General features: G+C 62.5%; 52 protein-coding genes and 1 tRNA gene (1 of these 53 only partly in view). 16 read left to right on the top strand and 37 right to left on the bottom strand.

From position 1 onward, the window contains the following. Positions 1-110: 110 nt before the first annotated feature. From BLU15_RS27385 to BLU15_RS27375, 3 genes are all read right to left on the bottom strand, one after another. A tRNA-Met gene (locus BLU15_RS27385) sits at positions 111-187 on the bottom strand. Positions 188-322: 135 nt separating this feature from the next. After that, entirely contained in the window at positions 323-1576 is a 1254-nt protein-coding gene (mnmA, locus tag BLU15_RS27380) for a tRNA 2-thiouridine(34) synthase MnmA (protein WP_051659745.1), read from the bottom strand. Positions 1577-1743: 167 nt separating this feature from the next. Continuing rightward, positions 1744-2493, bottom strand: coding sequence for a helix-turn-helix transcriptional regulator (locus tag BLU15_RS27375; RefSeq protein WP_034806462.1), 750 nt, complete (start codon positions 2491-2493; stop codon positions 1744-1746). 478 nt (positions 2494-2971) lie between these two features. On the opposite strand from BLU15_RS27375, the gene BLU15_RS27370 reads away from it, so the two are divergent. Together BLU15_RS27370 and BLU15_RS27365 are read left to right on the top strand one after the other, a co-directional pair. Then, on the top strand, positions 2972-3247 hold the full coding sequence (locus BLU15_RS27370; RefSeq protein WP_003527546.1) for a CtrA inhibitor SciP: 276 nt from the start codon (positions 2972-2974) through the stop codon (positions 3245-3247). Positions 3248-3453: 206 nt separating this feature from the next. Then, on the top strand, positions 3454-3735 hold the full coding sequence (locus BLU15_RS27365) for a GNAT family N-acetyltransferase (protein WP_060581188.1): 282 nt from the start codon (positions 3454-3456) through the stop codon (positions 3733-3735). Between the two features lie 328 nt (positions 3736-4063). Here the strand turns inward: BLU15_RS27365 and BLU15_RS27360 are convergent, their stop codons facing one another. Next, positions 4064-4414: a flagellar export protein FliJ gene (locus BLU15_RS27360; RefSeq protein WP_034806460.1), complete on the bottom strand. Its 351-nt coding sequence runs from the start codon at positions 4412-4414 to the stop codon at positions 4064-4066. A 441-nt stretch (positions 4415-4855) separates the two neighbouring features. Between BLU15_RS27360 and ctrA the strand changes: the two genes are divergently transcribed. After that, positions 4856-5557, top strand: a complete 702-nt coding sequence (gene ctrA / locus BLU15_RS27355; RefSeq protein ID WP_025424706.1) for a response regulator transcription factor CtrA — start codon at positions 4856-4858, stop codon at positions 5555-5557. Between the two features lie 274 nt (positions 5558-5831). Here the strand turns inward: ctrA and BLU15_RS27350 are convergent, their stop codons facing one another. Then, positions 5832-6194: a response regulator gene (locus BLU15_RS27350; RefSeq protein WP_034806707.1), complete on the bottom strand. Its 363-nt coding sequence runs from the start codon at positions 6192-6194 to the stop codon at positions 5832-5834. Positions 6195-6447: 253 nt separating this feature from the next. Next, the gene (chpT, locus tag BLU15_RS27345; RefSeq protein ID WP_060518553.1) at positions 6448-7098 is read right to left on the bottom strand and encodes a histidine phosphotransferase ChpT; all 651 of its coding nucleotides are present in this window, start codon (positions 7096-7098) and stop codon (positions 6448-6450) included. A 274-nt stretch (positions 7099-7372) separates the two neighbouring features. On the opposite strand from chpT, the gene BLU15_RS27340 reads away from it, so the two are divergent. Both BLU15_RS27340 and BLU15_RS27335 read left to right on the top strand, forming a co-directional pair. Continuing rightward, the gene (locus BLU15_RS27340; RefSeq protein WP_082566315.1) at positions 7373-7966 is read left to right on the top strand and encodes a DUF1134 domain-containing protein; all 594 of its coding nucleotides are present in this window, start codon (positions 7373-7375) and stop codon (positions 7964-7966) included. A 161-nt stretch (positions 7967-8127) separates the two neighbouring features. Further along, positions 8128-9291, top strand: a complete 1164-nt coding sequence (locus BLU15_RS27335) for a hypothetical protein (protein WP_060518656.1) — start codon at positions 8128-8130, stop codon at positions 9289-9291. Between the two features lie 46 nt (positions 9292-9337). Here BLU15_RS27335 and BLU15_RS27330 read toward each other — a convergent pair whose 3' ends face one another. Continuing rightward, a complete protein-coding gene (locus BLU15_RS27330) occupies positions 9338-10174 on the bottom strand; it encodes a TrmH family RNA methyltransferase (RefSeq protein WP_034806450.1) in 837 nt (278 codons plus the stop codon). Positions 10175-10178: 4 nt separating this feature from the next. Further along, a complete protein-coding gene (locus tag BLU15_RS27325; protein ID WP_034806447.1) occupies positions 10179-10562 on the bottom strand; it encodes a hypothetical protein in 384 nt (127 codons plus the stop codon). 29 nt (positions 10563-10591) lie between these two features. Here BLU15_RS27325 and BLU15_RS27320 point away from each other — a divergent pair, with 29 nt between their 5' ends. Both BLU15_RS27320 and rpoH read left to right on the top strand, forming a co-directional pair. Then, positions 10592-11620, top strand: coding sequence for an RluA family pseudouridine synthase (locus tag BLU15_RS27320; protein WP_090299766.1), 1029 nt, complete (start codon positions 10592-10594; stop codon positions 11618-11620). A gap of 210 nt (positions 11621-11830) precedes the next feature. Beyond that, positions 11831-12736, top strand: coding sequence for an RNA polymerase sigma factor RpoH (gene rpoH / locus BLU15_RS27315; protein WP_034806441.1), 906 nt, complete (start codon positions 11831-11833; stop codon positions 12734-12736). Between the two features lie 108 nt (positions 12737-12844). On the opposite strand, the gene BLU15_RS27310 is transcribed toward rpoH, so the two are convergent. Then, positions 12845-15196, bottom strand: coding sequence for a hypothetical protein (locus tag BLU15_RS27310; RefSeq protein WP_090299764.1), 2352 nt, complete (start codon positions 15194-15196; stop codon positions 12845-12847). Positions 15197-15259: 63 nt separating this feature from the next. After that, entirely contained in the window at positions 15260-16558 is a 1299-nt protein-coding gene (locus tag BLU15_RS27305; RefSeq protein ID WP_034806437.1) for an adenylosuccinate synthase, read from the bottom strand. 204 nt (positions 16559-16762) lie between these two features. Between BLU15_RS27305 and BLU15_RS27300 the strand changes: the two genes are divergently transcribed. Together BLU15_RS27300 and BLU15_RS27295 are read left to right on the top strand one after the other, a co-directional pair. Then, positions 16763-17644 (top strand): DMT family transporter, encoded by an 882-nt coding sequence (locus BLU15_RS27300; protein ID WP_034806435.1) that lies wholly within the window; start codon positions 16763-16765, stop codon positions 17642-17644. 125 nt (positions 17645-17769) lie between these two features. Next, complete coding sequence (locus BLU15_RS27295; RefSeq protein ID WP_090299762.1) at positions 17770-19584, top strand: methyl-accepting chemotaxis protein; 1815 nt, start codon at positions 17770-17772, stop codon at positions 19582-19584. A gap of 43 nt (positions 19585-19627) precedes the next feature. On the opposite strand, the gene BLU15_RS27290 is transcribed toward BLU15_RS27295, so the two are convergent. The 14 genes from BLU15_RS27290 to tolQ form a co-directional block, all read right to left on the bottom strand. After that, positions 19628-20134: a GNAT family N-acetyltransferase gene (locus tag BLU15_RS27290; RefSeq protein ID WP_060518566.1), complete on the bottom strand. Its 507-nt coding sequence runs from the start codon at positions 20132-20134 to the stop codon at positions 19628-19630. A gap of 119 nt (positions 20135-20253) precedes the next feature. Continuing rightward, complete coding sequence (gene serA / locus BLU15_RS27285; protein WP_034806426.1) at positions 20254-21849, bottom strand: phosphoglycerate dehydrogenase; 1596 nt, start codon at positions 21847-21849, stop codon at positions 20254-20256. 132 nt (positions 21850-21981) lie between these two features. Next, positions 21982-23160: a phosphoserine transaminase gene (locus BLU15_RS27280; protein WP_090299760.1), complete on the bottom strand. Its 1179-nt coding sequence runs from the start codon at positions 23158-23160 to the stop codon at positions 21982-21984. Positions 23161-23412: 252 nt separating this feature from the next. After that, the gene (locus tag BLU15_RS27275) at positions 23413-24246 is read right to left on the bottom strand and encodes an outer membrane protein (protein WP_090299778.1); all 834 of its coding nucleotides are present in this window, start codon (positions 24244-24246) and stop codon (positions 23413-23415) included. A 188-nt stretch (positions 24247-24434) separates the two neighbouring features. Beyond that, positions 24435-25259 (bottom strand): outer membrane protein, encoded by an 825-nt coding sequence (locus tag BLU15_RS27270; RefSeq protein WP_060518574.1) that lies wholly within the window; start codon positions 25257-25259, stop codon positions 24435-24437. Between the two features lie 381 nt (positions 25260-25640). Beyond that, a complete protein-coding gene (gene glmM / locus BLU15_RS27265) occupies positions 25641-26993 on the bottom strand; it encodes a phosphoglucosamine mutase (RefSeq protein WP_060518576.1) in 1353 nt (450 codons plus the stop codon). A gap of 316 nt (positions 26994-27309) precedes the next feature. Then, the gene (gene ftsH / locus BLU15_RS27260) at positions 27310-29250 is read right to left on the bottom strand and encodes an ATP-dependent zinc metalloprotease FtsH (RefSeq protein WP_034806263.1); all 1941 of its coding nucleotides are present in this window, start codon (positions 29248-29250) and stop codon (positions 27310-27312) included. A 100-nt stretch (positions 29251-29350) separates the two neighbouring features. Further along, a complete protein-coding gene (gene tilS / locus BLU15_RS27255; RefSeq protein WP_090299776.1) occupies positions 29351-30616 on the bottom strand; it encodes a tRNA lysidine(34) synthetase TilS in 1266 nt (421 codons plus the stop codon). 64 nt (positions 30617-30680) lie between these two features. Next, positions 30681-31709, bottom strand: a complete 1029-nt coding sequence (gene ybgF, locus BLU15_RS27250; protein ID WP_034806258.1) for a tol-pal system protein YbgF — start codon at positions 31707-31709, stop codon at positions 30681-30683. A 263-nt stretch (positions 31710-31972) separates the two neighbouring features. Beyond that, complete coding sequence (gene pal, locus BLU15_RS27245) at positions 31973-32506, bottom strand: peptidoglycan-associated lipoprotein Pal (RefSeq protein WP_034806256.1); 534 nt, start codon at positions 32504-32506, stop codon at positions 31973-31975. A gap of 297 nt (positions 32507-32803) precedes the next feature. Further along, positions 32804-34117, bottom strand: coding sequence for a Tol-Pal system beta propeller repeat protein TolB (gene tolB, locus BLU15_RS27240; RefSeq protein ID WP_034806253.1), 1314 nt, complete (start codon positions 34115-34117; stop codon positions 32804-32806). 79 nt (positions 34118-34196) lie between these two features. Beyond that, positions 34197-35276 (bottom strand): hypothetical protein, encoded by a 1080-nt coding sequence (locus BLU15_RS27235; protein ID WP_034806249.1) that lies wholly within the window; start codon positions 35274-35276, stop codon positions 34197-34199. Positions 35277-35285: 9 nt separating this feature from the next. Next, positions 35286-35738, bottom strand: coding sequence for a protein TolR (gene tolR, locus BLU15_RS27230; RefSeq protein WP_034806246.1), 453 nt, complete (start codon positions 35736-35738; stop codon positions 35286-35288). A gap of 27 nt (positions 35739-35765) precedes the next feature. After that, positions 35766-36488 (bottom strand): protein TolQ, encoded by a 723-nt coding sequence (gene tolQ, locus BLU15_RS27225; protein WP_034806243.1) that lies wholly within the window; start codon positions 36486-36488, stop codon positions 35766-35768. Between the two features lie 294 nt (positions 36489-36782). Between tolQ and BLU15_RS27220 the strand changes: the two genes are divergently transcribed. Further along, positions 36783-37094 (top strand): hypothetical protein, encoded by a 312-nt coding sequence (locus tag BLU15_RS27220; RefSeq protein WP_090299759.1) that lies wholly within the window; start codon positions 36783-36785, stop codon positions 37092-37094. Continuing rightward, positions 37094-38719 (top strand): non-homologous end-joining DNA ligase, encoded by a 1626-nt coding sequence (ligD, locus tag BLU15_RS27215; protein ID WP_090299757.1) that lies wholly within the window; start codon positions 37094-37096, stop codon positions 38717-38719. The genes BLU15_RS27220 and ligD overlap by 1 nt, the downstream gene beginning before the upstream one ends. Here ligD and BLU15_RS27210 read toward each other — a convergent pair. The 3 genes from BLU15_RS27210 to ybgC form a co-directional block, all read right to left on the bottom strand. After that, positions 38716-39609, bottom strand: a complete 894-nt coding sequence (locus BLU15_RS27210; protein ID WP_090299755.1) for a haloalkane dehalogenase — start codon at positions 39607-39609, stop codon at positions 38716-38718. The genes ligD and BLU15_RS27210 overlap by 4 nt on opposite strands. After that, the gene (locus tag BLU15_RS27205) at positions 39602-40198 is read right to left on the bottom strand and encodes a TetR/AcrR family transcriptional regulator (protein WP_090299753.1); all 597 of its coding nucleotides are present in this window, start codon (positions 40196-40198) and stop codon (positions 39602-39604) included. The genes BLU15_RS27210 and BLU15_RS27205 overlap by 8 nt, the downstream gene beginning before the upstream one ends. A gap of 126 nt (positions 40199-40324) precedes the next feature. Further along, positions 40325-40780 (bottom strand): tol-pal system-associated acyl-CoA thioesterase, encoded by a 456-nt coding sequence (ybgC, locus tag BLU15_RS27200; RefSeq protein WP_089044521.1) that lies wholly within the window; start codon positions 40778-40780, stop codon positions 40325-40327. A 124-nt stretch (positions 40781-40904) separates the two neighbouring features. On the opposite strand from ybgC, the gene BLU15_RS27195 reads away from it, so the two are divergent. The 4 genes from BLU15_RS27195 (at position 40905) to BLU15_RS27180 (ending at position 45257) form a co-directional block, all read left to right on the top strand. Beyond that, the gene (locus BLU15_RS27195; protein WP_034806229.1) at positions 40905-42125 is read left to right on the top strand and encodes an NAD-dependent epimerase/dehydratase family protein; all 1221 of its coding nucleotides are present in this window, start codon (positions 40905-40907) and stop codon (positions 42123-42125) included. Beyond that, positions 42122-42982 carry a glycosyltransferase gene (locus BLU15_RS27190; RefSeq protein WP_090299751.1) on the top strand — a complete coding sequence of 287 codons (861 nt, stop codon included), beginning with the start codon at positions 42122-42124 and terminating at the stop codon, positions 42980-42982. The genes BLU15_RS27195 and BLU15_RS27190 overlap by 4 nt, the downstream gene beginning before the upstream one ends. After that, positions 42979-43869, top strand: a complete 891-nt coding sequence (locus tag BLU15_RS27185; RefSeq protein ID WP_090299748.1) for an NAD-dependent epimerase/dehydratase family protein — start codon at positions 42979-42981, stop codon at positions 43867-43869. Before BLU15_RS27190 ends, BLU15_RS27185 begins: the two co-directional genes overlap by 4 nt. Positions 43870-44048: 179 nt before the next feature. After that, positions 44049-45257, top strand: coding sequence for a hypothetical protein (locus BLU15_RS27180; RefSeq protein WP_090299746.1), 1209 nt, complete (start codon positions 44049-44051; stop codon positions 45255-45257). Positions 45258-45380: 123 nt separating this feature from the next. Here BLU15_RS27180 and BLU15_RS27175 read toward each other — a convergent pair whose 3' ends face one another. From BLU15_RS27175 to ruvC, 4 genes are all read right to left on the bottom strand, one after another. Then, positions 45381-46283, bottom strand: coding sequence for a metallophosphoesterase (locus tag BLU15_RS27175; RefSeq protein WP_034806217.1), 903 nt, complete (start codon positions 46281-46283; stop codon positions 45381-45383). Beyond that, positions 46284-47327 (bottom strand): Holliday junction branch migration DNA helicase RuvB, encoded by a 1044-nt coding sequence (gene ruvB, locus BLU15_RS27170; protein WP_034806214.1) that lies wholly within the window; start codon positions 47325-47327, stop codon positions 46284-46286. It abuts the gene before it with no gap. A gap of 96 nt (positions 47328-47423) precedes the next feature. Then, positions 47424-48041, bottom strand: coding sequence for a Holliday junction branch migration protein RuvA (gene ruvA / locus BLU15_RS27165; protein WP_034806211.1), 618 nt, complete (start codon positions 48039-48041; stop codon positions 47424-47426). A gap of 66 nt (positions 48042-48107) precedes the next feature. After that, on the bottom strand, positions 48108-48620 hold the full coding sequence (gene ruvC, locus BLU15_RS27160; RefSeq protein WP_034806209.1) for a crossover junction endodeoxyribonuclease RuvC: 513 nt from the start codon (positions 48618-48620) through the stop codon (positions 48108-48110). A gap of 170 nt (positions 48621-48790) precedes the next feature. Here ruvC and BLU15_RS27155 point away from each other — a divergent pair, with 170 nt between their 5' ends. Further along, positions 48791-49792: an LLM class flavin-dependent oxidoreductase gene (locus tag BLU15_RS27155; protein ID WP_060518594.1), complete on the top strand. Its 1002-nt coding sequence runs from the start codon at positions 48791-48793 to the stop codon at positions 49790-49792. Positions 49793-49802: 10 nt separating this feature from the next. On the opposite strand, the gene BLU15_RS27150 is transcribed toward BLU15_RS27155, so the two are convergent. The 6 genes from BLU15_RS27150 to BLU15_RS27125 all read right to left on the bottom strand — a co-directional run. Further along, positions 49803-50432, bottom strand: coding sequence for an HAD hydrolase-like protein (locus BLU15_RS27150; RefSeq protein WP_034806206.1), 630 nt, complete (start codon positions 50430-50432; stop codon positions 49803-49805). A 71-nt stretch (positions 50433-50503) separates the two neighbouring features. Then, entirely contained in the window at positions 50504-51250 is a 747-nt protein-coding gene (locus tag BLU15_RS27145) for a YebC/PmpR family DNA-binding transcriptional regulator (protein ID WP_043625539.1), read from the bottom strand. Positions 51251-51335: 85 nt separating this feature from the next. After that, positions 51336-51818 (bottom strand): YML083C domain-containing protein, encoded by a 483-nt coding sequence (locus tag BLU15_RS27140; protein WP_090299744.1) that lies wholly within the window; start codon positions 51816-51818, stop codon positions 51336-51338. A gap of 18 nt (positions 51819-51836) precedes the next feature. Beyond that, positions 51837-52673 carry an MBL fold metallo-hydrolase gene (locus tag BLU15_RS27135; RefSeq protein ID WP_090299742.1) on the bottom strand — a complete coding sequence of 279 codons (837 nt, stop codon included), beginning with the start codon at positions 52671-52673 and terminating at the stop codon, positions 51837-51839. Positions 52674-52956: 283 nt separating this feature from the next. Continuing rightward, positions 52957-56133 carry an efflux RND transporter permease subunit gene (locus BLU15_RS27130; RefSeq protein WP_090299740.1) on the bottom strand — a complete coding sequence of 1059 codons (3177 nt, stop codon included), beginning with the start codon at positions 56131-56133 and terminating at the stop codon, positions 52957-52959. Continuing rightward, a protein-coding gene (locus BLU15_RS27125; RefSeq protein ID WP_090299738.1) for an efflux RND transporter periplasmic adaptor subunit crosses the window boundary here: on the bottom strand, positions 56130-56563 show its 3' end. Its footprint extends 721 nt past the window's final position; the window shows 434 of its 1155 coding nt (coding positions 722-1155); its start codon lies off the right edge, out of view; the stop codon is at positions 56130-56132. The genes BLU15_RS27130 and BLU15_RS27125 overlap by 4 nt, the downstream gene beginning before the upstream one ends.

Below are 56563 nucleotides of genomic sequence, written 5' to 3'. Positions count from 1 at the left end.
TCCGGAAAATCGCGGCGAGCTACACGCGTAATGAATCGACCACCTCATTCGCCCCGAGGTGGTAACGCATGCCGTACAAGCAAACTATTATCGATTCACTCGGGAACAAATGGTAGCGGAGGAGGGATTCGAACCCCCGACACAAGGATTATGATTCCTCTGCTCTAACCTACTGAGCTACTCCGCCGGGTACCGCGTCAGGGCTTCGAAGTGGAAGCCGTCTTGACTGGACGGGCGGCTTATACGGCCCGCTTCCGCCCACTGTCAACCCAAGTCTCCGGGAAAATGTGAAGTTTTCACAACAGCCCGGAAATCAAGGGCTTCAGGCGGCTGCCTGCGCCGAAAGCAGCGCCTTCAGCGCGGCTTCTGCGCCGGCTTCGCGTTCCGATTTGCGAATAAATCCGCCGCCATAAACGCGCGCATCCTCGCCGACGCCGGAATAGAGTGCGCAGGCTTGGCCGGGTGCAATACCGGCTTCGCCTTCCGCAAGCTCCACATAGATGCCCTCTTCGTCCATCGCGAGCACGGCAGGCGCCGGCTGGCGGGTGGAGCGCACCTTGGCGAAACATTCAAAGCCCCGCGCAGCGGCCACTTCGACGTCCTCATCACCCAGCCAGTTGACGTCGCGCAGGTAGACGCGGCGCGTTTCCAGCGCCTCCTTGGGGCCGACGATGACGCGGCGCGAGCGGGCGTCGAGATAGACGACGTAGAGCGGCTCGCCGGTCGCAACGCCGATGCCGCGGCGCTGGCCGATCGTGTAGTGCAGGATGCCCTCATGCGTGCCGAGCACGCGGCCGTCGAGATGCACGATCTCGCCGGAAAGCGCTGCATTCGGCTTCAGCTTCGACACGATGTCGCTGTACTTGCCCTGGGGCACGAAACAGATGTCCTGGCTGTCTGCCTTCTGGGCGACGACGAGGCCCATCTCCTCGGCGAGCTTGCGGGTCTCGGCCTTGGAGAGATGCCCCAAGGGGAAGCGCAGATAGTCGATCTGCTCCTGCGTCGTTGCAAAGAGGAAGTAGCTCTGGTCGCGATCGGCATCCGTCGGCCGGTAGAGCGCCCGCTGGCCGGCATAGCGCGGTTTCGGGCTCGGGCGCGAGCGGATGTAGTGGCCGGTCGCCAGCGCATCGGCGCCAAGCTCCTTGGCGGTTAAAAGCAGGTCGGCAAACTTGACCGTCTGGTTGCAGGCAACGCAAGGGATCGGCGTTTCGCCGGCGATATAGCTTTCGGCGAAGGGATTGATCACCGTTTCGCGGAAGCGCGCTTCGTAGTCGAGCACGTAGTGGGGAATGCCGAGGGTTTCGCAAACGCGGCGTGCATCGTCGATGTCCTGGCCGGCACAGCAGGAGCCGGCACGGTGCACGGCGGCGCCGTGATCGTAGAGTTGCAGCGTGATGCCGAGAACGTCGTAGCCCTCGCGTTTGAGCAGGCCGGCAACGACGGAACTATCGACGCCACCGGACATGGCAACGACGACACGCGTATCTTCGGGCTTGCGGTCAAAATCGAGACTGTTCACGGGATCCAATCCGGCCTTCGGGCGGCAACCTTGCGCCTGCCCTGTTTCACGCTTCATGCGATGCTTTGCCGAGGAACTCTCGGCCCACGGCATCTTCGGCTCCGCGGCGGCCGGCATCAATCGGATGCATAGAGCGCGCCGCAGTACTTTCAGTTCCGCGACATATAGAAACTTGTCCGTCCGGCGGCAAGGCCGGCCGCTGCCGCTGCCCGGCCTTAAAGGCGTCAGATCAGCTTCAATCGCATGGCGCGGGCAATCGCCTGCATGCGGTTGACGGCATCGAGCTTGCGGGTCGCGCTCTTGAAGTAGCTGCTGACCGTGTAGGTCGAGATCCCCAGGATGATGCCGATCTCGTCGCTGCTCTTGCCGGCAGCCGCCCAGCGCAGACATTCCAACTCGCGGCTCGAGAGTTTTTCACGTGCCGTATTGCCGGTGTCGAAGGTGCGCTCCAGGCATTCGAAAAGCTGGACCAGCGTGAGATACAGCGTCGCCCGCTCGACGCCGGCAGGTGCCTCGCGACGGCCCGAAAGCATGGCGATGAAGGGATCGCCGCCACTCGTGTGCAGCAGCACCGCGAAATGGCGCGCCATCTCCGGATGGGCCAGCAGGCGGTGCACCATGGCCTCGTCCGCGGGCTTGGCCGCAACATCGAGCAGCTCGGCCCCGCCGGTCACCGGCAGCTTGGTGAACCGCAACTTTTCGACCAGCCCGCTCGACTGGAAAGTCTCGCAGGCGTCGTACTGGCGCACCAGTTCGGACGGCCAGTTGCTGAGCACTAGCCGCTCGGAAAAGCGCTGCTGTTCGGCCAGCGGCATGCGCGCGATCATGAAATGGCCGAAGCCATAGCGCGCGATCAACCGCCGCATGAGATGCAGAAGTTCGTACTCGGTGCGGACGGTGGCCGTATCGATGTCCGAAAACATCTCCACCGTTTCAGCCTCGCGCAGCAAGGCCGGTTCATGCGATTCCTTCATCTGCGATCACCACATCCCCGGCGCCACCGCACCGGTCGAGAGAAATACAAACAACGCCCCACATCTTCAGGAGCATGAAATTCACCCGACAGGCGAAATAAAACTGCCGCTCCCGGCCTGCCCGCGAAAGAAACGCGCCCGGTTGTGAAAACTATGACGATGCACCAAGAATGAATGCGGGAGCGTACATACGACGCTCATCCTTATTTCGGGGCTTCGTTACCAAAAATTTTAGTTAAAGTGAAATGTGGTATTTGCATGGCTCCCATGTCAATTCCGCGAGAATCCGGATTGTTCTCAAGCGTTTCCACAAGTCGGGGAAATATTGCCCCAAGATCTAAGGGGCGCCACACGCGGATAAAAGCCCACCGGAAGTGTCTCAAATTATGAGCAAATTGTTACTTGACGCTTAGGCAAATGTTAAATGTGGCAGGCTAAGGTCACGGTCATATGGTCTTGAGTTTGTGTAGAGAGTCCCATGACCGAAATGATGCGACCACGCGTGAAATATGTCATCGGCCCCGATGGCAGCCCTCTGACGATTGCGGATCTGCCGCCGGCTAATACCCGGCGCTGGGTGATCCGCAGGAAGGCTGAGGTTGTTGCCGCCGTGCGCGGTGGCCTGTTGAGCCTGGAAGAGGCGTGCGAACGCTATACCCTTACCGTCGAGGAGTTCCTGTCCTGGCAGTCCTCGATCAACGATCACGGTCTCGCCGGCCTGCGCACCACTCGCATCCAGCAGTATCGCCACTAGTTCGCCCATCACAGGGCCATAGGTCGCGCGGCGGCTCCGGGTTTCCCGGGGCCGCCGCCGTCGTTTTTCCAGGTCCCGCGCGCACCGGCATTGGTTGCGTTTAACGAACGCTCTGTCCTCCGGCGATGGCGGGGCAGGCGATTCCGATTTGCGGAAAACTGCGCTAGCTTCCACGCAGACAAACCCGTTCATCAAGGAAGGCTGCCATGGAAATTATGCACGAGGAAACCGGATCGCACGGCCGCTACTCGACATCAGTCGAAGGCCATACCGGTGAAATGACCTATTCGCGCACCTCGCCTCAACTGATCATCGTCGATCATACGCTCGTTCCGGATGCTCTGCGCGGCAAGGGTGTCGGCCAGGCGCTGGCCAAGCATGCGATCGAGGAAGCCCGCAAGGGCGGCTGGAAGATCATTCCGCTCTGCCCTTTCATGAAGGCCCAGGCGATGCGGCATCCCGAATGGCAGGATGTCATCCAGGGTTGAGACAACCGCGGCAGCCACGGCACAAATCTTAAATCGAAATCGCGACCTTGGCGCATCTTGAAAGAGGCGCGGCCCTGCAGGCCTCAAAATGAGAAGACCCGCCCGGATGCCGAGGCATCGGGCGGGTCTTTTTGTCTTGTCACGATCGTGCCGGATCGGATCATGCCAGCCGCATGATCCGTCAAGGATGGAACCATCTGCTCCGAAACGGGCAATCGGCCCGTCCAACGGACAAATCCCCCTTGCCGGATCCGGCTCGGGGTTCAAATCACCCTTTGGAACAAGGCGTTACGGCCCGCTGCGCCGGATTTTGGCGCAGGAGCCGCAGCTATGCCCGCAGGCGGGTCGACGTGTCCCGCTCTTCGAGGGCCGCCGCCTTCGCGTATTCAGCCTGCACTTCTTCGAGCGCGAGTTCGGCAGCATCCTGCTGCGTCTTCAGTTCGCGAATGGAAACCTGAAGATTGTCGGCTCTTTGACGTGCGGCCTTGGCGAAGGTGGGATAGGCGAAGTGCTGGGGATCGGAGATACCCGACTTCTTCTCCTCGAAAATAATCTGATTTTCCAGATCCTTGGTCATCCGTTCGAACTCAGCCATCATCATCTGAAGCTGGTTCAGCTGACGCTGCTTCTCCCGGACCTGAAATTCCTTCAGGCGGACAAGGCTCTCACGTGCTTTCATACGCAATACTCCCGTGGATAACGAGACCCCGGTTACTGATTTGCCCGCGAGCCGGCCCGAACAGGGCCGGAAACGAAAAATCTTCAGCGATATTAACAAAAGCCTACCGCTGGTAACCTTTCGTTTACGGGCATCGTTAATCATAGGCGTGATGATTTAAGGCTCCGTAAATGCTGAGGCACGAAATGTGACCGCCCCGGCATTAACGAGTCAGAAGAGTCAGATAACGGCATTTCCTCATGTTTCACATGAGATTAGCCGTTCTGGATTCACGTTTGAAATCAGGAGACTGCTAAAAATATTTAACAAACTCGATACACCTTGCCAGAGGGAATCAGAATTTGTTAACCATTTGGTGGCAGCCTCCAAATCAGGCAACGACTGGATCCGTATCGCGTAAGGGTGCCACGACAACCTTGGGCGGCGGAAAAGGGGAAGAATATGCGGGTTCTATTAATTGAAGACGACAGTGCAACGGCTCAGAGCATTGAGCTGATGCTCAAGTCCGAGAGTTTCAACGTCTACACCACCGATCTCGGTGAAGAAGGCGTCGATCTCGGCAAACTTTATGACTACGACATCATCCTTCTCGACCTCAATCTGCCGGACATGTCCGGCTACGAAGTCTTGAGAACGCTGCGTCTTTCCAAGGTGAAGACACCCATCCTGATTCTTTCGGGTATGGCCGGCATCGAAGACAAGGTTCGCGGCCTGGGCTTCGGCGCAGACGACTACATGACCAAGCCGTTCCACAAGGACGAACTGGTCGCTCGCATTCATGCGATCGTCCGCCGCTCCAAGGGCCACGCCCAGTCGGTCATCTCCACCGGCGAGCTCATCGTCAACCTGGATGCCAAGACGGTTGAAGTCGGCGGACAGCGCGTCCACCTGACCGGCAAGGAATACCAGATGCTCGAGCTGCTCTCGCTGCGCAAGGGCACGACGCTCACCAAGGAAATGTTCCTGAACCACCTCTACGGCGGCATGGACGAGCCGGAACTGAAGATCATCGACGTCTTCATCTGCAAGCTGCGCAAGAAGCTTGCAAACGCCGCCGGCGGCGCCAACTACATCGAAACCGTCTGGGGCCGCGGCTATGTGCTGCGCGAGCCGGATGGTGCCGAATACGCCGAAACTGCCTGATTCCCCGCCAGGGCTTGCATCGATCCCCGCATGATGCGGGCCCGACATTCAAGAGTTTCGCAAAACCCGCCTATGAGGCGGGTTTTGTTTTGCGCGCAAACGACCACGCTTGCCGGTCCTGCAATGCCCGGCGGATGCCAGGGTTGCGCGCGCCTGCACCCTCCCCTTCCCCGACGCTCGAAAATCTGATCCGCTCGCCCGCTCCGCACACAACAAAAAGCCGCGGCAAACGCCACGGCTTGATTTTGCTGCAAACAGATCAGGATAAGGCGGCTCAGGCCGCCATCGACTGGCTCGCGAAAACGCTGGTCAGGATCTTGCGGTCGAAAGGCTTCAGCAGGAAGTCGTCCGCGCCAGCGCGCTTGCCGGCCATCATCTTCTTCAGGTCTGCCTCGACGACGCAGTAATAGATCCGCACCGAAGGGCCGTTCGGCAACCGGCGAATATTGCCGATGAGCTCGAGCGCGCCTTCGAGACCCGCGTCGATGATCAGGATGTTCGGGAGTTCCGCTTCGCAGCGCACAAGCGCCTCGAGGCTGTTCGACGCCTCGTAAACCATGAAGCCCATGCCGGAGAGGATACGTTTTCCAACTTTCCGCACGACATCCGAGCCGTCGGCAATCATCAAACGTCGCATGTCCAACTCCCTTCGCCACTTACCTATACGCGTATCGGCATTCCTGAAACAACTCTATACAAATTTGGGAAAGATTTCGTTACGGAGTTTGCTTAACGAAGCTTTTTCATGCGGGATCAACACTCTGAAAACATTAAATTTTCCAGAATGCGAGCGAGATCGAAACGCATATGGCAGATACGTTTCCGCCGGATGCGATGGCACCCGGCGGCTGTCGAGAAGTCAAGAAATCGGAATACCTGGCGCCGTCGAATTAAACCTCAGGCTGCATTTTGGCCGTAAAGATGATTTCCTCGCCGGTCGAGGTAACGGCGATGTCCATGCGCGCCTCCTCGCCGAGAAGCACGGTGTAATAGGGCTGGATCGAATGGGCATCGACCGCCTCTTCCGGCGTGCCGGACAGGAGTTCCACCAGCCTCGGCGGTACCCGCATCATCCGGCCCTTCGCAACGAGCGTGAACGCGGCGTCGAATTCCGGATTCTCGAGCGTCACGTCGATCGAGCCGCCGCGCGGAATGGCGCCGTAGGCAATCAGGAAGAGGTTCAGAAGCAGCTTGACCCGGTTCTTGGCGATGATCGCCCGCGGGCCGTGCCAATTGACCTCGGTCTTCTTCTCGGCAGCGGCAAAATCCTTGGCGGCCTTTTCCGCTTCGCCAGTGTCGATCGACGCGCCGACCGAACCCGAGGCACCGAAGGCAAGGCGCGCAAACTTCAGCCGGACAGAGGCGTTGAGCGCGCTCGTGCGGATGAGGTCCATCGCATCGGCATCGGCGCCGCCCTCGTCGAGCAGTTCCAGGCCGTTGTTGATGGCGCCGACCGGGGAAATGATGTCGTGGCAAACCCGGCTGCACAGAAGCGCGGCCAGATCGGGTCCCGTCAATGTCAGGTTCGGATTCGTTGCCATCTTAGTTCCTTGTTTGGTGCCATCGGCCGTCGCCTGGAGCACGCGCCGTGGTCACGCCGGTAAAGCCTCACGCGTGAAGACGCAAGTCATGAGCTGCCCGGCGCAGCCGTTCATCAGTGGAACATAATGACACCACATTTGGTAAACCGATTGTTAAGACCATCAGTTCAAATTGCATGGCATTGGTCCAGACCCCAACTGGCCGAGCAGTGATCTGACTGTCGGCCACTGCAAACCCGCAAGCGAGCAATTTTCGCGCCTGACGGAGGATATGATGCATCAGATCATGAAGGCAGCCACATCGGCTCGCCGTGTTGTCCTGGCCACGATGTTTCTGGTCGCCGGCGCCCTGTCCGCTGCGCACGCCCAGTCGGCGAACAACAACAGCCAATACACCATGCAGGAAATCGTCGATGCCGGTCACGGCTTCTTCGGCGAAACTTCGGGCGGCCTTGCCAAGGTCGTCGAACGTGCCTTTGAACGCTACGGCCTGCCGAACGGCTACATTCTCGGGCAGGAAGGCTCAGGCGCGTTCATCGCCGGCCTCACCTATGGCGAAGGCGAGCTCAACACCAAGAATGCCGGACAGCACAGCGTCTTCTGGCAGGGTCCGTCGCTCGGCATCGACTGGGGTGGCCAAGGCAGCCGCGCGATGATGCTCGTCTACAATCTGCCGAGCGTGCCGGCGCTCTACAAGCGCTTCGGCGGCGTCTCCGGCTCGGCCTATGTGGTTGCCGGCGTCGGCATGACGGTGCTGACCGACGAGAACATCGTCGTGGTGCCGATCCGCACTGGCATCGGCGCGCGCCTCGGCGTCAATGTCGGCTACCTCAAGATGACCCAGACCCCCACCTGGAATCCCTTCTAAGACCGTTGCCGGACCTGCCTGTCGCAAAATCCGGCACCATAGACTTGCAGCGCACGAAACGTCATGTTTAGTGCAAGGAAGCGGAAGATGGAGCGCCTGCCGTGCCCTTTGTGGCCGGGCAGGCGGTTCGGTTTCCGGTCCAGTTTCGAAACGGCCAGCTCGTGATCCAATTCTCGCTTCTCTTTGCCCTGGGCTTTCTGACGGCGATCATCATCGGTCTCCTGGTCGCACCGGCGATCCACCGCCGGATCGTGCGTTTCGCCGAGGACCGGCTGAAAGCGACGATGCCGCTCAGCCCTCAGGAGGTGCGCGCGCAAAAGGATGCTGCCCGCGCCGCCTTTGCCGCCGAGAATGCCCGCACGCTTCAGGCCCTGAAGCGCGAACGGGACAAGGGCGTGTCGCTGATGCTGACCAACGAGAAGAGCCTGCAGGAAGCCCGTCGCCTCAGTGGCGAAAACGCCGATCTGCACGCCCAGCTGGCCGACATGAACGTTGAGGCGGCAGACATGCGCTCGGCCATCCGCCAGTTCGAACAGCGGCTGGAACGCATGAAGGCGACCCTCGACAGCGTCGAGCGGGACAACGCCGGCAAGGCTGACGAGATCAGAAAGCGCGACGCCCAGCTCGCCCAGGATGCGGCCCAGACCGACAATCTGCGGATCGATCTGGCTGCGCGCGAGACCGAGGTCGAGCATCTGAAGAGCCGGATTGCCACGCTGCGCGACGAGCGCGAAGCCCTGCGCAGCGACTTGAAGACCGAGACCACCCATGCAAAGGAAATGGAGCTCCGCCTGTCGCGCGACGGGACCCGCCTTCACCGGCTGGAAGACAAGCTTGCGCGCGAAATGGCGACCAGCGCCGATCGCGAGAGCGCGCTCGAAAGGCGCGCCGGGGAAATCGAGAGATTGAAAGCCAAGGTCAAGGACACCAACCAGGAAATGCGTGACGCCGCCAAGGCTCTCCGCGCCGCGGGCGTCGCCTTTCCCCTGCGCCGCGACCGCAAGCCGGCATCCGAACCGGCCGCCAACGGCGCCGCGGAACCGGCCCAATCCGTAGGAGGGGAGCCCGGCTCCATCGTCGCCGCCGACGACCTGCGCAATCGCGCCACCGCCCTTTCGGAGCGCCTAACCAACTCCAAGTCCGCAGCCCATGACGAGGCGCTTCGTGATGAAGTCGCAGCAATCGCCGCGGGCATGGTCGCACTGACGGCGACGAACGAAGGCGCCGCCTCCCCCATCCTCGGCCTGCTCTCGGGCGAGGAAGAAGGCACCGGTAACAGGAAAAGCCTGGCAAAGCGCGTCAAGGACATCCTGCCGCGCGAGTAGTGCGCGCAGCGGTCGGAATCATCTGCCCTTACACCAGTGCGAACCGTCAGATCCGGCCGTTGATCAATGCCACCTGGTGCAATGCGATGCCCGCCGCGGTCGACACATTGAGGCTGTCGAGCCCAGGACGCTGGCGGATGCGCGCCGTCTGGATCGCCGTCATCACCGATTGCGGCAGCCCCTCGCCCTCGGTCCCCATCAGAAGCGCCGTGCGCTGTGCCGCCGGGATCGCCCCGATGTCGATCGTTCCCGCCGGCGACAGGCCCCAGATTGCAAAGCCCGCATCCTGCAGCTGCTGCAGCATGACGGCAACGGACCCTTCGCGGGCAAAAGGCACCGTCAGCACGGAACCGACGGAAACGCGGATCGCCTTGCGGTACATCGGATCGCAGCTCGTCTCGTCCATCAGCACCGCATCGACCCCGAAGGCCGCGGCGTTTCGGAAAAGCGCACCCATATTGTCGTGGTTGGAGATGCCGCACGCCGCCAGCACCAGGCTCGACGCGGGTAGCGACGCGATCAGCGCGTCGCGATCCGGCTCGCCTTCGCGGCGCCCGAGTGCCAGCACGCCGCGATGCATGTTGAAGCCGGCGATCGCGTCGAACACCTGCGCATTCGCCACATAGACCGGCACGTCAGGCGGGAAACGCCGAAGAATGTCGCCAACGCCCTCCAGACGGTTTTCCAGAAGCAGGAGGGCCTCGGCCGCAAAGCCACGGCCGGTCTCGTGCGCGGCAGCCAGCATGCGCAGCACCACGGTGCCTTCGGCGATGAAGCGACCCTGCCGCCCCGTCAGATCGCGCTCCTTGATCGAGACGAAACCGGCGATCCGGGGATCGGCGGGATCGTCGATGCGCAAGACGGGCGGGAGGGCGCCTGGCATGCCGTCAGTTCGTCCGAACGGTAATATCCGCAACGATGCGGCCGGTGCCGATGTCGAAGACGATGGCGCGCGGCTCGGCGCCGGGCAGGTTGCCGTAGAACAGCACCTGCGAGCCCGAAAGCGCGACATTCGTCACGGTGAAGCCTGCGGGCAGCGCGGCAACGGCGTTGAGCGGTGCCTCGCTCGGGACGACGGCAGCGGACGTCTGGGCCGGCGCTTTCTCATCCGTGCGTGTCAGCTTGTAGACAATCGTTCCAAGGACAGCCATAAGCATGACCAACATGACGCCGGCCGAGACGAGCTGCAGCTTCACCATCTTGCGGCGGACATTTTCCATCGCCGGATCTAGCGGCTTGTCTTCCTGGTCGTCGGGCTCGATTGCGGTCATGGCTGGCCTTTTTTCGGATTTTTAGCGGAATGAACGACCCCTTTAAACAAGCAACGGCCAATAGGAAAGTCCTGACGGCGGGCGAGGATGCCGCAGGGCGGCTCGATTCCTTCCTGACGGACGCACTTTCGGGTGAATTCTCCCGCAACCGCATCAAGGCCCTGATCGAACAGGGTGCGGTGTCGGTCAACGGCAAGCCGGTGAGCGAACCGAAAAAGAAGGTACAACCGGGCGACGTTTTCGAGATCGACCTGCCCGAGCCGGAAGATCCCGAGCCGAAGGGCGAGAACATTCCCCTCGACGTGCTCTATGAGGACAGCGACCTGATCGTGCTGTGCAAGCCGGCCGGCCTTGTCGTGCATCCGGGCGCCGGCAACTGGACCGGCACGCTGGTCAACGCCCTGATCCACCATTGCGGCAGCAGCCTGTCGGGCATCGGCGGCGTCAAGCGCCCCGGCATCGTCCATCGCCTCGACAAGGAGACGAGCGGCGTCATGGTCGTCGCCAAGAACGATGCGGCCCATCGCCATCTCTCGGACCAGTTTGCCGACCACGGCCGCACCGGCCCGCTCGAGCGCGCCTACCGGGCGGTCGTCTGGGGGCGGCCACGGCAACTGAAGGGTACGATCGACGCGCCGCTCGGCCGCGCCGGCGACCGGACGAAGCGCGCGGTCAAGCGCGAGGGCAGCGACGACGCCCGCGAGGCGATTACCCATTACGAGGTGGTCGAGCGCTATCTCGAAAAGCCCGACGGCACCTCGCTCGCCTCGACCATCGAATGCCACCTGGAAACGGGCCGGACCCACCAGATCCGCGTGCACATGGCTCATATCGGCCACCCGCTGATCGGCGATCCCGAATACGGCGCCGCCTTCAGAACCAAGGCGAACCTTCTGCCGGAGGCCGCCAAGACCGTGGTCAATCAGTTTCACCGCCAGGCGCTGCATGCCTTCATGCTGCAGTTCGAACATCCCTCGACCGGCGAGACCATGCATTTCGAAGCACCGATGCCGGCCGACATGGCAGCGCTGATCGACGCGCTGCGCAGCGGGGAGTGACCGCCCCTTGAAATCCGGCGAAAGAATTCCGATCTAAGGCGAGCCTCTATTCGTGACATTTCCGTCGCTCCGGCGTCACATGCTTGTGAACCGGACTCCTTGAATCATGCTTTCGCCGTACTTATTTTCTACGTTCGTGGGGTCTTGACGAAGACCCACATGCCCGGCTTGCCGACCGGAGGCCGGAGACTAAAAAGGGGGGTGCTTCATATGGCCCGAAACAATTTGCCGTCCATTGCCGCTGGAGAAGGCGGCCTCAATCGTTACCTCGACGAAATTCGCAAGTTCCCGATGCTGGAGCCGCAGGAAGAGTACATGCTCGCCAAGCGGTACCAGGAACATGACGACCGCAAAGCGGCACACAAGCTCGTCACAAGCCACCTTCGCCTCGTCGCCAAGATCGCGATGGGTTATCGCGGCTACGGCCTGCCGATCGGCGAAGTCGTGTCGGAGGGCAACGTCGGCCTGATGCAGGCCGTGAAGAAGTTCGAACCCGATCGCGGCTTCCGTCTCGCCACCTACGCAATGTGGTGGATCAAGGCGGCGATCCAGGAGTACATCCTGCGCTCGTGGTCGCTGGTCAAGATGGGCACGACCGCCAACCAGAAGCGGCTGTTCTTCAACCTGCGCCGCCTCAAGGGCAAGATCCAGGCACTCGATGAGGGTGACCTGAAGCCGGAGCAGGTCAAGGAAATCGCCACCACGCTCAAGGTGAGCGAGGACGAAGTCGTGTCGATGAACCGCCGCCTGTCCGGCGACGCCTCGCTCAATGCGCCGATCAAGGCGAGCGAAGGCGATTCCGGCCAATGGCAGGACTGGCTCGTCGACGATCACGACAACCAGGAAGAAATCCTGATCGAGCAGGACGAGCTCGAAAGCCGCAGGGCGCTGCTGGCGAACGCGATGAAGGTGCTCAACGACCGTGAGCGTCGCATCTTCGAAGCACGCCGTCTGACCGAAGATCCGCTGACGCTTGAGGATCTTTCGGCCGAGTTCGACATCAGCCGCGAGCGCGTCCGACAGATCGAGGTTCGCGCCTTCGAAAAGGTTCAGGATGCCGTGCGCAAGGCAGCGCTGGAGCGCGCCAATTCCTTGCGCGTCGTCGAAGGCGCCTGAGGCGACTGCAGCACTTCAACAAAGGTTCTGCTTCAAGAGCGCGAAAACCAACAAAAAACCCGGCGGTTGCTTCCGCCGGGTTTTCTGTATCTACCGCTCTTATCGAGCTTACTGGCTGTTGCTTTCGGCAGCCGTTCCCGTCGTCGACCAGGCGCGCATCGCCTGGTTGAAGGCATCCGTACCGCTCTGCCCCTTTTCAAGCGTCAGCAGCGCGCGGCGGCCGTTGCGATAGGTGAGCGGAATATCGATCCAGCTGCGGCTACGCAGCAGTTCGGTGTTGTTGCCGATGGCGTCCGTCGCATCGTTCAGCGCGATCATGTGGAAATCGTCGGTGATCTTGGCCGGAACCGCGATCAAGGCGTCTCCCCGGTCCTGCTCGGTCCGCTTCATCGATACGCGCTGGACGCTGTCGATAGCGCCGCCTTCGAAGTTCGACGGCAGCGAGAACACGAATTCGATGACGTGACTTGCCGGCAGCGACGGATCCGCATTCCGCTTGATCGTCATCAGCGCGGTGAGGCCACGGTCGGGAACGGTGATCTGGGCCTGGATTGCCGGTTCGGGCTTGGCGTCGCCGCCAGGCGACTCCTCCTTCACCGTCCATGCCACGGTCCCCGGAACGGCCGTGGGCGAAGACTGGCCAAGGCGCTCCTCGTAGAGGAACATCTTCTCGCCGGTCGCAAGCGCGACTTCAGGCTGGTTCGGCTGGCCCGACGGCTGTCCTGTCGCCGGCGCTCCGGCCTGGCCGGTCGTGCCGCCCTGCCCGGCGGCCGCTTCGACAGGCTTGCCTGCCTCGGTCTGCGGCGCCACGGACTTGCCTTCCTGCGCCGCGCTCTCGCCGGTTGGGTTGGCCGGGCCGTCGTCGGTCTCCGATCCGTCCGCCATCAGGCGCTGCGTGAACTTGGTCGAGCTGTTGTCCGGAGCGACGGTATCGTCGTGCGCAGCCGGTTCCTGCGTGGCGGTTTCGCCAGCGGGCTGCGGCGGCGTGCTTTGTTCTGCCGGCGCTCCGCCGATGTTTGACACCACCGAGGTTATCGACGCCACCATGCCGGAGATCCAGGCATTGCCGGCTTCGCGGTTCTGCCAGTAGGCAAACCCGCCGCCGCCAAGCGCCAGCAGGGCGACGCCCGCAATTGCGAGACGCTTAATGCTGAAGCGCGACGGCTTCGGCGTGGCCCGGTAAGATGTCGGCCTCGGCGCCGCCGGGGTTGCTTCGCCAGCCCGTTCCGGCTCGCGTGCTGCGGCCGCAGCTCCGGCTCCCGCCGCAGCAGCATTGGCCGCGTCCTCGAAACCGAGCAGGTCGTCGATATGATCCCAAGCGGTACCAGCGCGTTCCTGCTGGTTCTGTGCCGCCGGTGCGGCAGTAGCCTGAACAGGCTTTTCGACCGGCCATGACCAGTCGCTGATCTCCGGTTCGGAAGTCTTCTCGGCCCGCCGCTCTTCGATCGCCGCGAAGGGGTCATTGTCGTCGAACGACCAGCCGCGCACCGGGTCCGCCTTGGGCGTCGCCTCAGGCGCATGTTGGTCCGGCTCGGCGACCGGATGCATCCCCAGGAGCTCGGGCGCGTTATCCGGTTCGTGGGCCTCGGCGGCACGCTCGTCGCTGAGGTGTTCGGCAACCGGAGCGACGGTCGAAGTCGGACCAACGGTCTCCCACTCGGGCAGGTCCCACTCCGAGAGTGCCGGCTTCTGCTCGGCGTTTGCCGCCGGCGCTTCCTCCCAGGCCGGCTCATGCGCGGCATGGTGCAGCGCCTCGACCGACGGGGAAGGCTCCGATGTGTCCTGCGTTTCTGCCACCGGCTCCGAATACTCGGGCGCTTCGTAGGCTGGCGCGTCTTCTTGCGGCTGAGCCACGACGGGACTTTCGTCCAGCGGCGCCGCAACGGCTTCGGCAGGCTCAACGACCGGTTCGTATTCTACCGGCTCGACCGGAGTTTCCTCGGCCAGTTCAGCATGAGGCTCGACGACATGCGTCGGTTCCTCATAAGCCTCGACATGGTGGTAGGGCTCGGCGGCGCTTTCCGGTTCCGCGGCCGGCTGTTCGACCTGCTCGGCAACAGCCACCGGTTCGCTTTCGGCAACCGGCGCAGACTGAGCTTCCGGTTCCGGTTCCGGTTCCGGTTCCGGTTCCGGTTCCGGTTCCGGTTCCGGTTCCGGTTCCGGAACGGGCTCGTCTACGGCAGCGTCCGAGGCAACCGGTTCGACGGTCTCCGCCTCGGCTACCTCCGGCTCATCGAGCGCCGGCAGGGCCTCGGCATGTTCGCTGTCGACCTCGGCGATCGCATTTTCGAGCTTCGCCAGCTGGCGATTGATCATGTCGTCCGACGGACGCGGGTTCATGTTTTCGAGTTGGCGGCGCACGGCCGCGCGCGCCTTCTCGTATACCCTGTCCCGCATTTCAGGTGTGTTTTCCGACAGGCCGTCAACGGTCCTGCGAATAACTGCAACAAAGTCCGCCATTAGTACTTTCTCATACGCCCAGGTATGTCTTTGCGATCACGACGCAATGTCAGTTCGCCGACACTAGTCCTCAAAGGGGTCCGTCACAAGTATTGTGTCGTCCCGCTCCGGGCTGGTCGAAAGAAGAGCAACCGGTGCACCGATCAGTTCTTCCACCTGGCGGACATACTTGATCGCTTGCGCCGGAAGATCTGCCCAGCTGCGCGCGCCAACCGTCGATTCTTTCCATCCTTCAAGCGTAACATACACTGGCTTTGCCGAAGCTTGCTGCGCCTGGCTTGCCGGCAGATGGTCGATCTGCTGCCCATCCAGAGTATAGCCGATGCAGATCTTCAGTTCGTCGAGACCATCGAGAACGTCGAGCTTGGTAAGCGCGATGCCGGTGATGCCGTTGGCGGCGACCGACTGGCGCACCAGAGCCGCATCGAACCAGCCGCAGCGACGCTTGCGACCCGTGACCGTGCCGAACTCATGACCTTTTTCACCGAGGAACTGGCCGATTTCATCGGTAAGCTCAGTCGGGAACGGACCTTCGCCGACGCGCGTCGTATAGGCCTTGGTGATGCCGAGGATATAGCCGAGCGAACCCGGGCCCATGCCCGAGCCGGCGGCAGCCTGGCCGGCGACCGTGTTCGACGAGGTGACGAACGGATAGGTGCCGTGGTCGATGTCGAGCAGCGTGCCCTGCGCGCCTTCGAACAGGATGCGGGCGCCCTTGCGGCGAGCCTTGTCGAGCAGCACCCAGACGGTGTCCATGAACGGCAGCACCTTGGCGGCGACCGACGAAAGCTCCTGCATGATCGCGTCATGGCTGATCTCGGCTTCGCCGAGGCCGCGGCGCAGCGCGTTGTGGTGCGTCAGCAGGCGATCGACCTTGGCCGGCAGCGTGTCAAGGTCGGCAAGATCCATGACGCGAATGGCGCGACGGCCGACCTTGTCTTCGTAAGCCGGACCGATGCCGCGGCGCGTGGTGCCGATCTTCGTACCGCTGTTGGAGGCGGCGTCCTCGCGGATGCCGTCGAGCTCGCGGTGCAGCGACAGGATCAGGGTGGCATTGTCGGCGATGCGCAGATTGTCCGGCGTGATCGCAATGCCCTGCTTGCCGAGCTTGTCGATTTCGGCGATCAGCGCGTGCGGATCGATCACGACGCCGTTGCCGATGACGGCAAGCTTGCCGGGACGCACGACGCCGGAGGGCAGGAGCGACAGCTTGTAGCTGACGCCGTCGATCACCAGGGTATGGCCGGCATTGTGACCGCCCTGAAAGCGCACGACGATATCCGCGCGCTCGGAGAGCCAATCCACAATCTTGCCTTTGCCTTCGTCACCCCATTGGGAGCCGACCACTACGACATTCGTCATAATTCTCTTCCTGTTCAGGCGCGCAACCGAGGCTGCGCTGTTCTCAAACCCGCGCATCTATACTGTGTTGTCATCTGGAAAGCGACCCCGTTATGTCGGGCGTTCCGCCCTTTTTGCATGACAAGGCCGGGATATAGAGCCTATATCTTCCGCTCTCCCGCCATCGCGACAGCCGGTCGCCATCCCCATGCAGGTCTGACCATCGTGAATTCCAGGGCCTACTTCTATCTGTGCATCACCGCTCTCTTCTGGGGCGGCAACTCCGTCGCCGGAAAGATGGCCGTTGGCCATGTGAGCCCAATGATGCTGACGACCCTGCGCTGGGTCTTCGCGCTCATCGTCATCCTGGTGCTGATGACGCCGCAGATCCGCCGCGACTGGGACAAGATCCGCAAGCACTGGCTGCAACTTCTTGCCTATGGCGCGATCGGCTTCACCACCTTCAATGCCCTGCTCTACTCGGCGCTCAAATATACGAGCGCCATCAATGCCGTCATTCTGCAGGCCGGCATCCCGATGCTGATCTTTCTCTTCAACTTCGTGCTCTTCCGCACCAAGGCGTCGATCGCCCAAGTGATCGGCTTTACCGTCACCCTCGTCGGCGTGCTGGTGACGGCGGCCCATGGCGACGTCACCAGCCTGCTGTCGCTCGAATTCAACTTCGGCGATGCGCTGATGATCGCGGCCTGCATCGTTTATGCCGGCTACACCGTGGCGCTGCGCTACAAGCCGACCATGCACTGGCAGAGCTTCATCGCCGCCCCCGCCTTCGGCGCGCTGTTGAGCGCCATCCCGCTGTTGTTCTGGGAGATCGGCACAGGCACGGCGATAGTCCCAGATACCACGGGCTGGGTCATCGTTCTCTATGCCGCGATCTTCCCGTCGCTGATGTCGCAGGTGCTTTATGTGCGCGGTGTCGAGATGATCGGCGCCAACCGCGCCGGCCTGTTCATCAACGCCATTCCCGTTTTCGGCACGCTGCTGTCGGTGATGCTGATCGGCGAGACCTTCCACCTCTTCCACCTCGTCGCCCTGCTCTTGGTGCTCGGCGGGATCGCGATCGCCGAAAAAGGTCGCCCGCGCTAGAGAAGTCTCGCGCCTGCCGGGCAAGTTTCGGGCGATGCAATCGCTAGAACTCGGGAGGCGACTTAAGGCTTGATTAGCAGATGGGTGTTTCTGTCGCCGCCAGGATTTTCCTTGGGGCTAAGGCAGTGAAAAATATTAGAATTTCGACACGTATCTACTTATTGACGGCGATGGCGCTGGTCTTCATGGCAGCCGCCATGGCCTACAAGACTCAAGTCGCCAACTCGGAAGTCAGCGACGAGCGCCGGCAGATGCTGCGCAACGTCACCGAAGCGGCGATCTCGACGATCGCAAGCTTCGAGGAGCAGGAGCGCAATGGCACGCTCTCGCATGAGGAAGCCCAGAGCCGCGCTATTTCCGCCGTTATGGCCATGCGCTTCGGCCAGGACGGCTACTTCTTCATCAACGGCTTCGACGGCATGATGATCGCCCACCCGCTCGCCAAGAAGCTCGTCGGCACCGACGTGCGCGGCCTCAAGGATACCAACGGCAAAGCCTTTAACGTCGAGCTCATCGCGTTGGCGCAGAACCCGGGCAGCGGTATCGTCAACTACTATTGGGACAAGCCCGGCCATGAGGAGCCGGTCGAGAAGTACTCCTACATTCAGGGCTTCAAGCCCTGGGGTTGGGGCGTCGGCACCGGTGTCTATGCCGACGATCTCGCCGCCAAGTACAATGCGTCTCTGCTGATGACGATCATCACCACGGCGATCGCCGCGATCGCGACGCTGGCTGCCGCCATGGCGATCGGCCGCTCGATCAGCCGGCCGATCAACCGGCTGAAAGACGTGATGCTCGAAGTATCGAACAACGACACCCGTTCGGAAGTTCCGGATACCGACCGCCGCGACGAGATCGGCCACATGGCCGATGCCCTCGTCGTGCTGCGCGCCTCGGTGATCGAGCGCAACGCGCTCGAAGTTCGCCAGCGCGAACAGCAGATGGCGCTCGACGGCGAGCGCAGCGCCAACGAGGAAATGCAGCAGGCGACCGCCCGCGTGCAAGCCCATGTCGTCAGCACGATCGGCGGTGCGCTCGAGCGGCTCGCGAGCGGCGACCTGACGACCCATGTCCCCGATCTCGGCGCCGACTACGAAAAGCTGCGCCAGGACTTCAACACCGCCGTCGCCGCACTTCGCTCGACGGTGAGCGCGATCGCCGATTCCACCTCAGTTGTCACCGGCAATGCCAATGAGATCAGCAGGGCAGCCAACGACCTGTCGCAGCGCACCGAGCAGCAGGCAGCGTCGCTCGAAGAAACCGCAGCCGCCCTCGACGAGATCACCTCAGCGGTTCAGAACTCCACCAACCGCGCCGAGGAGGCGACCCGCATGGTCGCCGAGGCCCGCAAGGGTGCGGCCACCTCGAGCGAGGTCGTTCGCGACGCAATCACCGCCATGGGCCGCATCGAAAACTCGTCTTCGAAGATCGGCGAGATCATCGGCGTCATCGACGACATCGCCTTCCAGACGAACCTCCTGGCGCTGAACGCCGGTGTCGAGGCGGCACGCGCCGGTGATGCCGGCAAGGGCTTTGCCGTCGTCGCGCAGGAGGTGCGGGAACTGGCGCAGCGTTCGGCAACGGCGGCCAAGGAGATCAAGGGGCTCATTACCGCGTCGGGCGTCGAGGTTTCGGCCGGCGTGCGTCTGGTCGAGGCGACCGGCTCGGCGCTCGGCGACATCGAGCGCCGGGTCAACGAGATCAACGACCGCATCGTCGCCATTGCGACGGCCGCCCGCGAACAGTCGGTCGGGCTGCGGGAGATCAACACTGCCGTCAACCAGATGGACCAGATGACCCAGCAGAACGCCGCCATGGTCGAGCAGACCTCGGCCGCAAGCCAGGCGCTCGCCGGCGAAAGCAACGTGCTATCCGGCCGGCTTGCCCAGTTCACGGTCGAGGAGAAAGCGTGGCGGCCCTCGACGCAGCGGGCGGCCTGATCCAGCACAAAACGAAAATGGCGCCAATCGGCGCCATTTTCATTCAGACGAGATGCCGCTCCATATAGAGCGCATCATCGCCATAACTTGAAAGCTTCTGCACCAGCCGTTCGTCCATGCGAACCTCGAAGCCCTGTCGCTCCCAGAAGCGGCGGGATCCGTTGACGGAAACGAGCGACATCGACCGGAACCCTTCCGTCCGTGCAACATCGGCAAGCATCGGCAACACGCCGCCCCCTGCCCCGGAGCCACGCATTTCGGGCAGAAGGGCGAGGTCATGGATGTACCAGGTATCGGCAGCCTCAGGGATTTCGCCAAGCATGCTGTTCAGCGACGGCGGCGCACCGCGAAGCCAGGGGTGGCTCAACACATAGCCGCGCGACAGGCCCTTTGAGTCCAGCATGAAACAACCGGCAGGGCTGAGCGCGATGCGGTCGGCGAGCACGGCGTCATCCTCGGGAAAGGCCTGGTGAACCACGAGCTGGATCTCCGATACGGATGCGAGGTCGGGCAGGCTTGCCTCACGCCAGCGGAATGTCATTTCGGTCATTTCTCGTCACATGCGTTCGAAACAGGAAAACGCACCGGCGGTCGGCCGGTGCGTCCTCGATATGTCCCGTGAGTGGGTCGGCAAAGTGGCAGACCGTGCTGCCACTTGCTGGGCTGGCATCAATCGATGTTGAAGACCAGCGGCTTTGCCTGGCGAATTGCCGGATTGGCACGCAGCTTGTCAAGCACGGCCTCGGAAACAGCGCCATCGACGTAGAGCAGCGCGATCGCGTCACCGGCTTCCTTCTCGCGGCCGAGCTGGAAGTTCGCGATGTTGACGCCCGCATCGCCGAGCGTCATGCCGATGAAGCCGATCATGCCGGGAACGTCGGTGTTGGTGATGTAGACCATGTGGTTGCCGACATCCGCATCGAGGTTGATGCCCTTGATCTGGATGAAACGCGGCTTGCCGTCCGAGAACACCGTGCCGGCGACCGAACGTGTCTGGTTCGCCGTCTTCACCGTCAGCTTGATGTAGCCGTCGAAGACGCCGGTCTTGTCACGCTTGACCTCGGACAGGATGATGCCCTTTTCCTTGATCATGACCGGCGCCGAAACCATGTTGACGTCGGCGACCTGCGGCCGGATCAGACCGGCAAGCACGGCACTCGTCAGCGCCTTGGTGTTCATGCCGGCGGTCGAGCCGTCATAGAGGATCTCGATTTCCTTGATCGCGCTTTCGGTCACCTGACCGACGAAGGCGCCGAGAACATCGGCAAGCCGGATGAACGGCTTCAGGATCGGTGCTTCCTCAGCGGTGATCGACGGCATGTTGATGGCGTTGGAGACCGCACCCTTGACCAGATAGTCCGACATCTGTTCGGCCACCTGCAGCGCGACGTTCTCCTGAGCTTCCGTGGTCGAAGCGCCGAGATGCGGCGTGCAGACGACGTTCGGCAGGCCGAAGAGTGGGCTTTCGGTTGCGGGTTCGACCTCGAAAACGTCGAAACCGGCGCCGGCGACATGGCCCGACTTGATCGCTTCGGCAAGCGCCTTCTCGTCGACCAGACCACCACGGGCGCAGTTGACGATGCGCACGCCCGGCTTGGCCTTGGCAAGCGCTTCGGCGCTCAGGATGTTGCGGGTCTTGTCGGTCAGGGGCACGTGCAGGGTGATGAAGTCAGCCTGGGCGAGCAGTTCGTCGAGTTCGACCTTGGTGACGCCCATTTCTTCGGCACGCTCCTTGGAGAGGAACGGGTCGTAGGCAAGCACATGCATCTTCAGGCCGATGGCGCGCGAGCAGACGATCGAGCCGATGTTGCCGGCGCCGATGACGCCGAGCGTCTTGCCGGTGATTTCGACACCCATGAAGCGGGACTTCTCCCACTTGCCGGCCTGCGTCGAGGTGTCGGCGGCCGGAAGCTGGCGGGCAACGGCAAAGAGCAGCGCAATCGCATGTTCGGCGGTCGTGATCGAGTTGCCGAAGGGCGTGTTCATCACGATGATACCGCGGCGCGAAGCGGCCGGGATGTCGACATTGTCGACGCCGATGCCGGCGCGGCCGATGACCTTGAGGTTGGTCGCAGCGGCGATCAGCTTTTCCGTCGCCTTGGTGGCGGAACGGATGGCAAGACCGTCATAGTTACCGATGATTTCGGCGAGCTTGTCCTTGTCCTTGCCGAGCTTCGGCTGGAAATCGACTTCGACGCCGCGGTCGCGGAAGATCTGGACGGCGGTTTCCGACAGTTCGTCGGATACGAGAACACGAGGTGCCATGGGAGGCCTCCTTAAAGATCAGGTCTGAATGGGAATGCGGGTAGCCAGGCCTCGCTCCCATCGGGAGCGAAGCGGATCACTCAAATCAGTGTGAGATGCGGGCGAAGTTCATTGTCCTCACCCATTGTCCGATCAGGCCGCGGCCTGTGCCAGCGTTGCCTTCTGGCTCTCGAAAGCCCAGGTCAGCCATGGCATCAGCGCCTTCATGTCGGCGGCCTCGATCGTGGCGCCGGCCCAGATGCGAAGACCGGACGGGGCATCGCGGTAATGGCCGATGTCGAAGGCGACGCCTTCCTTTTCGAGGAGCGCAACCACGCCCTTGGCAAAGGCCGCCTGTCCGTCGGCGTCGAGCGCGAGCACGTCCTTGTCGACGATCTTCAAGCAGACCGAAGTGTTGGAGCGGGTCTCGTCCTTGACCGCCAGGTTTGCGATCCAATCGTTGGCGGCGACGAAATCGAAGATTGCCTGCGCATTGGCATCAGCCCGGGCCATCAGGCCCTTGAGCCCGCCGACCTGCTGCGCCCAAAGCAGCGCATCGATGTAATCTTCGACGCAAAGCATCGACGGCGTGTTGATGGTTTCGCCGGTAAAGATGCCTTCAATCAGCTTTCCGCCCGAGGTCATGCGGAAGATCTTCGGCAGCGGCCAGGCCGGCACGTAGGTCAGCAGCCGTTCGACGGCGCGCGGCGACAGGATGATGACGCCATGGGCGCCCTCGCCGCCAAGAACCTTCTGCCAGGAGAAAGTGACGACGTCGAGCTTGGCGAAATCGAGGTTCTGCGCAAACGCGGCAGAGGTCGCATCGCAGATCGTCAGGCCCTTGCGGTCAGCCGGGATGAAGTCGCCGTTGGGCACACGCACGCCCGAGGTCGTGCCGTTCCAGGTGAAGACCACGTCGCGGTCGAAATCGACCTTCGAAAGGTCGGGAAGTTCGCCGTAACCGGCTTCGAACTTGCGTACGTCGGCGAGCTTCAGCTGCTTGACCACGTCGGTCACCCAGCCGGCGCCAAAGCTTTCCCAGGCGACCATGTCGACGCCGCGCGGACCGAGCAGCGACCAGAGCGCCATTTCGACGGCGCCGGTGTCGGAAGCGGGCACGATACCGATACGGTAGTCGGCCGGCACTTCAAGAATGTCACGGGTAAGATCGATGGCCTGCTTCAGCTTCGTCTTGCCGATCTTGGCGCGGTGCGAACGACCGAGCGGAGCATCGGAGAGAGCGTCGAGCGTCCAACCGGGGCGCTTCGAGCAAGGGCCAGAAGAGAAATGGGTATTGTTCGGACGGAGGTCCGGCTGTGCAGGCTTTGCCATGTGCTATCCTTCCAGATAGATAGCCCTTCGTTGGGGAAGGGTGTCCCGCCGTCGTCGATATTGGCGGCGGGATCGGAAGTCAAGCGCTTTGTCGCAATCGACAAAATTAATGGCGTCGCGGGCAACATATGAAAAGACAGGCGGCCACCGCCGAACGATTGTTGCCAGACAACGCCTTCATGTGAGCAACAGGTTGAATCACTTGGGGAAAGAACGCAGCGAACCTGCTCGACTTTCCCGCGGCCGATGGCGCTAGAACGAGAAGCGCAGGCCCGCTCGGATTTCGTGACGGGAAAGACCATCGTCAAAGCCGTTGCCGCCACGTGCGCCCGCAAGCGCCTCAGTGCCGAAGCCGAACATCTCGCCGTCGGCGATATGGGAGTAGCGGTAGCCGACATCGAGCTTCAGCTGATCGCTGAGGTCGTAGGAAACGCCGGCCATCAGCGCATAGGTGAACCGCCAACTGTCGCGCCCCTCGTAAGAGGTGGAGCCGGCCGCTCCGGCGCAGGCGCCGCCACCGGCAACGCAGGTCGCCTTTTCAACCGCCGTATCCCAATTGAGACGCGTCGCGCCGAGACCGGCGCCAACGTAGGGGGTAAAGCCGGCGAGCGTGCCGAAGTCGACATAGGCGTTCGCCATCAGGCCGAGAGCGGAATAGTCGGCCCCGGTCGAAAACGCGCAGGATGTTCCCGCCCCTTGCCCCGCGCACGGGCTTGCCGATGAGGATGAACCGTTGAACCGGCCCTCGAAATACTCCGCCGTCAGGTCAGCGCGGAACGTGTCGGTAAACTGGTAGCCGACGCCAAGCGACCCGGAAAACGGCTTGTCGAAACGGGCGTTGTCGAAGGTGGTGCTGTCGTAGGTCGACGTGCCCGCATCGAAGGTCCGGTAATAGGGATCGCCTTCGCTACGCCAAGGCGCATAGCCGATATCGCCGCGCAGATAGATCGCACTCGCGCCAGCCGATTCTTTTTCGATGGTGATCTCCGGCGCATTCAGGAGATCCTCATCGGCAGCGAATGCCGCGCCGGAAAGGAGCAGGCCGGCACCAAAAGCGGCCCCGCAGAACCCGTTTCGCCAATCCATGCCCATGCCCTTTCACCACTGCTATCGGTGCGGGATGGCGCACTGCCGTCACCGCTTCGTTCAGCGTTAACTATTGGCAGCGACTGGTTAACCCCCGGTTAACCATGCCTGTTAGGAAACAAGCAAAGAATGGCGGCAACGAAAAAGGCCACCCGAAGGTGGCCTTTTGTATCATCTGGTCTGGCCGATCACTTGTAGACGATCGGCTCCGGCTCGTAGGGCACTTCGCAGACACTGCCGAACGAGTAGCGCAGACCAGCGCGCGCCTCGTGGATGTAGAAGCCCTCGTCGGAGCCCGGACCGCCACCGTTGGCGTAGCCGAACATGTCGCCATCGTCGACCTGGCGGAAGCGGTAGCCGACGTCGGCCTTGAGATTGCAGGTGAGGTCGATGGCAGTACCGGCCATCAGCGCGTAGGTAAAGCGCCACTTGCTCTCACCGTCATGGCTCGTCGTCGGGTCGCAATTGCCGGGGTTGCCGATTTCGCAACTGGTGTTGCGCAGCTTGTCCCACTTGACGTGCGTCGCACCGATACCGGCACCGACGTAAGGCGTGAAGGCGCCGTAGGTGCCGATATCGACATAGGCGTTGGCCATCAGGCTCCAGGCGGAAACCGATGTGACGTCGCGCGACCGGCACGGGCCCGGGAAGTTGCCGCAGCCACCCACGGTCGAGCCGTTGAAATCGGCGCTGCCCCAATAGTCGGCCGTGACGTCGGCACGGAAGTAGTTGTTGAACTGATAACCGACACCGACGCCGGCGACCCAGGAGTCATCGATATCGGCGGTTTCGAAATTGGCGATGGAGCCGCCCGGCCCACCCTGGTAGAAATTCGCGCCGCGCAGGTTGTTCCAGGCGTAACCGACATCGCCGCGCAGGTACCAGCCGCTGGTCTGGATGACTTCGACCGGCTGTTCCGGCACCGGCTCGATAGGCGGTTGATAGACATCCGCAGCAAGAGCTGCCGTGCCGCTGAGCAAGATCGCAACAACGCCACTCAAAATTCTCTTCATGGCCCACTCCAATAGATTCCGTTGCTTGGATCACCGTGAAAGCGGTGCCCAAATCCCGTTGTTGTTGTGGATAATGAGGAGCAAAGGTTAAGTTCCGATTAACTACAAACGTTTACCGCGTTTGTTAAGGAATCGGCATATTCTTGTAGTTGTCGTGCAGTTTACTGCCTGCTGCCCGAGATCACATAAGGTAGAGCTAAATAGAACGGCAGAACAACACTCTCTTTTGTCGTGATGGTTGCAGGTTCTGTTCCCCAGCGGAGTTCTAACGGGAAAATGGCCCGGACCGCGGCGACACTACCGGGCAAAAGCAACAGGCAACGGGAAAAAAAGAGGCCGGCGCTTCGCACCGGCCCTGGAGGGAAGTCGATTGGTACCGGCTTAGGCGGCGTTGCGCACGCTGCCGATGACATTGACCAGTTCGTCGACGATGCGCTCGACCTGGCCGCGATCGTCGCCTTCCGCCATCACGCGGATAAGCGGCTCCGTGCCGGACGGGCGGATCAGCAGACGACCGGATTTCGCAAGCTCCGCTTCCGCGTCCGCAATCGCCTGGCGCACGGTCGCGTCTTCAAGCGGCTTGCCGGCCGAAATGCGCACGTTCTTCAGCACCTGCGGCACTGGCTCGAAGCGGTGGCAGACCTCGCTCACCGTCTTGCCCTGACGCTTGATCACCGCAAGGATCTGCAAGGCCGCAACAAGACCGTCGCCGGTGGTGCCGAAATCGGAAAGCACGATATGGCCCGACTGTTCGCCGCCGACGTTCAGCCCGTCCTGGCGCATCTGCTCGACGACATAGCGGTCGCCGACCTTGGTGCGGCGCAGGTCGATGCCGCGCCCTTTAAGGTAACGCTCGAGACCGAGATTGGACATCACGGTCGCCGCAACGGCACCGCCGCGCAGCATGCCGTCCTCGGCCCAGCTGTCGGCAATGACGGCCATCAGTTGATCGCCATCGATGACGGTACCGTTCTCGTCGACGATCAGCACGCGGTCGGCGTCGCCGTCGAGCGCGATGCCGATATCGGCGCGCACTTCATGGACCTTCTTGGACAGAGCAGCCGGATGCGTCGAGCCGCAGTCGAGGTTGATGTTGAGGCCGTTCGGCTCCGTACCGATGGTAACGACTTCGGCACCCAGTTCCCAAAGGGCGGTCGGCGCCACCTTGTAGGCCGCGCCATTGGCGCAATCGACGGCGATCCTCAGGCCCTGCAGCGTGACATCGCGCGGCAGCGTGCGCTTGGCATGTTCGAGATAGCGATAGATGTCGCCATCGACGCGCTTCGCGCGGCCGATGTCTTCCGACTTCGCCAGCTGGCCCGAGAGATCCTGGTCGAGCAACGCCTCGATCTTCTGTTCGATGTCGTCGGAGAGCTTGTAGCCATCGGGGCCGAACAGCTTGATGCCGTTGTCCTGGAAGGGATTGTGGGACGCCGAAATCATCACGCCGATATCGGCGCGCAGCGAGCGGGTGAGCATGGCCACACCCGGCGTCGGGATCGGCCCGAGCAGGAAGACGTCGAGACCGGCCGCGGTGAAGCCTGCCACCATCGCGTTTTCGAGCATGTAGCCGGAAAGACGCGTGTCCTTGCCGATCACCACCCGGTGGCGATGGGCGCCATTGCGAAAGATCGTACCGACGGCGATGCCGACCCGCATCGCCAGATCCGGTGTCATCGGAAACATATTGGACTGGCCGCGAATACCGTCGGTGCCGAAATACTTGCGCTTCATAAGAGCTCCATCGTTCTGCCGGGTCAGCGCTGGCTTTGCCAGTTTCGCCTGTCTGCGGGGTGCGCGACTGGGTTTCATTGACCGGACCTCATTTCATATCGGCGGTTGCCGTACGCCTCCGATCGTCGTGCCCACCAATGGCCATGCGATCGCGACACATGAGTCTTCTTTGACACAAAAGTGCAGCAAACGGCAGCGAGCCTAGCATCAGAAATCATTACATCCCGTTACCAAACGCCAGGTGCAAAATCGCCAACGAAAAACCGCCGCTCCACTCAAGGAACGGCGGCTTCAATACATGGCCGACAGGTGTCGGTTATTGCGGCTGCGGCTCGAACCCGCCTTCGGACTCTTCGCCCTTGCCCGCCGAGCCTTCCTTCTTGGCACCGGCCGAGGGAACGGCCGAGCCACGATGCGGCGGCGTGTCGTCGCCGAGATCACGTGCCGGCTTCTCCCCGCGGATCAGCGCCTTGATTTCTTCGCCAGTCAGCGTTTCGTATTCGAGCAACCCTTCGGCAAGCGCCACGAACTCGTGGTTCTTCTCCGTCAGGATTTTGCGGGCGGTCTCGTAGGCCTCATCGATCAGACGACGGATTTCGTTGTCGATCTTCTGGGCGGTCGCTTCCGACACGTTCTTCTGCTGAGCAACGGAGTGGCCGAGGAAGACTTCCTGCTGGTTCTCGCCATAGGAAACCTGGCCGAGCTGGTCGGAGAAGCCCCATTGCGTCACCATCGCACGGGCAAGCTTGGTGGCCTGCTCGATATCCGAGGATGCGCCCGAAGTGATGTTCTCTTTGCCGAAGGTCAGTTCTTCGGCGACGCGTCCACCCATCATGATGGCAAGACGCGAGACCATCCACTTGTAGCTCATCGAGTAGCGGTCGCCTTCCGGCAGCTGCATGACCATGCCGAGCGCGCGACCGCGCGGGATGATCGTCGCCTTGTGCAGCGGATCGGCCGAGGGAACGTTGAGCGCGAGGATCGCGTGACCGGCTTCGTGATAGGCGGTCAGCTTCTTCTCGGCCTCGGTCATCGCCGACGAACGACGCTCCGCGCCCATCATGATCTTGTCCTTGGCATCCTCGAACTCGAGCATGGTGACAAGACGCTTGTTGCGACGGGCGGCCATCAGGGCGGCCTCGTTGACGAGGTTCATGAGGTCGGCACCGGAGAAGCCGGGCGTACCACGTGCGAGCACCTTGAGGTCGACGTTCGGCGCCAGCGGCACGTTGCGCACATGAACCTTGAGGATGCGTTCGCGGCCGTTGATATCCGGGTTCGGCACGACGACCTGGCGGTCGAAGCGGCCCGGGCGCAGAAGGGCCGGGTCGAGAACGTCAGGACGGTTGGTCGCGGCGATCAGGATGATGCCTTCGTTGGCTTCAAAGCCGTCCATCTCGACCAGCAGCTGGTTGAGCGTCTGTTCGCGCTCGTCGTTGCCGCCGCCGAGACCGGCGCCGCGATGACGACCGACAGCGTCGATTTCGTCGATGAAGATGATGCAGGGCGCATTCTTCTTGGCCTGTTCGAACATGTCGCGCACACGGCTGGCGCCGACGCCGACGAACATTTCAACGAAGTCCGAACCGGAGATCGTGAAGAACGGCACGTTGGCTTCGCCGGCAACCGAGCGGGCTAGCAGCGTCTTACCGGTACCGGGAGGACCGACGAGCAGCACGCCGCGCGGAATGCGACCGCCGAGGCGCTGGAACTTCTGCGGGTCGCGCAGGAATTCGACGATTTCTTCCAGGTCCTGCTTGGCTTCGTCGACGCCGGCGACGTCGTCAAAGGTAACACGGCCATGCGCTTCGGTCAGAAGCTTGGCCTTGGACTTGCCAAAACCCATCGCTCCACGCGAGCCGCCCTGCATCTGGCGCATGAAGAACAGCCAGACGCCGAGGATCAGAAGCATCGGAAGCAGGGTACCGATATAGCTGAGGAACCCGGACGAACCGTCGGTTTCCGGGCGAACCGTGACCGTCACGTCCTTGGCTTCGAGGCGCTCGGTCAGCGCCGTATCGACCGAAGGCGCGTAGGTCTGGAAGGTTGCGCCGCTTTCGGAATAGCTGCCGATCACTTTCGAGCCGGTGATCACGACTTCCTTGACGCGGCTCGCATCCACGTCCTTGAGGAATTGCGAGAACGGAATCTCGCGCGAGCCGGTGCGCTCCGTCGGCTGTTGGAACATGCTGAACAGCGCGATCAGCAGAAGCGCTATGATTGCCCAAAGGGCAAGATTACGAAAATTAGGGTTCATCGAACTCCCCGGAACCTGTCACGACCCGCGCATTTCGCGAGCCGCTGTCTTGCTCCCTAACATAGGGTTCTGGTGACGTATTGCCAAGGCAAACCGCCGGCTACCGTTCCATTTCTGTCAATAGATCGTGAACCGGCGGCGGAGGATAAGGCTCTCGTCCGAACAATCCGGCGATCCGATCGGCCATGATCCGGTCGAAACCCGGCAAAAAGGTGTCGTAGAGCCCGATCCGCGGCTCGATTGTGATGGATGCGACACTTTCGCCGTTCTCAGACCGGACCCTCGGCGCCGTAAGCGTTGCACGACCGGCAACGCCCGGTGGCAAGCCTGCGGCAATAAGTCTCTGCTGTTGTGGCCCGCCTCGGCCCTCTGCCGCGACGGAGATGGGCGCGCTTCCGCCATTTCGCACATGGAAGCGGCCATCCCATGTTGCGGTCTCGCCGCCTGCAAGCGTCAAAGTCGTCAGGCCCCGCGCCTCGCGATAGAGGTAAAGCCCGCTTGCGCGGCGGTCGAACACGCATCTTCCGGCCGTCATCCTACCGAGCGTTGTCTCTCGCAGAAACGCCGCCACCCGCTTCACCGTATCTGCGGCGGGGATATGCGCGCGGCCGCCGACCACGGCCACCAGCGCGAGCAGCGCCCGCTGCCAATCGACGTTGTCCCGATGGTCGCCGAGAGCAAGCGGGATCTCCACCACCAGGCCTGCATGCACGCGCACATGGCGGGTGATGAAGGCGGCAGCCCTTGCCGACGACCGGGCCCTGGCTCCAGCATCCCATACCCCCTCTTCCGCCCGCGGTGATTGCGCCAGTTCGGCCCGGACGCGGACCCGCTCGAAGGTCGGGTTGGCGTTGCTCGGATCATCGAACCAGGTCACGTCGCGCGTCGCGAGATAGGCGCGGATCGACGCTCGGTCTAGGTCGAGGAACGGCCGCAGCACCCAGATCCGGCGGTCGTAAAGGGTGGCACTCGCCATGCCGGAAGCGCCCGGCCCCTGCGCCCTTTGCATCCGCATCAGGATCGTTTCGCGCTGGTCGTCGCTGGTGTGGCCGGTGACGATACAGCCGGCCCCAAGCCGCTCGGCGGCATCCGCCAGTAGCCGATAGCGCGCCTCGCGCGCCGCCGCCTGAATGCCGGTCAGCGGTTTGGGGCCATTCCAACGCTTGATGAGGTGCGGAACGCCGATGCTTGCGCAGAAGGCGGCAACGCCTTTCGCTTCCGCAGCCGATTCCGGCCGCAGGGCGTGATCGACCGTACATGCGGCCAGGGAAAATCTGTTGGGGTCGCTTGCCTCGATCGCCTCGTTCAGGGCGAGAAGCAAACCCTTGGAATCGCTCCCGCCGGAGACGGCAACGAGGATACGCATCGGGCGAAGAAAGGAGGCGAGAAATCGTTTTGCCGTTTCGACAACGGCTGTCGGCGCCGGAGCCTCAGCAGCCAAAGCGGCTCTGCTCGCTCGTCACCTTCGCCTTCACCGCAGGCGAGGCCTTGGGATAGCGCTTGTTGACCTCGCCCAGCGTCGCGCAGGCGGTTTCCTTGTTGTCGAGCGCACCGAGCGACATGCCGAGCTTCAAGAGCATTTCGGGCGCCTTCGGCGATTTGCCGTGGGCCTGATGCGCGTTCAGGAAGGTCTTGGCGGCGTCGCTGTATTTGCCTTGCGAATATTGGGCTTCACCCAGCCAGAAGCTGGCATCGGCTGCCTTGTCGCCCTTCGGAAACGCGGCCAGGTAGTCGCCGAATTCCTGCTCGGCAGTGCTGTAGTCGCCCGAAAGGACATGACCGTAGGCCGACTGGTAGAGGTCGCCGGGATTGTCGAGCGATGCAGTCTGCTGGCTGCCGGGATTGCTGTTCAAGCCGCCGTCGGCCGGTGCGCCGGAATCGACGCCGGGAAGCGTGGCGTTTGCGCCCGGCCGCCCATCCGTCGTCGCTGCGACCGGATTGCCGTTCTCGTCGAACACGATCTGTCCGAGTGTCGACGGCGGGGCCGCGCCGTTGCCGCCCTGGCTTGCTCCGGGCGAAACGCCCGAAGACGCCATGTCGTTGCCGCCGGCTGCGGGCGCCATGGTCTGGCTATCCGTCACCCCCGGGGTGACGGACGCCTGATCGCTGGTTTTCGGCGTCTGCAGAGCGCCGCTCTTCTTGGGGGAGGCCTTGCCGCTTTCCAGATCCTGGAAGCGGAACTCGTTGTCCTCCTGGAACTTCCGGATCTGCTCCTGCATCTGCAAGAGCTGGAAGCTCATTTCCTCGATACGCCCGTTAAGCGAGCGGATCTGTTCTTCGAGCTGGCCAATCCGTGCGGTTTCGGCCGACTGCACCTTTACGACGGGCAGGTTCTGCGCGCCGCTGTTGGTCTCAGTCGTTCGGGCCAGCAGCCCTGAAAGAGGCATGGCGTTCGCCGTCTGGCCGAGACCCGCAAGGGTCGCAAGACCGATCAGGCCCGCCACGACAAATTTCTTCATTTCATTTGTCCTGTTCGAATACCGGTTGTCCCACCCTTGACCAGGGGCCCGCAATACATCTCGCCGAGTCATCTGGGTGATTGCCGCACAGTTTTCCAATTGCCCTGAAAAAGCAACGGAGTTCGGCCAAAGTGTGGTAAAAAAGCAAAGGGCGGCCAAGGGCCGCCCTTTTAATTTAGCGATCTGTGATCTCCGGAACACGCAACGCCTCCTGAGATCAAGTCGTGATTCCGGGCCACGCGATGCGCGCGGCCGCGGCATCATTACATGCCGGCGCCACCGAGAACGGTAACGGCGCGGCGGTTCTGCGACCAGCAGGAAATGTCGTCGCAAACGGCGACCGGCTTTTCCTTGCCGTAGGAGATCGTCTTCATGCGGTTCGACGGAACGCCCTGGCTGATCAGGTAGTCGCGGGTCGAGGCCGCACGGCGGGCGCCGAGCGCCAGGTTGTACTCGCGCGTGCCGCGTTCGTCGGCATGGCCTTCGATGGTGATCGCGTAGTTCGGGTACTTGGCAAGCCACTGGGCCTGACGAGCGAGCGTCTGCTGCGCGTCGGCGCGGATCGAGGTGGAGTCGGTGTCAAAGAAGATGCGGTCGCCGACATTGACGGTGAAGTCCTGCTGCGAGCCCGGCGTTGCCGAACCGGCGCCACCGAGACCGAGTTCGCCAGCGCTGCCCGGCAGGTTCTTCTTCGATGCACAGCCAGCCAGGGCAAGCGTCATGACCAGGGCGATCATGACCGGGTTGCGAGCGATGGTCTGCATGCGGCCTGCGGCCGGGGTGTCAATTCGGCTCATACGCCGGTCTCCTTGAGAAGTGTCTGAATTCACGGTTGCCAGACTGTAACCGGAAGCGGTTAATCGCTATTCAACAGTTATGGTTAACAAATCGATAATTTCGGCTCGGGCCCTGCTAGACCAGCACTTTGCGGCGAGAAAGCGGCATCATTGCCACATTTTCCCGCCGCAAATCGGATCAGCCTGCAGCGGGATCAGGAAAAAAGGAGGCGGCTTTCCGCCGGCCTCCCGCCCTTAAGCGGACGAGAGGGCGATCACGTTACTGGCTTTGGATCGGGCGACCCAAAGCCACGTGAACTACTCGAGCAGCGGCGACCAGGCCGGGTCGGATGCGAAGCCCTGCGTCTGGATCAGTTGCTCGTTGTAACCCGACAGATCGATCGAATAGAGCTGCGGTCCGCCGGAACCGGCACCCTGGCGGAAGAACATCAGGACACGGCCGTTCGGCGCCCAGGTCGGGCCTTCGTTGTGGAAGCCGGTGGTCAGGATACGTTCGCCCGAACCGTCGGTCTTCATCACGCCGATCGAGAACTTGCCGCCCGACTGCTTGGTGAAGGCGATGAGGTCGCCACGCGGAGACCAGACCGGCGTCGAATAGGAGCCGTCGCCGAAGGAGATGCGGCGCTGGCCGGAGCCGTCGGCACCCATGACGTAGATCTGCTGGCGGCCACCGCGGTCGCTTTCAAAGGCGATCTGGCTGCCATCCGGCGAATAGGACGGGGCGGTATCGATCGCGGCGGTGTTGGTCAGGCGCGTCGTGGTCCGCGAGCGCAGGTCCATTGTGTAGATGTTGGCGTTGCCGTCCTGCTGCAGGCTCATGATGACCCGCTGGCCATCCGGCGAGAAGCGCGGCGAGAAGGTCATCCCGGGGAAGTTGCCGACGACCTCGCGCTGTCCGGTTTCCAGCTGCAGCAGGTAGACGCGCGGCTGTTGGTTTTCGAACGACATGTAGGTGACTTCCTGGCGGTTCGGCGAGAAGCGCGGCGTCAGAACGATGTCGTTGGAATTGGTGAGCGCACGGGCGTTGAAGCCGTCCTGGTCCATGATGGCGAGCTGACGCTTGCGTGCCGTCTTCGGGCCGCTTTCGGCGACATAGACGATGCGGGTGTCGAAGTAGCCCTTTTCACCGGTGACGCTCTGATAGATGGCGTCGGCGATGATGTGGGCCACGCGGCGCCAGTTTTCCGGCTGGGTGAAGAACTGCTGGCCGGTCATCTGCTTGTTACCGAACGTATCCCACAGGCGGAACTCGGCCTTCAGCCTGCCGTCGCCTTCCTGCGTCACGCGGCCGGTGACGAGCGCCTGCGCGTTGATGACCTTCCAGTCCTCGAAACGCGGCGTCGCATCCGGATTGCTGATCTTCTCGATGAACGCGCCCTTGTTGATCGGCGCGAACAGGCCCGAACGCTTCAGGTCCGCCGCAACCACGTCCGAAATCTTCTGGCCGAGTTCGCCCTGGAGAAAGTCCGTGACAGCGATCGGCAGCGGTTCGACGTTGCCCTTGTTGATGTTGATTTCAACTTCAGCATTTGCCGGTGTCACCGCCGCCACGACGGCGGCTAACATGCCCGCGGCCACCATCAGGGCGCGGAAAAGAGAGACCTTGATCATAGGGACAAGCCTTTCAGCTTCGTACGAAGGGTTTGCAGGGGTGGTTTGCTATCCGGCATGGGTTCCAATCCCGGCAGCTCTAGAGTGCGAATTCCGAGGGGTCGAAATTCAGCACGAGGGTATTCCATCCTTTTTCGCCCTCATATTTTTCAGGCGGGAGGTTCTGTAGCGGGGCCGAACGGCGGATCGCGCGCAAGGTGCTGCTTTCAACGGCACGGCGCGTACCTTCCGGACCGCCGGTTGCGGTAACCTCGGGTGTGCCGACGATATTGCCGGCGGGATCCAGCTGCACGCGCACCGTGACACGCACTTCCTCGACGCCGGTCAGGCCTGGCGTCAGTGACCAGTTGCCCTGGATCTGGCCCTTGACGCCATCGATCTCGTTGGCGCTCAAGCCCACACCAATGGTTTTCTTGCCGCCGAGCGCCGCTTCCTGTGTCGAGCGCTTGGCACCACCGGCGGAGGGATCCTGCCGGTTGAGAAGGGCGGCGATCTCGTCGGCGTTGAACTTGCTTTCCTCGGTGGAGGCAGCTTTCTTCTGTTCCTTCGGCGTTGCCTCGTTCTTGCGGTCAGGCGTCTTGGCGCTCTGGGCGGGCTTTTCGACCTTCGGCTTTGCCGCCGGCGTCGGCACCTTCTCAGGCAGCGCTTCGGCTTCCGGGTTCTCGGCCGGCTTTTCCTCGGCGGGTGCCGGCTCCGGCTTCGTCTCCGGCTTCACTTCCTGCTTCGGTTCGGGCAGAGCGGCAACTTCGGTCGCAGGTTCGGAGGCGGGCTTGGATTCCTCGACCTTCTTGATCTCTTGCTCGACCGGATCGGGCGTCGGCTCGGGCTTCTCGTTCTTTTCCGGAGAGGCCGTGGCTTCGCTCTTCGACGGCTTGGCGTTCGGCGTCGGCGGCGTCTTCAGGTCGGTATCGTTGTCGCCGATGTTTTCGGCAGGCTGGTTGGTCTCCGGCCGCTTGGTCGGAACCGGCGACGAGGTCTCCTTCTTCGGCGCCTTCTTGTCGCCCTGCTGAACCTGCGTCATCTCCGAATAGGGAACGATGTCGACAGGCAAAGCCTCGACGTCGGCGACCTGGAAGTCAGCCGGGCTGCCAAGCGACACCAGCGCCCAGGTCAAGACCATGGCGTGGAGGACAGCAGATGTAGCGAGACTGCCCTTCATCGTGGACGATCACTTTTCCTGTTCTTGCAGCGTGACAAGGCCGAGGTTCTTGAAACCGGCGGCCGAGATGCGGGCCATGACCTTCATGACCGTGCCGTAGTCGGCATTGGTGTCACCGCGCACATAGATGCGCTCGTTGTAGCCGGTGGTGGCGATCGCCTCGAGCTTCGGCACCACTTCGTCGATGGCGATCGCGGTTTCCTGCAGGTAGATCTCGCCTGCCGGGTTGACCGAGACAGTGATCGGCTGCGTATCGGAATTGAGCGCCTTTGCCTGCGTTTCCGGCAGATCGATCGGCACGCCGACCGTCATCATCGGTGCTGCCACCATGAAGATGATCAGGAGCACGAGCATGACGTCGACGAACGGCGTCACGTTGATCTCGCTCATCATGGCTTTCTTGCCGCCGCGGCGACGACGTCCGCCACCCGAACCCTTGGCTCCGCCAACCGACATACCCATCAGCGTGGTCTCCGTACTCTCTGGCGATTACTGCGCGGCCTGGCGCGGGTTCTGCAGCTTCTCGTCGATCTGCCGCGACAGGATGGCGGAGAATTCGTCGGCGAAAGCTTCCATGCGTGCCGACAGCTTGCCGGCGTCGGCCGAGAACTTGTTGTAGGCGATAACCGCGGGGATAGCGGCGAGCAGGCCGATCGCGGTGGCGAGCAGTGCTTCGGCGATACCGGGCGCCACGACCGCAAGGTTGGTCGACTTCGAACCGGCGATCGCCTGGAACGAGGTCATGATACCGACGACCGTACCGAAAAGGCCGATGAACGGGGCGGCCGAACCGATGGTCGCGAGCGAGCCGAGACGGGCCTCCAGCGATTCCGATTCCCGGGCGAGCGTCACGTCCATAGCGCGGTCGATACGCATCTGCAGGCCGATCGGCGAACGGGCGCCGCGCTCGAAGCTCTTCTTCCATTCGCGCATGGCGGACACGAAGATCGCACCCATGCCGGCCGTCTGGCGGTCGGCGAGCGTGCGGTAGAGTTCTTCCAGCGACTGGCCGGACCAGAACACCTGCTCGAAGCTGTCGAGCTGGCGGCGGACGCGGCCGTAGTTCAGCGTCTTGTCGACGACGATCGCCCAGGTCCAGACGGAGGCTGCGACGAGCCCCAGCATGACCAGCTTCACGACGAAGCCCGCTTGCATGAATAGCGACCAAAGGCTCACATCGTGTGTTGCCGCGGCCAATCCAACCTGTTCCATCGTCTTCAGTCCCCGAATCCAAACACCCGGCAAGAGCGGTTCATGCTCGTGACCGGGTAGCCCAAACGTCCTGTTTGCAAGAGTGCCCGGCACCGCCGCAGATCGCACCATCGCGACCTTAATTAGCTTTAGGTTGCCTTCTTGCCGTCAATTTTGGTCAAAGGATGACGTGCACTGCACAAATCCTGATGCGATGATTAAGACACCATTATGGTTAAGAGACCGTTACCGTCGTGTGTCTTTGCAGTATCACCCGGCAGTCGGAACTTAGCGTTGCCGAGTACGTTCCTAGGGATGGCCCAACGAACGACAGGACAACGAAGCGAAGGAAAGTCCTCACCGGACTTTGATCCCCGGGACCGATTGATCCTCGCCCTTTACGCCGAGCTCAAGGCCGAGCGGGAAACCCGCGCCGCCCTGGAGGACGCACTCGCCCACGGCGTCGTATCGCTGGAAATCCTCCAGGCCATCATCTCCGATCCGGTTCCCGTGGTGACCGAGGAGGACATTGTTCGCATCGAACGGGTCCTCGCCCTCGATGCGGCCCGGTCCGCAATTCTGGCTAAGGACGCGCCGACCCTCCGGGGTCTCCGTGGAGGCGGGTGATGGCGTCCCTTCGCAGCCCGCTTGCCGAATACAACAAACGCCGCAACTTCGGCGAGACGCGCGAACCAAAGGGCAAGCTTGGTCGCGGCCGGTCCGGCCGCATGCGCTTTCTCGTGCAGAAGCATGACGCCACCCGGCTCCACTACGACTTGCGGCTGGAATGGGACGGTGTCTTGAAGAGCTGGGCGGTCACCCGCGGACCAAGCCTCAATCCGGAAGACAGACGACTTGCCGTGAGAACCGAGGATCATCCGCTGGCCTATGGCGATTTCGAAGGCACAATCCCCGAAAAGCAATATGGCGGCGGCACCGTCATGTTATGGGACAGCGGCTGGTGGGAGCCGGAAAACGATCCGGACGAGGGCTTGCGCAACGGCAAGCTGACATTCCATCTTCACGGTCAGCGGATGCAAGGCGGGTGGGCATTGGTGCGGATGCGGTCACGCCCCGGCGAAAAGCGCGAGAACTGGCTGCTGATCAAGGAGGGTGACGAAATTGCCGCCGAGGATGGCGACGTTCTGCTGGAGGACCATCTGACGAGCGTCAGCACCGGCCGCACCATGGCCGAGATTGCCGATGGGAAGGGCGAACGCAAGAAGCATGTCTGGACCTCCAAGGGGGAGGACAAGGAGGCGAAGGCCGTGACAGTCAAAACATCCAAAACCGCAACGAAGCCCAAGGACAAAGCAGCAAAGCCGGCAAAGGCGAAGCAAGCCATATCGGACGAAACCGTGCTTGGGGTGCGCATCACCCATCCGGATCGCGTCCTGTTTGCCGACCAGGGCATCAGCAAGCTCGATCTCGCCCGCTACTACGCCGTCGTCGCCGATCGCATATTGCCCCATGCGGCCGAGCGTCTCCTCTCGCTCGTGCGTGCGCCGCAGGGCGTGAAGGGTCCGCGCTTCTACCAGAAACATGCGAGCGACGGTTTTCCCGACGAGATCAAGGAAGTCCCCGTCGAGGAAAGCTCCGGCGAAACGGAAAACTACATGTATGTGCGCGACGCCAAGGGGCTGGTCGCTGCGGTCCAGATGGGCACGCTGGAGTTCCATATCTGGGGATCGCATGTCGACAAGCTGGAGATCCCCGATCGACTGGTCTTCGACCTTGATCCTGACGAGGGTCTCGACTTCGAGATGGTCAAAGGTGCGGCCGTGGCCTTGCGCGATGCGCTCGACGAGATCGGGCTGAAATCGGCTCCGATGGTCACGGGGGGCAAGGGCGTCCATGTCATCGTGCCGCTGACGGCCCGCGCCAGCTGGCCGGAAGCCAAGGCCTTCGCCAAGACCTTTGCTCAAGGTTTCGCCGATCGCGAACCGGACCGGTTCATCGCCACCATGTCGAAGGAAAAGCGCAAAGGACGCATCTTCATCGACTGGCTGAGGAATGAGCGCGGCGCGACCGCCATTGCCCCCTACTCGACCCGGGCGCGCGCTGACGGACCGGTGGCGACGCCCATCAACTGGGATGAACTGGACGATCTCAAGTCGGCCAACAGCTTCCACATCCCGGACATCCTCGAGCGGATCGAAAATGGCGCAGACCCCTGGCAGGATGTGGCCAAGATCAGGCAATCCCTGACCAAGACGATCCTGGGCAAGATCGGCGTGAACGAGGCGGACTAGGCCGCCGACGCCCCGCGCAATCCCTCGATCCACGAGCGCAATGCCGTCCCGATCGCGTGCGGATGATCCTCCTGCAGGTAGTGCGCGCCCGCGCCGAGTTTCACCAGGCGGCAATTCGCAAGCTCGTCGGCATAAGCTTCCGCCTCCGCCGGCGAGATGAGCGCACCAGGGTCGCCCGAGAACAACAGCTTGGGATATCCTGAGGCGCGAAGCGTGGCGTGATCTGCCGTACTGATAGCGTAGAACTCAGAAGGCGCGCCCTCGATCGGCAGTTCACGCGGCAGGCGCAGCACGGGGCGGCGGGAAGATGGATTCGGAAACGGTGCCCGATAAGCAGTCATTTCCTCGTCGTTCAATTGACGCAGGATCGCGTTCGGTACGACCCGTTCGATGAAGACGTTTTCCTCCAGGATCAGCCGCTCGCCGACGCCTTCAGTTCGGAACGCCCTGAACAGTTCGCGGGCCTGCGGCTTTTGATGAAACGCCTCATAAGTTTCAGCCGGACGGATATATTCCATGAAGGCGAGGCCGAGCACCTTCTCCCGATTGAGTGCGGCAAAGTGGAAGGCAAGCGCTGTTCCCCAATCCTGCGCGACCAGGAAAAGTGGACCGGGGACCACCTTTTCGATGAAGGCTTCGAGATAGCGGAACTGGTCGAGGAAGGTGTAGTCGATGTCGGGCTTGTCGGATTGGCCATAGCCGATCAGATCCGGTGCAACGCAGCGCCCGACCGGTGTCACATGCGGCAAGATGTTCCGCCAGATATAGGACGACGTCGGGTTGCCGTGGAGAAACAGGACCGTCGGTCCCGTGCCTTTTTCGATATAGGCCATCGACGATCCGAAAATGTCGACGAATGACTTGCCCGCTGCGAATGCCTCTTCACGCATGCTTCCCTCCATCAAACACGGTTGAAAAAACGATCGTCCTGAACGTTGCAAGCGGCGCCGGGCTGCGATCGACCTTCATGCGCAGCATGGCCCCCTGCCAGGCGCTGAGCAGGAAGTCGGCAAGCTCGGCCGCCGAGCCGAGCGGAGCGATTTCGCCCTTCTCCAGCCCTTCGGCGATGCAGGCCTCGAAGGGACCGCGCCACGTCGCAAAGAGTTTCGACAGATGCGCCCTGAGCCGTTCATTGTCGAAGGAGGCTTCGAGGCTGAGATTGCCGATCATGCAGCCGCGGCTGTAGTCGGCGTCAGCCAGCTTGCCGGTGATGAGGTCGATGTAGCGACGCAACCGGTCGACGGGGCGCACGCTTCTGTCGCCAAGCGCCTCTTCCACGAGGCCCGAGACATAGGCGAAGTAGCGATCGAGCACCTCGATGACGAAGTCTTCCTTGGACGTGAAGTGATTGGTGAAGGACCCAGGACGGGCGCCCGCAGCCTCGACGATGTCGCGTACGCCGGTCCCGGCGTAGCCTGTGTTCCATACGAGCTGATCGCCCGCCTTCAGAAGATTTTCACGTATCGATTTTCTGGACATGGCGAAATAATACGTACGTACGTATTATTGTCAATGCACTGAATCGAATGCAGTGAAAGCGCGCGTCCACCAACGAAAAACGCCCCTGGAAGGGGCGCCGTGTCTCCGTTCGACCGAAGGAGAGCCCTAGCTCGCGCTCTCCTTCGCATGATGGAATCTGTAGGCGAGCGCCTCGGGCAGCCGCCGTGGCCGACCCTGGCCGTTGATCACGGCGATGATCACCTTGGCGGCGATCAGCAACTGCTCGCCGCGGCGGATCTCCTGCTGCAGCACCATCTTGGCGCCGCCGGCCTTCTCGGTGACGGTGGTAATCGTCAGGATGTCATCCATGCGCGCCGGCAGCTTGAAATCGATCTCCATGCGATGGACGACGAAGACGAGGCCTTCGCTGTCGCCCTCGATCGCCAGCGTTGCCTGCTCGACGCCGAGCAGCCGCAGGAAATCGGTGCGGGCGCGCTCCATGAAATGCAGGTAGCGGGCGTGATAGACGACGCCGGAAAAGTCGGTGTCTTCGTAATAGACGCGCTGGATCAGCTGATGGCCGTTTTCGGTCAGTTCGCCTGCGAGCGAAATCAGGGACATACTTTTCTCCGAAAGAATTTCCCGTTTCCTGTGCAGGAACAAAAAGCCGTTTGCAAGCATTGCAGCCTTGTCACAATCCTATCCTATCACGTGACGGACTTCCTTTGCGATCAGGAGAACGTGCATGAAGATTGCGATTCTCGGCGGCGACGGTTTCGTCGGTTGGCCCACGGCCCTTCATTTGTCCGATGCCGGTCACGACGTTCATATCCTCGACAATCTCTCCCGCCGCTGGATCGACACGGAACTGGGCGTACAATCGCTGACGCCGATGGATTCGATCCAGGAACGCACGCGTATCTGGCATGCCGAAACCGGCCGGCGCATCCATTTCAACCTGATCGATCTCGCCCGCGACTACGAACTCCTGAAGAACTGGCTCGCCGACCATCGCCCTGACGCCATCGTGCATTTTGCCGAACAGCGTGCCGCGCCCTATTCGATGAAGAGCGACCGCCACAAGAACTACACGGTCAACAACAACGTCAACGCCACGCACAATCTTCTGAACGCGCTGGTCGAACTCAGCCTCGACGCCCACCTCGTGCATCTCGGCACCATGGGCGTCTACGGCTACTCCACCATCGGCGCGGCGATCCCCGAGGGCTATCTGCCTGTCGGCATCGAAACGATGGGCGGCGAGACCGTCAGCCAGGAGATCCTCTACCCCTCCAATCCCGGCTCGATCTACCACATGACCAAGTGCCTGGATCAGTTGCTCTTCCAGTTCTATGCCAAGAACGACGGGCTTCGGATCACCGACCTGCACCAGGGCATCGTCTGGGGTACGCATACCGAGCAGACGCGCCGCCACGCCCAGCTCATCAACCGCTTCGACTATGACGGCGACTATGGCACCGTGCTCAATCGTTTCCTCATCCAGGCGGCAATCGGTTATCCGCTGACCGTGCACGGCACCGGCGGCCAGACCCGCGCCTTCATTCACATCCAGGATTCGGTGCGATGCATCGAGCTGGCGCTCACGAACCCACCGGCGCGCGGCAGCCGTGTCGAGATCTTCAACCAGATGACCGAGACCCACCGGGTGCGCGATCTCGCCGAAATGATCGCCTCGATATCGGGGGCTGAGATCGCCCGGTTGCCGAACCCGCGCAAGGAAGCTGCCGAGAACGAACTCGTCGTGCACAACGAGAAATTCCTGAGCCTCGGTCTCAACCCGACGCGGCTGCAGGACGGATTGCTTTCGGAAATCGTCGATGTCGCCAAGAAATTCGCCTATCGTGTCGACAGAACGCGCGTGCCCGCCGTCTCCGCCTGGACCAAGGACATCGCGCCGCTGATCAACCACGACCCAGAGGGCAAGCGGCTGAAATCCGTTTCATGACATCGAACGATCCTTCGGAGGGGCTCCGCCCCTCCTCGCCTCCCCAAGCCGACCATGCCTATGTGACGCTCGTCACCAATGCCGATTATGCGCTTGGCGCCCGCGCACTGGCGCGCTCCATAACACGGACGGGCACGAGGGCCGATATCGTCGTGCTGCACACGGGCGGCGTTTCTGTCGATGTACTGGCGCCGCTTGCCGAATTCGGCTGCCGGCTGGTGGAGACCGACCTTCTGCCGCTTTCCGACGCCTTCAACGCGCGCCACCAGCGCCGGAACGTGCATGATAAGGCGCCCTTCACGAAAGGCCGAAAGCCCGACTTCCACTCGCCGCTCGACAACTTCTGCAAGCTCCGGCTCTGGCAGCTTACCGAATATCGGCGCTGCGTCTTCATCGACGCCGATGCGGTCGTGCTCCGGAACATCGACCGGCTGTTTGCCTATCCGGAATTCTCCGCTGCCCCCAATGTCTACGAAAGCCTTGCGGACTTTCATCGGCTGAATTCCGGCGTCTTCGTCGCCGAACCGTCAATGGCGACCTTCGACAGGATGATCACCCAGCTTGATGCGCCGGACGCCTTCTGGCCGCGCACCGACCAGACCTTCCTGCAAGCCTTCTTCCCGGACTGGCACGGTCTGCCAGTGACGATGAACATGCTGCAATATGTCTGGTTCAACCTGCCCGAACTCTGGGACTGGGGCTCAATCGGCGTGCTGCATTACCAGTATGAAAAGCCCTGGGAGACGGATCATCCGCGCCGGGAGACCCTGCAGCCGCTTATCGATCTCTGGCATGGCTACCTGACAGGAGACGATATTCCGGACATCGCATCGCTCACCAACCCGGTCCGCCGATGACCCGCGCGCTTGTCTCCGGCGGCACGGGCTTCGTCGGCCGCTTCATCGTCGAGCATCTGCTTCTGGCGGGGTACGAGGTTGTGATCGGCGGTCGCACGCGGGCCCCAAACACCTTCTTCAGCGGGCCTGTTGGTTTCGTGCCCCTGTCGCTCGATCCGACGATCGATCACAGCGCGGCCTTCGGCAATGTCCAGTGTTTCGTCCATGCCGCCTTCCAGCACATCCCTGGCCGATATCGAGGCGGCGAAGGCGATGATCCCGAGAGCTTCCGCCGCGCCAATCTCGATGGTTCGGTCCGGCTTTTCGAAACGGCACGCGAACAGGGCGTAGGTCGCTGCATCTTCCTGTCGAGCCGCGCGGTCTACGGAACGCACCCAGCAGGCGCCGTGCTGTCGGAGGGATCGACCTGCCATCCCGAGAGCCTCTATGGCGCGCTCAAGCTTGCGGCGGAGCGGCAATTAGAACTGCTGGGCACGGACGACTTCAGGACAGCAAGCCTACGCGTCACCGGCGTCTACGGAGCACCGGGCAACGGGGCGTCGCACAAATGGCAGGCCCTGTTCGACGACTATCTGCAGGGCCGCCCGGTTGCACCGCGGGCCGGCACGGAAGTGCATGGCGACGATGTCGCAGCCGCCGTGCGCCTCGTGCTCGAAGCGGAAACGCGCCGCTCACCGGTTTCGGTCTTCAACGTCTCCGATATCCTCGTCGACAACAGCATCATTCTGGAAATCGTTCGCCAAATCACCGGTTGTATGAACGACCTGCCCGAACCGGCCGCATTGACCGAATTCAACGCGATGGACTGTGGCCGTCTGCGCGCGCTCGGCTGGACGCCGGGCGGGCTCCCGCGGCTGCACGAGACGATCGAAAAGCTGCTCGGCTGAGACGCTGCGTAGAGCCGTTCTGTGTCGATCAAGGACTCCTTTAAGGAGTATTAATTTACAATTTAATACCCAAGGTTGCCGCCGAAATTCCGAGCTATGTTGGCTGCGCGGAACGGTTCCGGTCCGTGCAAAAAGCTCAACCCTCCCGTCGATCGACGGCGCTTCGAAGGAAATCAATCATGCCTATCGAGACGTTGAATCCTGAAGTCTGGAAGCTTGTCGGCACTTTGAACGGTGAATGGAAAACGAATGGCGGCAAGGATTTCGGCTGGGGCACGGTCAAGACCTCATCGCAAACCTTGACTGCAAACGCCTTGCTTTCGGTCTACAAACTGATGCGCGGCAACCAGAATCTGACGCGCGACTACTACCTCGTCGTCGGGGATGTCTATCACGGCATCCAGGGTTCGCCATCCACTCCGTCGTCCAACTGGGTATCGGTCGGCTTTTACGCCAATCACATGAAGCTGCGCCTCGAGACGAACTCGCAGCAGGCGCGGCTCGTAACGTTCGGGCCGAACAGCACCGTCGAGCAAGCGACGATCAGTTTCTCGATCGGCGGCGAGCTCAGCGCCGAATACAGCAAGGAAGGCCCGAAGGGCGGCGCCTCGCTCAGCGCCAATGTCGGTGTCAGCTTCACGGCCTCCGAGGTTTCGTTTGCGGCACGCCCCGCAACGCAATCGATCGAGTGGCAGGCGAGATTGCCCCATGTCGGCTGGGTTTCGGCGGGAGTGCCGGCAAATCCCGGTCGCCCGTCCTATGCCGGTTACATCTGGAATGCGGCCGCGATCATCGAGGTCCCGCAAGGCGCGACGCCCAACTTCAAAGGGCGCTTCGAAGTGGACTTCGAGTTCAATTGGACCCGCGGCATTCGCAAGCGGTCGTTCACGCCCGAGATCGATCTCGTCTACCAGTCCCTTACCAGGACGGGCACCAGCGACATCGAGGTTATTCCGCCGCTGCCGACGATACTGGAGACATTGCGCTCCCTCGCCTCTTCGACCGGTCGGGACGGCAAGACCGACACCTTCCTGGCAGCGCTGGAAAACTCTCGTGTGATCGATGCGCTCGGCGACAGCAATCTTGACCAGATCGTCATCGCGCCAACCAACCTGGCCGTCCAGACCTACTTCGACCAGCACCCGCAAATCGCGCTCGAGGCCGTTTCGCCGGCAAACCAGGCCTGGCTCGATAGCTGGGTCGCCGAACGGATCATCAGCACACCGCCCGGCTCTGTTGAACTGGCAACACTCAGTGCGTCGATAAAGAGCATGAGCGAGGGGGAATGGTACCAGTGCGCGGACGGCCTGCTACTGGTCACCGGCACCTATGAGGTGGCGTCCGGCCTGCGGCGCGCAGTGCGAAGCGGAGCCATCAGGGCCGCCTGACGCACCGTGACAAACGGGCGCTGCTCGGCTCAACAGAGCGGGCGGGCGGAAGCAAACAGGCCTGGCGTCGTCTCGATGCCAGGCTCTTTCAGCGCAAGACCGGACGAACCCGGAATTTGTCGCTCAGCCGAGATCGATCACCACGATCTCCGGCGGCATGCCGAAGCGAACCGGCGCAAGCGAGCAGCCGAGACCGCCGGAAACGATCAGATTGCAATCGTTCTCGGTCACATGGCCGTAGGCGTAACGCTCGCCGAAACGCGAGGGCACGACCGGCGCATAGCCGAGAAACCGCACCTGGCCGCCATGGGTATGGCCCGACAGTGTCAGCGCGACACGCGACGGAACACGCGGGAACACATCCGGCTCATGCGCCATGAGGATGACCGGATCAGTATCGCTCACCTGGGCGAGCGTACCGTCGAGATCGTCGAGACCGCTCATGCGCTTGCGTTGCCACTTCTTGCCGGGCACCAAGGCAAGCTGATCTTCGAGGCCAGCGATCCAGAAGCCCTGCCCCTCCTTCTCCAGTCTCACCGCCCGGTTGCTATAGACGTTGATGCCGACGTCCTGCAGCGCCTTATGCCCGAAGGTCGGCCCGCCGCCGTTCTTCTGCGCGGTCCGGTCTTCCCACCAGTCATGATTGCCCATGACCGCGTGGACGCCGAGCGGCGCCTCGAGTGTGGCCAGCGCCTTCGACCATTCGCTGGAATGCACATAGCTGGTGACGAGGTTCATGCCGGCCACATAGTCGCCGAGCAGCAGCGTGATATCGCCGCCAAGGCTGTTGGCCTGCCGGCAGATCGAAGCGATACGGCTTGCCGGCATCCAGGGCTCGCACGCGTGGATGTCGGTGAGCACGACGGCGCGCAGCTTGAGGCCCGGTGTCCAATTGGGTGGCGTCAATTTGTATCGGGTGACGTTCAGCCGGGCCAGAGGTTCGACGGCAAAGGCGTAGCCGCCCAGTGCCGCCATGCTGACGATACCGCCGCCGATCAGTTTCAACAATCCGCGGCGGCTGATCATCTAGTCGTCGTCCTCTAATGTCAGGCGAAACTGGGTCGCCTCCATCTCCTTGGGGGGATTAAGGCCGATATGTTTCCAGGCATTGGCGGTCAAAATACGGCCGCGCGGCGTGCGTTGGATGAAGCCCTGCTGGATCAGATAAGGCTCGATGATGTCTTCAATCGCATCACGCGGCTCCGAAAGGCCCGCAGCTATGGTTTCGATGCCGACGGGACCGCCGCCGAAGTTCTGCGCGATCATGAAGAGGTAGCGCCGGTCGAGCTGGTCGAGGCCCATATTGTCGACGAGCAGCCGCGTCAGCGCCTCGTCCGCGAGCTCCTTGGTCACGGCTTCGGCACGCGCCACTTCGGCGAAGTCGCGCACCCGGCGCAACAGCCGGCCGGCGATGCGCGGCGTACCGCGGGCGCGGCGGGCGATCTCGCGGGCGCCGTCGTCGGTCATGCCGAGGCCCATCAGCCGGGCGCCACGCCGGACGATCGATTCCAGCTCTTCGACCGTGTAGAAATTGAGCCGCACCGGAATGCCGAAACGGTCGCGAAGCGGCGTCGTCAGAAGCCCGAGGCGGGTGGTTGCCGCCACCAGCGTGAACTTCGACAGGTCGATCTTCACCGACCGCGCCGCCGGGCCTTCGCCGATGATGAGGTCGAGCTGGAAGTCCTCCATCGCAGGATAGAGGATTTCCTCGACGGCCGGATTGAGCCGGTGGATTTCGTCGATGAAGAGCACGTCGCGCTCTTCGAGATTGGTGAGCAGGGCCGCGAGATCGCCGGCCTTGGCGATCACAGGGCCGGAGGTCGAGCGGAAATTGACGCCGAGCTCCTTGGCCATGATCTGCGCCAGCGTCGTCTTGCCGAGCCCGGGAGGGCCGACGAAGAGCACGTGGTCCAGCGCCTCGCCGCGATTTTTTGCCGCCTCGATGAAGATCTTCAGGTTGGCGCGCGCTTCCGCCTGGCCGGTGAAGTCATCCAGCGTCTGCGGGCGCATGGTCGCATCGAGGTCTTCACCGCGCTTTTCCGGCGTTATCAGGCGTGCGGCGTCAGTCATGCGTTCGTTCCATTCGGTCGGGCAGCTGAGCGCTGCAACCCGTCATCATGCCGGGCACGATGCGTTCTGCCTTCTGTGCCCAGCCAAGGCAAGCGTTCATCGCGCCAGTTCTTTCAGGCCAAGGCGAATGAGCTTGGCGCTGTCGCCGCCTTCGCCGCCGTTCTTCAAGGCCGCCGCAACGGCATTGGCCGCCTGGTCGCGCGAGTAGCCGAGATTGGTGAGCGCCGAAACCGCATCGGAAACCGGCGCGGAGGCGACGCCTTCGCCAAGCTCCTGCTTGAGGCCGATCGAGGCCGACATCTCGCCGGCGAAGGACGGCGCCTTGTTCTTCAGTTCCGTGACGATGCGCACCGCCACCTTGGGCCCGACACCGGGCGCACGGGAGACGGAGGTCTTGTCCTGCAGCGCGATCGCATTGGCCAATTCCCCCGGCGTCAGGGTGGAAAGCACGGCCAGCGCCACTTTCGAGCCGACCCCCTGCACGCTCTGCAACAGCCGGAACCATTCCCGCTCCAGCGCCGTCAGGAAGCCGAACAGCTTCAACTGGTCTTCGCGCACATACGTCTCGATGAAGAGCACCGCCGCCTCGCCCGCCGATCCGAGCCTGGACAGCGTGCGCGCCGAACAAAAGGCAACGTAGCCGACGCCATGCACATCGAGCACGACGTGATCCTCGGCGATCTCGTCGATGGTACCCTTCAATTTGCCGATCATGTGGCGTCTCTCGCGGTGGGTTCTGGATGGTCATCGGACCATCGGAAATTATCGTGTCGGGCGCAACTACGCCATCAATGCGGCAAGCCGGCTCGTCACCGATTGCCGGTTGTGGGCATGGCAGATAGCGATCGCCAGTGCGTCCGCCGCATCGTTGCCCTTGAACTCGGCCTTCGGCATCAGAACCTTCAGCATCATGTGGATCTGCTGCTTCTCGCCATGGCCGACACCGATCACCGCCTTCTTGACCGCGTTCGGCGCATATTCGGCGACCCTGAGGCCTGCGCGTGCCGGTACCAGCATGGCGATGCCGCGCGCCTGGCCGAGTTTCAGCGTCGCTGTCGCGTCCTTGTTGACGAAGGTCTGCTCCACCGCCGCCTCGTGTGGCTGATAGCTGTGCACCACCTCGGCAAGGCCGTCATGCAGCTGGCAAAGTCTGGAGGCGAGGTCCATGTCGCCATCCGACGTCACCGTGCCCGAGGCGACGAAACGCAACGAATTGCCGAGCGTCTCGATGATGCCCCAGCCGGTACGACGGAGCCCCGGATCGATGCCGATGATGCGAATCGTGGTCTGCATGAATTTCACCCTATGATGTCAGTCCGGACGCTGCCAGCAAAAAGTGAACAAAACAAAAACATACGCACAGTTGAGGCGCGGCCTCAGGTTTTCTTCGGCACCGCCCTTGGATTGAGGAAAATTGAGCTTACATAGCCTTGCATCAATTTCTCTCAATAAAGGCCTTTACCATGGCGACTTTCTCCGTCCTCGATCTTTCCCCGATCACTGAAGGCGGCAGCGTCGCCCAATCGCTGGAGAATTCGCGCCGTCTGGCCCAGGCGGCCGAGGAGAACGGCTACACCCGCTTCTGGCTGGCCGAACATCACGGCATGAAGGGCATCGCCAGTGCGGCGACCTCGATCGTGATCTCGCACGTGGCGGCAGCGACGAAGACGATCCGTGTCGGCTCCGGCGGCATCATGCTGCCGAACCACTCGCCGCTTGTCATCGCCGAACAGTTCGGAACGCTCGCCGCCCTCTACCCCGGCCGCATCGACCTCGGCCTCGGCCGTGCGCCCGGAACCGACATGCGCACCGCCCAGGCCCTCCGACGCAACATGGAGGCGAGCGGCAACAACTTCCCGAACGACGTCGTCGAACTGCAGGCACTGCTCGGCCCCGTCGCCGAGGACCAGAAGATCATCGCCGTGCCCGGCGCCGACACCAATGTGCCGATCTGGCTGCTCGGCTCAAGCCATTTCAGCGCCCATCTCGCCGGCATGCTCGGCCTGCCCTTCGCCTTCGCCTCGCATTTCGCGCCGGACATGCTGCTCTCGGCGCTGGAGATCTACCGCGAGCGCTTTACCCCCTCCGAGACCCTTGCCAAGCCGCAGGTGATGGTCGGCGTCATGGGGGTTGCCGCCGATACGGACGAGGAGGCGAACTACCTCTTCACCTCCATGCAGCAATCCTTCGTGGCCCTGCGCCGCAACGCGCGCGGGCAGTTTCCGCCGCCGGTCCAGTCGATGGATGGGCTTTGGAGCTATGACGAGAAGATCTTCGTCGACCATTCGATGATGTATGCGGTGGTCGGAGGGCCAGAGACGATCCGGCGCAAGATCGGGGCGTTCCTCGAGCAGACAAAGGCCGACGAACTGATCATCTCCATGCCGATCTTCGACATGCAGGCGCGGCTGAATTCGCTTCGCCTCTTCGCCGACGCCCAGCGCGATCTCGCCAAGGCGGCGTAAAGCCGGCCGATCAGATCGCCCCGAAAGCGGGTGCGATCTCTTCCAGATTGGCAAAGAACCGATCCGGCCCGAGCCCTTGCAGGAAGACCGGGTCGGCATAGCCCCAGGCAACCGCACCGGCCGCCACGCCCGCCTTTCGCGCCGCATCGATATCGCGCGCCTCGTCGCCGATCGCCAGGATGCGAGCCGCATCGAGGCCGGAGTGCCGGATCGCACGCTTGAAGTGCTGTGCCTTGCCGAAAAGCGCGGCACCGCATTCGAAGAGATCAATCGTCGCTGCCGCTTCGCCGAGTGCGGCGCGAATACCCTGCTCCGCGTTCGAACTCACGATCGCAATGCCGATGCCCGCCGCCTTCAATTTCCAGAGAAGCTCAGCGGCGCCCGGAAACAGCCGGACGCTTGCCGCTTCAGTCGCCATAGCACGGCGCATGAAGGTGGCGATCTGCGGCAGTTTCCAAACGGGCACGCCGAGATGCGCGATGATCTCGCGGCTGCCCATGGTGCGCAACGACTGGAACTCCTCGACCGAGAGTTCGCGGAAGCCGTAGCGCCGTGCAGCCGCGTTGCACGCCGTCATGAAACTCGCCGCCGTATCGGCAAGCGTGCCGTCGAAATCGAAGATCGCGAATTCATAGGTCATCGAGCCATCCAAAGAAAAACCCGCGGCCTTTCGGACGCGGGTGAAAATTCTGCGAGCGACGGTCGTCCCAATCAGGCCGACAGCTTCGCCAGGATCTCGTCCGAGACTTCGAAGTTCGAATAGACGTTCTGGACGTCGTCGTCGTCTTCAAGGATGTCGATGAGCTTCATCAGCGACTGCGCCTTTTCTTCATCGACCGGAACGGTGTTCTGTGCCTTCCAGATCGCCTTGACCGTTTCGGCTTCGCCGAGCGTGTCTTCGAGCGCCTTGGACACTTCGCCGATCGCTTCGAAACCGCAGATGATCGTGTGGCCGTCCTCGTCGGTGGTGACGTCGTCGGCACCCGCTTCGATCGCCGCATCCATCACCTTGTCGGCGTCACCGACGGAGAGCTTGTAGGTGATCTCGCCGACGCGATCGAAGGAGAAGGAAACCGAGCCGGTTTCGCCGAGCGCGCCGCCGGCCTTGGTGAAGGTCGAGCGCACGTTCGAGGCGGTGCGGTTGCGGTTGTCGGTCAAGGCTTCGACGATGACGGCAACGCCGCCCGGGCCATAACCCTCGTAGCGGACTTCTTCGTAGTTCTCCGCGTCGCCGCCAGAGGCCTTCTTGATCGCCCGTTCGATGTTGTCCTTCGGCATCGACTGCGCCTTGGCGTTCTGGATCGCCAGGCGCAGGCGCGCGTTCATCGCGGGATCGGGCATGCCCGACTTGGCGGCAACCGTGATTTCGCGCGCGAGCTTGGAAAACATTTTCGAGCGCACCGCATCCTGACGGCCCTTGCGGTGCATGATGTTCTTGAACTGTGAATGGCCAGCCATGGCACCCTCTGCATGCATTAATTTGAATGGAATGGGGCGCCTTATAGTTTTATTGCCGCTTTCCGTCCAGCCGGGGGGCGGTTTTTCAGTTGGCCGAGACCTGCGCGCGGCTCAAGAGGAAGCTGTGTCCGTCGTCACGGCGGCAGGAAAGGCCAGTGCGTTCCGACACGCAGGAGAACGGCCCTCGCGACCAGCTTTGCCCATAGTCGAGCACAGTCCCAGTCGAACAGCAGCTGGGATCGCCGACGGCGTGATTGAGCGTGGCGGCTCCCGCCCGGCCAAGGGTCGCCCTGACATAACGCGGCGCGACGATATCGCAGGCCAGCTCCGGACCGCCATCGGCGGGCTGATAGACGGACGTGCCGCCAGCCGGCGTGTAGATACAGCCGATATTGCCCGAGGGCATCGCGAAGATCTCCGGCTCACCCGCCGGTCGGACCGTGGTCTCCGGCTGGCTTTGCGGCTGTTGCCCCTCGGGAGACGGCATGCGCGGCGGCGGCGCGCCACCGGCCTCGGCAAGAGTCGAGAAGGAGAGAAAGAACGATACGCCAACCACGAGCAACTTCATCGGGCGATCCCAGGATGTTCAAACGCCCTTGAGGATATAAATCAGTGGTTTGCTTGGCAAGGAACGCAGGGATACTTTGATACTGGCGCTGTCGGCGTAACGCTTGTCGTAGTCGTCGCCGAACATGTCCAGAAAGGCGTCGATCGGCGGGCCACGGCGGTGCATCGGCAGGATCAGCGAGGCGCGCAGCCGGCTGACCACCCGGCTCATGCTCTCGGCACCCATGGTCAGGCCGCCATCGACAGGCACCATGAGCACGTCCAGCCGGCCAATCTGGCTGTAGTGGCTGTCGTCGAGTTCATGGTGCAGATGGCCCAGATGGCCGATGCAGAGATCCGCCACCTCGAAGATGAAGATCGAGTTCCCGTCGTGCTCCATGGCGCCGCCGCCGGCGCGGATGTCGGTCGTCACGTTGCGGATGTGGGCGTCGCCGACCACGAGATCGTGGCGCGCCGGTTGGCCGCTATCGCTCCAGCCATGCAGCACGGTCTTGATCGCCGGATCCGGCGTCAGCGTGTAGTGGCTCGAATGCGCCTTGTTCATGGTCGCGACCATCGGCGGCATCGACGGTGCATACCAGCCGCTATAGTCGGTTGCGATCGAGACGCCGCCGGGCGTCTCGATCAGGAAGGTGGAATGGCCGAGATAGCTGATCGTCACCTCGCCGGCCGTCGTCTGCCCCTTGGTGGCAGCCGCGGGCGTGAAACTGGCAAAGGTCGCCTGGGGGAGCGTTTCGGCGATCGCCTGGCATTGGCTGACAGGGCGCGGCTGTTGCTGCGCATGGGCGACCGATGGCCAGAACGCGTGGATGAACCATATGGCGGCGAATGTGTAGACAAAGTACCGGAGCATCAGCCTTCACCTCTCTCACTTGCCGCCTGACCTCGGGCCTTGGGGGCACGCGGCAGGCAGGTATTGAACAGCGAATGGAAGCCTTTGCCTTCGCTCGACCGAACGGTGGCGTCACGGGGCGCGGAAAGAATTGTTCAAGGGCCCGGCCACGTCCAGTTACAAAGGGCAGGCGGTGCTCACGTTTACGTCACCGACCCTGAGGCCGATAAGGTAACGATAGCCTCGTCAAAGCCGAATGCCCCGGCATTGCTGCCGGGGCATTCGTCAGATTATCGTCGGGCCTGCCCTATTCGGCCGGGTGCGGCGCCGGTTCGCTCACCGCCGCCTTGCGTCGCCGGAACGACCGGAGCGCGACGTAGAACACCGGCGTCAGGAACAGGCCGAGGAATGTTACCCCGAGCATGCCCGAAAACACCGCCGTGCCGAGCGACTGGCGCATTTCGGCACCCGGGCCGGTCGCGATCATCAGCGGCACCACGCCGAGGATGAAGGCAAAGGCGGTCATCAGGATCGGGCGCAGGCGCAGCTGGCTCGCTTCCACCGCCGCCTCGATCGGCGTCTTGCCCTCGTCTTCGCCCTGCCGAGCGAACTCGACGATCAGGATCGCGTTCTTGGCTGCAAGACCGATCAGAACGATGAGCCCGATCTGGGTCAGCACGTTGTTGTCGAGCCCGCGGATGAACACGCCGACCAATGCGGCCAGCACGCCGAGCGGCACGATCAGGATGATCGCCAGCGGCAGAACCCAGCTTTCGTACTGGGCCGACAGCGCCAGGAACACGAAGACGACCGACAGTGCGAAGATGAACACCGCGGTGTTGCCTGTCTGGCGCTCCTGGTAGGCGAGTTCCGTCCACTCGAAGGTCGTGCCCTGCGGCAGGATCTGGGCGGCGAGCGCCTCCATCTTGTCGAGAGCCGTACCGGTCGAGACACCGACCGCAGGGTTACCCTGGATCGGCACCGAGACGTACATGTTGTAGCGCTGCACCAGCGTCGGACCGGCCGTATCCTGGATCTCGACAAGCGTACCCATCGGCACCAGCGCACCGGTTGCCGAGCGCACCTTCAGCGCCAGGATGTTGTCGCGCTCGACGCGGTACTGCTGGTCGGCCTGCGCCCGCACCTGGTAGACGCGGCCAAAGGCGTTGAAGTCGTTGACGTAGGACGTACCGAGGTTGATCGACAGCGCCTCGAAGATGTTGGGGATCGGCACGTTGAGTGTGCGCGCCTTGTCGCGGTCGATCGCCAGGAAGTATTGCGGACTGGAGGCCGAGAAGGTGGTGAAGACCCCGGTCAACCCTTCCGTCTGGTTGGCAGCGCCCATCATCTGGTAGGCAAGCCCGAGCGCGCGGCGCATGTCGGAGCTCTGCCGGTCCATGATCTGCATCTTGAAGCCGCCGGAGTTACCGATGCCGCGCACCGAGGGCGGCGGCACGGCGATGATGAAGGCTTCCTGGATGCTCTGCAGGCTGCCATAGAGCTGGCCGATGATCTGGTTGGCCCCCTGCCCGTTCTTCAGCCGCTCTTCGAAGCTTTCGAAGGAGGCGAAGACCACGCCCGAATTGGACGCGTTGGTAAAGGTCGCACCGTTGAAGCCGGCAAAGGCGACAGCACTTTTCACGCCCGGCACGTCCTGGATGATCTTCGAGGCCCGCTTGACGACGGCGTCCGTCCGGTCGAGCGAGGCGCCGTCCGGCAGCTGGATGACGACGATCGCATAGCCCTGGTCCATGGTCGGCACGAAGCCGCGCGGCACGATCTGCGCCATGTACCAGGTGGCCCCCAGCAGCCCGACGAAGACGAGAAGGGCCGCGGCCAGCGCCACCTTCGTCGAGACGAGCTTGCGCACGACCCATGCATAGCCCGACGCCATCCGGTCGAAACCGTTGTTGAAGCCGTTCGCCAAGGCCTTGCCGAAGCGCGTCAGCGGATTGCGGCTTTCATGATGGCCGTTCTCGTGCGGCTTCAACAGGATAGCCGCCAGCGCCGGTGACAGTGTCAGCGAGTTGAAGGCGGAAATCACCGTTGCGACCGAGATCGTCACGGCGAACTGCAGGTAGAACTGGCCGGCGATACCGGGGATGAAGGCCGTCGGCACGAACACCGCGGTCAACACCAGCGAGATCGCGATGACGGCCGCCCCCACCTCGTCCATGGTCACATGCGACGCCTCGCGCGGGGTCATCCCTCGCGCGAGATTTCGCTCGACATTCTCGACCACCACGATCGCATCGTCGACGACGATACCGATCGCCAGCACCAGGCCGAACAGCGTCAGCATGTTCAGTGAGAAACCGAAGGCATAGAGGAAGGCGAAGGTGCCGACGAGTGACACGGGGATTGCGACGATCGGGATGATCGCCGTGCGCCACGATTGCAGGAAGACGAGAACGACGATGGCAACGAGAATGGCCGCCTCGGCGATCGTCTTGTAGACCTCGTTGATCGATTCCGAGATGAACTCTGTCGGGTTGTAGACGATGCGGTATTCGAGCCCGTCAGGGAAGTCCTTGGAAACGTCGGTCATCACCTTCTGGATCTGCTCGGCGGCGTCGAGCGCATTGGTGCCCGGCCGCGAGAAGATGCCGAGCGCCACCGCCGGGCTGCCGTCGAGATAGCTGTTGTTGACGTATTCGCGAGCACCGAGCTCGACACGCGCGACGTCCTGCAGCTGCACGAGGCGACCGCTTTCCGTCGCCTTGACGATGACATAGCGGAACTGCCGCGCGTCGCTGAAGCGGCCGTCCGTCGTGACCGTGTACTGGAACGCGCTGTCGCCCGGCGCCGGCGGACCACCGATCGAACCGCCGGAGACCTGCACGTTCTGCTCGCGCAAAGCCTGCACCACGTCACCGGCCGTCATGCCATAGGCCGACAGCTTCTCCGGATCGAGCCAGACACGCAGCGCATATTCGCGCTCGCCGAACAGGATGACGTCGCCGACGCCATCGAGCCGGACAAGCAGGTCGCGGATACGAGTGCGAGCATAGTTCGAGACGTAGAGTTGGTCATAGCGTTCGGTCGGCGACAGGAGATGCACGACCATCATCAGGTCGGGCGAACTCTTGGCCGTGGTGATGCCGATACGCCGGACTTCTTCCGGCAGCCGGGGCTCCGCGATCGACACGCGGTTCTGTACCAGCACTTGTGCCTGGTCGAGGTCGATGCCGAGCTTGAAGGTGATCGTCAGCGCCATCGAGCCGTCGGCGGTCGAATAGGAGGACATATAGAGCATGTTCTCGACGCCGTTGATTTCCTGTTCGAGCGGCGTCGCGACGGTGTTGGCAACGGTATCGGCGTCAGCACCCGGATAGGCGGCGCGAACGACGATGGTCGGCGGGGCGATTTCCGGGTACTGCGCCACGGGAAGCTGAAAATAGGCGATACTGCCGACGATCAGCAGCACGATCGACAGCACCGACGCGAAGATCGGCCGGTCGACGAAGAAGTGAGCAAACCTCATTGCGCCGCCCCCGCTGCTTGCGCTTCAGGAGGAAGCTGGACCGTCTCAGGCTTCACCTTGGTGCCGGGCCGCGCCCGCATCAGACCGTTGACGACAATGGTCTCGTCGCCGGTCATGCCGGAGCGGATGACACGGTAGCCATGGAGCTTCGGGCCGAGACGCACGGGCTTGGTCACCACGGTTCCGTCGGCAGTCACCTCGTAGACGATGCGCTCGTTCTGGTCGGCGCCGATCGCTTCGTCCGGAATGAGGACGGCCTTGTAGGTGTTCGAGCCTTCGATCTGCACACGGCCGAAGAGACCGGGCTGCAGCACGAGGCTTGGGTTATCGAGACGGGCGCGGACGCGCATCGTACCGCTCTGCGGATCGACGCGGTTTTCGGCGAAGTCGAGCTTGCCCTTGAACGGCTCCTCTTGCGAGTCGGCGATGG

The organism is Ensifer sp. YR511 (assembly GCF_900103045.1).
GTDB classification, from domain to species: Bacteria; Pseudomonadota; Alphaproteobacteria; order Rhizobiales; family Rhizobiaceae; genus Ensifer; species Ensifer adhaerens.
Note: the sequence above shows the minus strand (reverse complement) of the source record. Positions and strands in the feature narration are given on the sequence as shown.

Bases quoted from the DNA above. Each gene is read 5' to 3' on its own strand.
- mnmA (WP_051659745.1), bottom strand. From the start codon at position 1,576: ATGAAGCGTGAAACAGGGCAGGCGCAAGGTTGCCGCCCGAAGGCCGGA.
- BLU15_RS27375 (WP_034806462.1), bottom strand. From the start codon at position 2,493: ATGAAGGAATCGCATGAACCGGCCTTGCTGCGCGAGGCTGAAACGGTG.
- BLU15_RS27370 (WP_003527546.1), top strand. From the start codon at position 2,972: ATGACCGAAATGATGCGACCACGCGTGAAATATGTCATCGGCCCCGAT.
- BLU15_RS27365 (WP_060581188.1), top strand. From the start codon at position 3,454: ATGGAAATTATGCACGAGGAAACCGGATCGCACGGCCGCTACTCGACA.
- BLU15_RS27360 (WP_034806460.1), bottom strand. From the start codon at position 4,414: ATGAAAGCACGTGAGAGCCTTGTCCGCCTGAAGGAATTTCAGGTCCGG.
- ctrA (WP_025424706.1), top strand. From the start codon at position 4,856: ATGCGGGTTCTATTAATTGAAGACGACAGTGCAACGGCTCAGAGCATT.
- BLU15_RS27350 (WP_034806707.1), bottom strand. From the start codon at position 6,194: ATGCGACGTTTGATGATTGCCGACGGCTCGGATGTCGTGCGGAAAGTT.
- chpT (WP_060518553.1), bottom strand. From the start codon at position 7,098: ATGGCAACGAATCCGAACCTGACATTGACGGGACCCGATCTGGCCGCG.
- BLU15_RS27340 (WP_082566315.1), top strand. From the start codon at position 7,373: ATGCATCAGATCATGAAGGCAGCCACATCGGCTCGCCGTGTTGTCCTG.
- BLU15_RS27330 (WP_034806450.1), bottom strand. From the start codon at position 10,174: ATGCCAGGCGCCCTCCCGCCCGTCTTGCGCATCGACGATCCCGCCGAT.
- BLU15_RS27325 (WP_034806447.1), bottom strand. From the start codon at position 10,562: ATGACCGCAATCGAGCCCGACGACCAGGAAGACAAGCCGCTAGATCCG.
- BLU15_RS27320 (WP_090299766.1), top strand. From the start codon at position 10,592: ATGAACGACCCCTTTAAACAAGCAACGGCCAATAGGAAAGTCCTGACG.
- rpoH (WP_034806441.1), top strand. From the start codon at position 11,831: ATGGCCCGAAACAATTTGCCGTCCATTGCCGCTGGAGAAGGCGGCCTC.
- BLU15_RS27310 (WP_090299764.1), bottom strand. From the start codon at position 15,196: ATGGCGGACTTTGTTGCAGTTATTCGCAGGACCGTTGACGGCCTGTCG.
- BLU15_RS27305 (WP_034806437.1), bottom strand. From the start codon at position 16,558: ATGACGAATGTCGTAGTGGTCGGCTCCCAATGGGGTGACGAAGGCAAA.
- BLU15_RS27290 (WP_060518566.1), bottom strand. From the start codon at position 20,134: ATGACCGAAATGACATTCCGCTGGCGTGAGGCAAGCCTGCCCGACCTC.
- serA (WP_034806426.1), bottom strand. From the start codon at position 21,849: ATGGCACCTCGTGTTCTCGTATCCGACGAACTGTCGGAAACCGCCGTC.
- BLU15_RS27280 (WP_090299760.1), bottom strand. From the start codon at position 23,160: ATGGCAAAGCCTGCACAGCCGGACCTCCGTCCGAACAATACCCATTTC.
- BLU15_RS27275 (WP_090299778.1), bottom strand. From the start codon at position 24,246: ATGGATTGGCGAAACGGGTTCTGCGGGGCCGCTTTTGGTGCCGGCCTG.
- BLU15_RS27270 (WP_060518574.1), bottom strand. From the start codon at position 25,259: ATGAAGAGAATTTTGAGTGGCGTTGTTGCGATCTTGCTCAGCGGCACG.
- glmM (WP_060518576.1), bottom strand. From the start codon at position 26,993: ATGAAGCGCAAGTATTTCGGCACCGACGGTATTCGCGGCCAGTCCAAT.
- ftsH (WP_034806263.1), bottom strand. From the start codon at position 29,250: ATGAACCCTAATTTTCGTAATCTTGCCCTTTGGGCAATCATAGCGCTT.
- tilS (WP_090299776.1), bottom strand. From the start codon at position 30,616: ATGCGTATCCTCGTTGCCGTCTCCGGCGGGAGCGATTCCAAGGGTTTG.
- ybgF (WP_034806258.1), bottom strand. From the start codon at position 31,709: ATGAAGAAATTTGTCGTGGCGGGCCTGATCGGTCTTGCGACCCTTGCG.
- pal (WP_034806256.1), bottom strand. From the start codon at position 32,506: ATGAGCCGAATTGACACCCCGGCCGCAGGCCGCATGCAGACCATCGCT.
- tolB (WP_034806253.1), bottom strand. From the start codon at position 34,117: ATGATCAAGGTCTCTCTTTTCCGCGCCCTGATGGTGGCCGCGGGCATG.
- BLU15_RS27235 (WP_034806249.1), bottom strand. From the start codon at position 35,276: ATGAAGGGCAGTCTCGCTACATCTGCTGTCCTCCACGCCATGGTCTTG.
- tolR (WP_034806246.1), bottom strand. From the start codon at position 35,738: ATGGGTATGTCGGTTGGCGGAGCCAAGGGTTCGGGTGGCGGACGTCGT.
- tolQ (WP_034806243.1), bottom strand. From the start codon at position 36,488: ATGGAACAGGTTGGATTGGCCGCGGCAACACACGATGTGAGCCTTTGG.
- BLU15_RS27220 (WP_090299759.1), top strand. From the start codon at position 36,783: ATGGCCCAACGAACGACAGGACAACGAAGCGAAGGAAAGTCCTCACCG.
- ligD (WP_090299757.1), top strand. From the start codon at position 37,094: ATGGCGTCCCTTCGCAGCCCGCTTGCCGAATACAACAAACGCCGCAAC.
- BLU15_RS27210 (WP_090299755.1), bottom strand. From the start codon at position 39,609: ATGCGTGAAGAGGCATTCGCAGCGGGCAAGTCATTCGTCGACATTTTC.
- BLU15_RS27205 (WP_090299753.1), bottom strand. From the start codon at position 40,198: ATGTCCAGAAAATCGATACGTGAAAATCTTCTGAAGGCGGGCGATCAG.
- ybgC (WP_089044521.1), bottom strand. From the start codon at position 40,780: ATGTCCCTGATTTCGCTCGCAGGCGAACTGACCGAAAACGGCCATCAG.
- BLU15_RS27195 (WP_034806229.1), top strand. From the start codon at position 40,905: ATGAAGATTGCGATTCTCGGCGGCGACGGTTTCGTCGGTTGGCCCACG.
- BLU15_RS27190 (WP_090299751.1), top strand. From the start codon at position 42,122: ATGACATCGAACGATCCTTCGGAGGGGCTCCGCCCCTCCTCGCCTCCC.
- BLU15_RS27185 (WP_090299748.1), top strand. From the start codon at position 42,979: ATGACCCGCGCGCTTGTCTCCGGCGGCACGGGCTTCGTCGGCCGCTTC.
- BLU15_RS27180 (WP_090299746.1), top strand. From the start codon at position 44,049: ATGCCTATCGAGACGTTGAATCCTGAAGTCTGGAAGCTTGTCGGCACT.
- BLU15_RS27175 (WP_034806217.1), bottom strand. From the start codon at position 46,283: ATGATCAGCCGCCGCGGATTGTTGAAACTGATCGGCGGCGGTATCGTC.
- ruvB (WP_034806214.1), bottom strand. From the start codon at position 47,327: ATGACTGACGCCGCACGCCTGATAACGCCGGAAAAGCGCGGTGAAGAC.
- ruvA (WP_034806211.1), bottom strand. From the start codon at position 48,041: ATGATCGGCAAATTGAAGGGTACCATCGACGAGATCGCCGAGGATCAC.
- ruvC (WP_034806209.1), bottom strand. From the start codon at position 48,620: ATGCAGACCACGATTCGCATCATCGGCATCGATCCGGGGCTCCGTCGT.
- BLU15_RS27155 (WP_060518594.1), top strand. From the start codon at position 48,791: ATGGCGACTTTCTCCGTCCTCGATCTTTCCCCGATCACTGAAGGCGGC.
- BLU15_RS27150 (WP_034806206.1), bottom strand. From the start codon at position 50,432: ATGACCTATGAATTCGCGATCTTCGATTTCGACGGCACGCTTGCCGAT.
- BLU15_RS27145 (WP_043625539.1), bottom strand. From the start codon at position 51,250: ATGGCTGGCCATTCACAGTTCAAGAACATCATGCACCGCAAGGGCCGT.
- BLU15_RS27140 (WP_090299744.1), bottom strand. From the start codon at position 51,818: ATGAAGTTGCTCGTGGTTGGCGTATCGTTCTTTCTCTCCTTCTCGACT.
- BLU15_RS27130 (WP_090299740.1), bottom strand. From the start codon at position 56,133: ATGAGGTTTGCTCACTTCTTCGTCGACCGGCCGATCTTCGCGTCGGTG.